Source organism: Pseudomonas sp. NCCP-436 (assembly GCF_019656335.1).
Classification (GTDB): domain Bacteria; phylum Pseudomonadota; class Gammaproteobacteria; order Pseudomonadales; family Pseudomonadaceae; genus Aquipseudomonas.
Genome location: NZ_BPLZ01000003.1, coordinates 1 through 54,540, shown reverse-complemented (window position 1 = coordinate 54,540; position 54,540 = coordinate 1). Strand labels below are relative to the sequence as shown.

Annotated in this window: 54 protein-coding genes and 3 tRNA genes; 38 read left to right on the top strand and 19 right to left on the bottom strand. The window is 61.8% G+C overall.

The annotated features are described in order from the left end of the window. Positions 1 to 76: 76 nt before the first annotated feature. The 4 genes from NCCP436_RS04275 (at position 77) to NCCP436_RS04260 (ending at position 4,157) form a co-directional block, all read left to right on the top strand. A complete protein-coding gene (locus tag NCCP436_RS04275; protein ID WP_220802560.1) occupies positions 77 to 676 on the top strand; it encodes an FMN-dependent NADH-azoreductase in 600 nt (199 codons plus the stop codon). Between the two features lie 187 nt (positions 677 to 863). Beyond that, complete coding sequence (locus tag NCCP436_RS04270) at positions 864 to 1,736, top strand: carboxylate/amino acid/amine transporter (RefSeq protein WP_220802559.1); 873 nt, start codon at positions 864 to 866, stop codon at positions 1,734 to 1,736. Further along, positions 1,736 to 2,647, top strand: coding sequence for an EamA family transporter RarD (gene rarD / locus NCCP436_RS04265; RefSeq protein ID WP_220802558.1), 912 nt, complete (start codon positions 1,736 to 1,738; stop codon positions 2,645 to 2,647). The genes NCCP436_RS04270 and rarD overlap by 1 nt, the downstream gene beginning before the upstream one ends. A gap of 184 nt (positions 2,648 to 2,831) precedes the next feature. Continuing rightward, a complete protein-coding gene (locus NCCP436_RS04260) occupies positions 2,832 to 4,157 on the top strand; it encodes a DEAD/DEAH box helicase (RefSeq protein WP_220802557.1) in 1,326 nt (441 codons plus the stop codon). Between the two features lie 102 nt (positions 4,158 to 4,259). Here NCCP436_RS04260 and NCCP436_RS04255 read toward each other — a convergent pair whose 3' ends face one another. Beyond that, positions 4,260 to 6,113 carry an ABC transporter ATP-binding protein gene (locus NCCP436_RS04255; protein WP_220802556.1) on the bottom strand — a complete coding sequence of 618 codons (1,854 nt, stop codon included), beginning with the start codon at positions 6,111 to 6,113 and terminating at the stop codon, positions 4,260 to 4,262. 45 nt (positions 6,114 to 6,158) lie between these two features. Further along, positions 6,159 to 7,226: a metal-dependent hydrolase gene (locus NCCP436_RS04250; RefSeq protein WP_220802555.1), complete on the bottom strand. Its 1,068-nt coding sequence runs from the start codon at positions 7,224 to 7,226 to the stop codon at positions 6,159 to 6,161. A gap of 128 nt (positions 7,227 to 7,354) precedes the next feature. On the opposite strand from NCCP436_RS04250, the gene arfB reads away from it, so the two are divergent. After that, on the top strand, positions 7,355 to 7,768 hold the full coding sequence (arfB, locus tag NCCP436_RS04245) for an alternative ribosome rescue aminoacyl-tRNA hydrolase ArfB (protein ID WP_220802554.1): 414 nt from the start codon (positions 7,355 to 7,357) through the stop codon (positions 7,766 to 7,768). Between the two features lie 45 nt (positions 7,769 to 7,813). Here the strand turns inward: arfB and NCCP436_RS04240 are convergent, their stop codons facing one another. From NCCP436_RS04240 to rdgC, 3 genes are all read right to left on the bottom strand, one after another. Continuing rightward, a complete protein-coding gene (locus NCCP436_RS04240; RefSeq protein ID WP_220802553.1) occupies positions 7,814 to 8,278 on the bottom strand; it encodes a methylglyoxal synthase in 465 nt (154 codons plus the stop codon). 13 nt (positions 8,279 to 8,291) lie between these two features. Then, complete coding sequence (gene gap / locus NCCP436_RS04235; RefSeq protein WP_220802552.1) at positions 8,292 to 9,293, bottom strand: type I glyceraldehyde-3-phosphate dehydrogenase; 1,002 nt, start codon at positions 9,291 to 9,293, stop codon at positions 8,292 to 8,294. 232 nt (positions 9,294 to 9,525) lie between these two features. Beyond that, on the bottom strand, positions 9,526 to 10,446 hold the full coding sequence (gene rdgC / locus NCCP436_RS04230) for a recombination-associated protein RdgC (RefSeq protein ID WP_220802551.1): 921 nt from the start codon (positions 10,444 to 10,446) through the stop codon (positions 9,526 to 9,528). Between the two features lie 303 nt (positions 10,447 to 10,749). On the opposite strand from rdgC, the gene NCCP436_RS04225 reads away from it, so the two are divergent. The 7 genes from NCCP436_RS04225 (at position 10,750) to NCCP436_RS04195 (ending at position 13,863) form a co-directional block, all read left to right on the top strand. After that, positions 10,750 to 10,825, top strand: a tRNA-Val gene (locus NCCP436_RS04225). 15 nt (positions 10,826 to 10,840) lie between these two features. After that, positions 10,841 to 10,917: transfer RNA gene (locus tag NCCP436_RS04220), tRNA-Asp, on the top strand. 186 nt (positions 10,918 to 11,103) lie between these two features. Further along, complete coding sequence (locus NCCP436_RS04215) at positions 11,104 to 11,841, top strand: FKBP-type peptidyl-prolyl cis-trans isomerase (RefSeq protein WP_220802550.1); 738 nt, start codon at positions 11,104 to 11,106, stop codon at positions 11,839 to 11,841. A 327-nt stretch (positions 11,842 to 12,168) separates the two neighbouring features. Beyond that, positions 12,169 to 12,603, top strand: coding sequence for a YkvA family protein (locus NCCP436_RS04210; RefSeq protein WP_220802549.1), 435 nt, complete (start codon positions 12,169 to 12,171; stop codon positions 12,601 to 12,603). 108 nt (positions 12,604 to 12,711) lie between these two features. Next, positions 12,712 to 13,035, top strand: a complete 324-nt coding sequence (locus NCCP436_RS04205; RefSeq protein ID WP_220802548.1) for a helix-turn-helix domain-containing protein — start codon at positions 12,712 to 12,714, stop codon at positions 13,033 to 13,035. Continuing rightward, a complete protein-coding gene (locus NCCP436_RS04200; RefSeq protein WP_220802547.1) occupies positions 13,032 to 13,397 on the top strand; it encodes a hypothetical protein in 366 nt (121 codons plus the stop codon). Before NCCP436_RS04205 ends, NCCP436_RS04200 begins: the two co-directional genes overlap by 4 nt. Continuing rightward, positions 13,390 to 13,863, top strand: coding sequence for a sel1 repeat family protein (locus NCCP436_RS04195; RefSeq protein ID WP_220802546.1), 474 nt, complete (start codon positions 13,390 to 13,392; stop codon positions 13,861 to 13,863). Before NCCP436_RS04200 ends, NCCP436_RS04195 begins: the two co-directional genes overlap by 8 nt. On the opposite strand, the gene NCCP436_RS04190 is transcribed toward NCCP436_RS04195, so the two are convergent. Continuing rightward, complete coding sequence (locus NCCP436_RS04190; RefSeq protein WP_220802545.1) at positions 13,852 to 15,606, bottom strand: bifunctional diguanylate cyclase/phosphodiesterase; 1,755 nt, start codon at positions 15,604 to 15,606, stop codon at positions 13,852 to 13,854. The genes NCCP436_RS04195 and NCCP436_RS04190 overlap by 12 nt on opposite strands. Before the next feature lie 99 nt (positions 15,607 to 15,705). Next, a complete protein-coding gene (locus tag NCCP436_RS04185; protein WP_220802544.1) occupies positions 15,706 to 17,787 on the bottom strand; it encodes a carboxy terminal-processing peptidase in 2,082 nt (693 codons plus the stop codon). Between the two features lie 126 nt (positions 17,788 to 17,913). Here NCCP436_RS04185 and NCCP436_RS04180 point away from each other — a divergent pair, with 126 nt between their 5' ends. The 3 genes from NCCP436_RS04180 to ahpF all read left to right on the top strand — a co-directional run bounded on the left by NCCP436_RS04180 (position 17,914) and on the right by ahpF (position 21,290). Further along, positions 17,914 to 18,876 carry a zinc-binding dehydrogenase gene (locus NCCP436_RS04180; RefSeq protein ID WP_220802543.1) on the top strand — a complete coding sequence of 321 codons (963 nt, stop codon included), beginning with the start codon at positions 17,914 to 17,916 and terminating at the stop codon, positions 18,874 to 18,876. A gap of 152 nt (positions 18,877 to 19,028) precedes the next feature. After that, positions 19,029 to 19,592: an alkyl hydroperoxide reductase subunit C gene (gene ahpC / locus NCCP436_RS04175; protein ID WP_220802542.1), complete on the top strand. Its 564-nt coding sequence runs from the start codon at positions 19,029 to 19,031 to the stop codon at positions 19,590 to 19,592. A 141-nt stretch (positions 19,593 to 19,733) separates the two neighbouring features. Further along, positions 19,734 to 21,290 carry an alkyl hydroperoxide reductase subunit F gene (ahpF, locus tag NCCP436_RS04170; RefSeq protein WP_220802541.1) on the top strand — a complete coding sequence of 519 codons (1,557 nt, stop codon included), beginning with the start codon at positions 19,734 to 19,736 and terminating at the stop codon, positions 21,288 to 21,290. Between the two features lie 70 nt (positions 21,291 to 21,360). On the opposite strand, the gene NCCP436_RS04165 is transcribed toward ahpF, so the two are convergent. Further along, the gene (locus NCCP436_RS04165; protein ID WP_220802540.1) at positions 21,361 to 21,759 is read right to left on the bottom strand and encodes a nuclear transport factor 2 family protein; all 399 of its coding nucleotides are present in this window, start codon (positions 21,757 to 21,759) and stop codon (positions 21,361 to 21,363) included. 113 nt (positions 21,760 to 21,872) lie between these two features. Here NCCP436_RS04165 and NCCP436_RS04160 point away from each other — a divergent pair, with 113 nt between their 5' ends. From NCCP436_RS04160 to zapE, 3 genes are read left to right on the top strand one after another with little or no spacing between them, the layout of a single operon-like run. Continuing rightward, positions 21,873 to 22,463: a GNAT family N-acetyltransferase gene (locus tag NCCP436_RS04160; RefSeq protein WP_220802539.1), complete on the top strand. Its 591-nt coding sequence runs from the start codon at positions 21,873 to 21,875 to the stop codon at positions 22,461 to 22,463. Continuing rightward, positions 22,460 to 23,344, top strand: a complete 885-nt coding sequence (locus tag NCCP436_RS04155) for a carbon-nitrogen hydrolase family protein (RefSeq protein ID WP_220802538.1) — start codon at positions 22,460 to 22,462, stop codon at positions 23,342 to 23,344. Before NCCP436_RS04160 ends, NCCP436_RS04155 begins: the two co-directional genes overlap by 4 nt. Beyond that, a complete protein-coding gene (gene zapE / locus NCCP436_RS04150; protein WP_220802537.1) occupies positions 23,341 to 24,453 on the top strand; it encodes a cell division protein ZapE in 1,113 nt (370 codons plus the stop codon). Before NCCP436_RS04155 ends, zapE begins: the two co-directional genes overlap by 4 nt. Here zapE and NCCP436_RS04145 read toward each other — a convergent pair whose 3' ends face one another. Further along, positions 24,454 to 25,002 (bottom strand): cysteine hydrolase family protein, encoded by a 549-nt coding sequence (locus NCCP436_RS04145; protein ID WP_220802536.1) that lies wholly within the window; start codon positions 25,000 to 25,002, stop codon positions 24,454 to 24,456. A gap of 95 nt (positions 25,003 to 25,097) precedes the next feature. Here NCCP436_RS04145 and NCCP436_RS04140 point away from each other — a divergent pair, with 95 nt between their 5' ends. Then, positions 25,098 to 26,075: a GlxA family transcriptional regulator gene (locus tag NCCP436_RS04140; protein ID WP_220802535.1), complete on the top strand. Its 978-nt coding sequence runs from the start codon at positions 25,098 to 25,100 to the stop codon at positions 26,073 to 26,075. Between the two features lie 41 nt (positions 26,076 to 26,116). On the opposite strand, the gene NCCP436_RS04135 is transcribed toward NCCP436_RS04140, so the two are convergent. The 3 genes from NCCP436_RS04135 to NCCP436_RS04125 all read right to left on the bottom strand — a co-directional run bounded on the left by NCCP436_RS04135 (position 26,117) and on the right by NCCP436_RS04125 (position 27,421). Next, positions 26,117 to 26,614, bottom strand: coding sequence for an RDD family protein (locus NCCP436_RS04135; RefSeq protein WP_220802534.1), 498 nt, complete (start codon positions 26,612 to 26,614; stop codon positions 26,117 to 26,119). A 101-nt stretch (positions 26,615 to 26,715) separates the two neighbouring features. Then, positions 26,716 to 26,928, bottom strand: coding sequence for a cold-shock protein (locus tag NCCP436_RS04130; protein WP_003246255.1), 213 nt, complete (start codon positions 26,926 to 26,928; stop codon positions 26,716 to 26,718). A 408-nt stretch (positions 26,929 to 27,336) separates the two neighbouring features. Then, positions 27,337 to 27,421 (bottom strand) — tRNA-Leu (locus NCCP436_RS04125). Positions 27,422 to 27,532: 111 nt separating this feature from the next. Here NCCP436_RS04125 and queA point away from each other — a divergent pair. The 6 genes from queA to NCCP436_RS04095 all read left to right on the top strand — a co-directional run bounded on the left by queA (position 27,533) and on the right by NCCP436_RS04095 (position 33,613). Next, positions 27,533 to 28,576: a tRNA preQ1(34) S-adenosylmethionine ribosyltransferase-isomerase QueA gene (gene queA / locus NCCP436_RS04120; RefSeq protein ID WP_220802533.1), complete on the top strand. Its 1,044-nt coding sequence runs from the start codon at positions 27,533 to 27,535 to the stop codon at positions 28,574 to 28,576. A gap of 20 nt (positions 28,577 to 28,596) precedes the next feature. Continuing rightward, on the top strand, positions 28,597 to 29,712 hold the full coding sequence (gene tgt, locus NCCP436_RS04115; protein ID WP_220802908.1) for a tRNA guanosine(34) transglycosylase Tgt: 1,116 nt from the start codon (positions 28,597 to 28,599) through the stop codon (positions 29,710 to 29,712). Positions 29,713 to 29,756: 44 nt separating this feature from the next. Next, positions 29,757 to 30,089 carry a preprotein translocase subunit YajC gene (gene yajC / locus NCCP436_RS04110; RefSeq protein ID WP_220802532.1) on the top strand — a complete coding sequence of 111 codons (333 nt, stop codon included), beginning with the start codon at positions 29,757 to 29,759 and terminating at the stop codon, positions 30,087 to 30,089. A 69-nt stretch (positions 30,090 to 30,158) separates the two neighbouring features. Then, the gene (secD, locus tag NCCP436_RS04105) at positions 30,159 to 32,027 is read left to right on the top strand and encodes a protein translocase subunit SecD (protein WP_220802531.1); all 1,869 of its coding nucleotides are present in this window, start codon (positions 30,159 to 30,161) and stop codon (positions 32,025 to 32,027) included. Between the two features lie 8 nt (positions 32,028 to 32,035). Further along, positions 32,036 to 32,953, top strand: coding sequence for a protein translocase subunit SecF (gene secF / locus NCCP436_RS04100; protein WP_220802530.1), 918 nt, complete (start codon positions 32,036 to 32,038; stop codon positions 32,951 to 32,953). A gap of 117 nt (positions 32,954 to 33,070) precedes the next feature. Next, positions 33,071 to 33,613: a glycine zipper 2TM domain-containing protein gene (locus tag NCCP436_RS04095; protein WP_220802529.1), complete on the top strand. Its 543-nt coding sequence runs from the start codon at positions 33,071 to 33,073 to the stop codon at positions 33,611 to 33,613. Between the two features lie 181 nt (positions 33,614 to 33,794). Here NCCP436_RS04095 and NCCP436_RS04090 read toward each other — a convergent pair whose 3' ends face one another. The 3 genes from NCCP436_RS04090 to NCCP436_RS04080 all read right to left on the bottom strand — a co-directional run bounded on the left by NCCP436_RS04090 (position 33,795) and on the right by NCCP436_RS04080 (position 36,967). Continuing rightward, positions 33,795 to 34,376, bottom strand: coding sequence for a superoxide dismutase (locus NCCP436_RS04090; protein ID WP_220802528.1), 582 nt, complete (start codon positions 34,374 to 34,376; stop codon positions 33,795 to 33,797). Positions 34,377 to 34,625: 249 nt separating this feature from the next. Continuing rightward, a complete protein-coding gene (locus NCCP436_RS04085; RefSeq protein WP_220802527.1) occupies positions 34,626 to 35,957 on the bottom strand; it encodes a DUF58 domain-containing protein in 1,332 nt (443 codons plus the stop codon). Beyond that, the gene (locus NCCP436_RS04080; protein ID WP_220802526.1) at positions 35,954 to 36,967 is read right to left on the bottom strand and encodes a MoxR family ATPase; all 1,014 of its coding nucleotides are present in this window, start codon (positions 36,965 to 36,967) and stop codon (positions 35,954 to 35,956) included. The genes NCCP436_RS04085 and NCCP436_RS04080 overlap by 4 nt, the downstream gene beginning before the upstream one ends. Positions 36,968 to 37,468: 501 nt before the next feature. Between NCCP436_RS04080 and NCCP436_RS04075 the strand changes: the two genes are divergently transcribed. From NCCP436_RS04075 to NCCP436_RS04055, 5 genes are all read left to right on the top strand, one after another. Then, a complete protein-coding gene (locus NCCP436_RS04075) occupies positions 37,469 to 38,392 on the top strand; it encodes an ABC transporter ATP-binding protein (protein ID WP_220802525.1) in 924 nt (307 codons plus the stop codon). Then, positions 38,389 to 39,120 carry an ABC transporter permease gene (locus tag NCCP436_RS04070; RefSeq protein ID WP_220802524.1) on the top strand — a complete coding sequence of 244 codons (732 nt, stop codon included), beginning with the start codon at positions 38,389 to 38,391 and terminating at the stop codon, positions 39,118 to 39,120. Before NCCP436_RS04075 ends, NCCP436_RS04070 begins: the two co-directional genes overlap by 4 nt. A gap of 9 nt (positions 39,121 to 39,129) precedes the next feature. Next, positions 39,130 to 40,962 (top strand): Gldg family protein, encoded by a 1,833-nt coding sequence (locus NCCP436_RS04065; RefSeq protein WP_220802523.1) that lies wholly within the window; start codon positions 39,130 to 39,132, stop codon positions 40,960 to 40,962. A 94-nt stretch (positions 40,963 to 41,056) separates the two neighbouring features. After that, positions 41,057 to 42,046 carry a DUF4340 domain-containing protein gene (locus tag NCCP436_RS04060; RefSeq protein ID WP_220802522.1) on the top strand — a complete coding sequence of 330 codons (990 nt, stop codon included), beginning with the start codon at positions 41,057 to 41,059 and terminating at the stop codon, positions 42,044 to 42,046. A 369-nt stretch (positions 42,047 to 42,415) separates the two neighbouring features. Further along, positions 42,416 to 42,625: a cold-shock protein gene (locus NCCP436_RS04055; RefSeq protein WP_013716441.1), complete on the top strand. Its 210-nt coding sequence runs from the start codon at positions 42,416 to 42,418 to the stop codon at positions 42,623 to 42,625. 76 nt (positions 42,626 to 42,701) lie between these two features. Here the strand turns inward: NCCP436_RS04055 and NCCP436_RS04050 are convergent, their stop codons facing one another. After that, positions 42,702 to 43,055 carry a 4a-hydroxytetrahydrobiopterin dehydratase gene (locus tag NCCP436_RS04050; RefSeq protein WP_220802521.1) on the bottom strand — a complete coding sequence of 118 codons (354 nt, stop codon included), beginning with the start codon at positions 43,053 to 43,055 and terminating at the stop codon, positions 42,702 to 42,704. Between the two features lie 33 nt (positions 43,056 to 43,088). Next, positions 43,089 to 43,874, bottom strand: a complete 786-nt coding sequence (gene phhA / locus NCCP436_RS04045; RefSeq protein ID WP_220802520.1) for a phenylalanine 4-monooxygenase — start codon at positions 43,872 to 43,874, stop codon at positions 43,089 to 43,091. Between the two features lie 247 nt (positions 43,875 to 44,121). Here phhA and NCCP436_RS04040 point away from each other — a divergent pair, with 247 nt between their 5' ends. After that, a complete protein-coding gene (locus NCCP436_RS04040) occupies positions 44,122 to 45,675 on the top strand; it encodes a sigma-54-dependent transcriptional regulator (RefSeq protein ID WP_220802519.1) in 1,554 nt (517 codons plus the stop codon). 4 nt (positions 45,676 to 45,679) lie between these two features. Here the strand turns inward: NCCP436_RS04040 and NCCP436_RS04035 are convergent, their stop codons facing one another. Continuing rightward, on the bottom strand, positions 45,680 to 46,234 hold the full coding sequence (locus NCCP436_RS04035) for a nucleoside deaminase (RefSeq protein WP_220802518.1): 555 nt from the start codon (positions 46,232 to 46,234) through the stop codon (positions 45,680 to 45,682). A 234-nt stretch (positions 46,235 to 46,468) separates the two neighbouring features. Beyond that, complete coding sequence (locus tag NCCP436_RS04030; RefSeq protein WP_220802517.1) at positions 46,469 to 47,356, bottom strand: LysR substrate-binding domain-containing protein; 888 nt, start codon at positions 47,354 to 47,356, stop codon at positions 46,469 to 46,471. Between the two features lie 157 nt (positions 47,357 to 47,513). On the opposite strand from NCCP436_RS04030, the gene NCCP436_RS04025 reads away from it, so the two are divergent. The 7 genes from NCCP436_RS04025 to NCCP436_RS03995 all read left to right on the top strand — a co-directional run. Beyond that, positions 47,514 to 48,341, top strand: a complete 828-nt coding sequence (locus NCCP436_RS04025; protein ID WP_220802516.1) for a MaoC family dehydratase N-terminal domain-containing protein — start codon at positions 47,514 to 47,516, stop codon at positions 48,339 to 48,341. Between the two features lie 74 nt (positions 48,342 to 48,415). Next, entirely contained in the window at positions 48,416 to 49,579 is a 1,164-nt protein-coding gene (locus NCCP436_RS04020) for an acyl-CoA dehydrogenase family protein (protein ID WP_220802515.1), read from the top strand. Positions 49,580 to 49,589: 10 nt separating this feature from the next. Continuing rightward, positions 49,590 to 50,942, top strand: a complete 1,353-nt coding sequence (locus NCCP436_RS04015; RefSeq protein WP_220802514.1) for an MmgE/PrpD family protein — start codon at positions 49,590 to 49,592, stop codon at positions 50,940 to 50,942. Between the two features lie 14 nt (positions 50,943 to 50,956). Beyond that, positions 50,957 to 52,159 (top strand): CaiB/BaiF CoA-transferase family protein, encoded by a 1,203-nt coding sequence (locus NCCP436_RS04010; protein ID WP_220802513.1) that lies wholly within the window; start codon positions 50,957 to 50,959, stop codon positions 52,157 to 52,159. After that, the gene (locus tag NCCP436_RS04005; protein ID WP_220802512.1) at positions 52,159 to 52,986 is read left to right on the top strand and encodes a CoA ester lyase; all 828 of its coding nucleotides are present in this window, start codon (positions 52,159 to 52,161) and stop codon (positions 52,984 to 52,986) included. The genes NCCP436_RS04010 and NCCP436_RS04005 overlap by 1 nt, the downstream gene beginning before the upstream one ends. Before the next feature lie 73 nt (positions 52,987 to 53,059). Next, positions 53,060 to 54,052 carry a TRAP transporter substrate-binding protein gene (locus NCCP436_RS04000; RefSeq protein WP_220802511.1) on the top strand — a complete coding sequence of 331 codons (993 nt, stop codon included), beginning with the start codon at positions 53,060 to 53,062 and terminating at the stop codon, positions 54,050 to 54,052. 316 nt (positions 54,053 to 54,368) lie between these two features. Next, a partial coding sequence (locus tag NCCP436_RS03995) for an acetyl-coenzyme A synthetase N-terminal domain-containing protein (protein ID WP_220802907.1) occupies positions 54,369 to 54,540 on the top strand: 172 nt, incomplete at its 3' end.

Sequence of the window (54,540 nt, the reverse complement as noted above, 5' to 3'; positions counted from 1 at the left end):
AAGTTTCGCTTTTTTATCGAGTATTAAGACTTTAGCCTTGGCTCCATTGATCCCTTTCATCAATGGAGTCCTGACTATGTCCCGTGTCTTGGTTATTGAAAGCAGTGCCCGTCAACAGGGTTCGGTTTCACGCGAGCTGACCCGTCAATTCATCACCAACTGGCAGGCCGCGAACCCTGCCGATCAGATCCAGCTGCGTGACCTGGCCGCTGAGCCGGTGCCGCACCTGGACGCCACTCTGCTCGGAGGCTGGATGACCCCCAGCGAGCAGCAGAGTGAGGCTGAGAAGGCGGCGCTGGCACGCTCCAATCAGCTTACCGAGGAGCTGCTGGTGGCTGATGTGCTGGTGCTGGCCGCGCCCATGTACAACTTTTCCATTCCCAGCACGCTGAAGGCCTGGCTGGATCATGTACTGCGTGCCGGCATTACCTTCAAGTACACGGAGACCGGCCCGCAGGGGCTGCTGAACGGCAAGCGCGCTTTCGTTCTGACAGCCCGTGGTGGTATCTACGCTGGCAGTGCGCTGGATCATCAGGAACCCTACTTGCGCCAGGCTCTGGCCTTCATCGGCATCCATGACGTGCAGTTCATCCATGCCGAAGGGCTGAACATGGGCGGTGAGTTCAGTGAGAAGGGGCTGGCCCAGGCCCGTGCTCGACTGGCCGAGGTGGCCTGAGTCTGCGTTACGGCAGGCGTGCCTCCGTTTTCATTCGCAGGCCTGCCCGGTCGCTGCAACACGCACCGGATCGACATGAGCGTGCCCGTTGGCGACGGACTTGCCGAACGGGCCGTCCCTGATGCCTGCTGTCGATTGTGTGCCTGTGACGAACGCGCTAAGGTCGCCGCCAGTCTCCGAGGTGACCATGCGCTATCTCCTGATCGTTACACTGCTATGGGCCTTTTCCTTCAGCCTTATCGGCGAGTACCTGGCTGGCCAGGTTGACAGCTACTTTGCGGTGCTGACGCGCATCGTCATTGCCGGCTTGCTGTTCCTGCCTCTGACGCGCTGGCGAGGTCATCCGGCGGCCTTCGTCCGAGGCATGCTGCTGATCGGTGCGCTGCAGTTCGGCATCACTTATGTTTGTTTGTACCTGAGCTTCTCAGTGCTGACCGTCCCGGAGGTGCTGCTATTCACCATCCTCACGCCTCTGCACGTGACCTTGATCGAGGATGCGCTCAATCGCCACTTCAATCCCTGGTCGCTGCTGGCGGCGACCGTAGCAGTGCTGGGGGCCGGCATCATTCGTTATGACGGTATCAGCAGCGGCTTTCTGCTGGGCTTCTTGCTGCTGCAACTGGCCAACTTCACCTTTGCTGCCGGGCAGGTGCTGTACAAGCATCTGTTGAGTTGGTACCCCTCGTCAGAGCCGCAGTATCGCCGTTTCGGATTCTTCTATCTGGGCGCGCTCTTGATCGCTTTGCCGGCCTACCTGCTGCTTGGTGACGAACAGCGAATGCCAAGCTCCGCGCTGCAGTGGGGGGTGCTGCTCTGGCTCGGGATAGTGGCCTCTGGGCTGGGACTGTATTGGTGGAACCGGGGGGGCAGTCTGGTCGACGGTGGCACTCTGGCGGTCATGAATAATGCACTGGTTCCGGCCGGGTTGCTGGTCAACCTGTTGATCTGGAATCGGGATGCCGATCTACTGCGTCTGGCCATTGGTGGCGCAGTGATCATTCTGTCTTTGCCGCTGGTGCATCTGGGGCGCAAGCCATCGTCGATTGCAGGAGTACGCTGATGCAACTGTCCGGGCGTGGTGTAGCCCTTTCCGTTGGTGCTTCACTGCTGTTTGCCACCATGCCCGGCTATGTTCGCTGGCTGACGCCGCTTGATGGTGTGCAGGTGTTCGCCCAACGTGTGCTCTGGTCGATTCCGCTGGTACTTCTGCTGGTGCTGCTGGCCCGACAGACGACGCAGTTGCGCGAAAGTTTCCGGCGACTGGCGCGTGAGCCGCTGCTGCTGGCGGCCTGTCCGGTGGCGGCTGCTCTGATCGGTCTGCAGTGGGGGCTGTTCGTCTGGGCGCCGTTGACCGGTCACATGCTGGAAGTTTCCATGGGCTACTTCCTGCTGCCGTTGGCTATGGTGCTGACCGGCCGACTGTTTTATGGCGAGCGTCTGCGTCCGCTGCAGACGCTGGCAGTCACGTGTGCGGCGCTTGGCGTGCTGCATGAGCTGTGGCGTACCCAGGCGTTTTCCTGGCTGACTCTGGTTACCGCACTGGGCTACCCACCTTACTTCATGCTGCGGCGCTGGATGCGTCTGGATGCGCTGTCGGGTTTTACCCTGGAAATGCTGATGCTGGCCCCGCTGGCGATCTGGCTGGTTCTGGCATTCGGCCCGGAGAATGCCTTTGCCGAACGTTCTGTGCTCTGGCTGCTGGTGCCTGGCATGGCGCTGATCGGCACTCTGGCGTTTGCGGCCTATATGGCTTCCAGTCGACTGCTGCCGCTGGGGCTGTTCGGCATTCTCAGCTACCTGGAGCCTGTGCTGCTGTTCGCTGTGTCACTGCTGGTGCTGGGCGAGGCGTTTGATGCCGGGCAATGGCTGACCTATTTGCCGATTTGGGCGGCTGTGCTGCTGGTGGGCTGGGATAGCGCCCGGCTTTTGCAAAAGCAACGGGGGAGCGGAGCAGGTCGTGTCGGTGGGTAGCACTTCGGCCGGTTCAGCTCCTTATGCCGGATCGGCGAGTATGAGGCTCATGCCAGGGTTTCCCTGGCAGTAGCGACTTGTCGCAGGCGGGGCTCCGGGCGCAGGACATGCAAAGATGCTCGGTTCCGGCAGCAGAAACCGTTAGGCTATGCAGCGTTTTTTCGATTCTTCGAGGTGTATCCCCGTGTTTGCCCAATTCGCCCTGCATGAACGCCTGCTCAAGGCCGTGGCCGAACTTGATTTCGTCGAGCCGACTCCGGTGCAGCTGGCGGCGATTCCGCCGGCGCTGGAGGGCCGGGATCTACGGGTGATTGCCCGCACCGGAAGCGGCAAGACCGCCGCTTTTGTGTTGCCGCTGCTGCATCGCCTGCTCGGTGATGGCAATGCCCGTAAGCGCTTGAGCATTCGCGCACTGATCCTACTGCCGACCCGTGAACTGGCGCAGCAGACCCTGAAGGAAGTGGAGCGTTTTGCTCAGTACACCTTCCTTAAGGCCGGGCTGGTCACCGGAGGGGAGGACTTCAAGGTGCAGGCGGCACTGATGCGCAAGATCGACATCCTGATCGGTACTCCCGGTCGTCTGATCGAACATGCCGATGCGGGCAACCTGCCTCTGGATGAAGTGGAGGTGTTGGTATTCGACGAGGCCGATCGCATGCTGGACATGGGCTTTGCCGAGGATGCCCAGCGCCTGGCCGACGCCTGCAGGCCGCACCAGACGCTGCTGTTCTCCGCCACCACTGGCGGCAGCGCTCTGCGCGCGATGGTTGCCCAGGTACTGAAGGATCCGCAGCACCTGATGCTCAACAGTGTCAGCGAGCTTAATGAGGGTACCCGTCAGCAAATCATCACAGCCGACCATAACCATCACAAGGAGCAGATGGTCGAGTGGCTGTTGAGTCACGAGCAGTACGACAAAGCCATCGTTTTCACCAATACCCGGGCCCAGGCCGACCGGCTCTACGGCAAGTTGGTGACTGCCGGCATGAAGGCCTTCGTGCTGCATGGCGATAAGGATCAGAAGGACCGCAAGCTGGCCATCGAGCGTCTGCGCCAGGGAGCGGTGCGGGTGCTGGTAGCTACCGATGTGGCCGCGCGCGGGCTGGATGTTGAAGGGCTGGATCTGGTGATCAACTTCGACATGCCGCGTTCGGGAGACGAATACGTGCACCGCATCGGCCGTACCGGCCGGGCGGGTGCCGAGGGCCTGGCGGTGTCGCTGATTGCTCATAGCGAATGGAACCTGATGTCCAGTATCGAGCGTTACCTCAAGCAGCGCTTTGAGCGGCGTGTCATCAAGGAGCTGAAGGGTTTCTATCAGGGGCCGAAGAACCTCAAGGCATCGGGCAAGGCAGCTGGTAGCAAGAAGAAAAAGACTGACAAGAAAGACCCGAAGAAGGCCGCCGCGCCTAAGCGCAAGGCCGGCCCACGCCCGGCCGGCAAGCCTTCCGCGCTGGTCAGCGCCGATGGCAGCGCGCCGCTCAGGCGCAAGAAGCCGGCGGCGGAGTAACGGAGTAGGGTGGACGGTGCTTCATCCGTCCATTGCTCTGTTCGCAATGGTGGATGAAAAGAGCGTCATCCACTCTATACCTGCGGGAGGCGCTTCAGTGGCTCAGGCTTCTCCCTCAGGATCTTCAATCCCGACGAAACCGCCGGTCTGGTGCCGCCAGAGACGTGCATACAGACTGCCACGGGCTATCAGCTCGGCGTGGCTGCCGCTTTCGATTACCTGCCCCTGATCGATCACCACCAGTCGGTCCATGCGGGCGATGGTCGACAGGCGGTGGGCGATGGCGATCACCGTTTTGCCTTCCATCAGGCTGTCCAGGCTTTCCTGAATGGCTGCTTCGACTTCGGAGTCCAGCGCCGAAGTCGCTTCATCCAGCACCAGGATCGGGGCGTTCTTCAGTAGCACCCGGGCGATGGCGATACGCTGGCGCTGGCCGCCCGAGAGCTTGACCCCGCGCTCGCCCACTTGGGCGTCCAGGCCACGGCCACCCTGGCCATCGTCCAGTTGCCGGATGAAGGTGTCGGCGCGGGCCTTGCGGGCGGCCTCCCAGAGCTCCTCGTCGGTGGCACCGGGTTTGCCGTAGAGCAGATTGTCGCGGATCGATCGGTGCAGCAACGCGGTGTCCTGGGTGACCACGCCGATGTGCGCGCGCAGACTTTCCTGAGTCACCGTGGCAATATCCTGGTTGTCGATCAGAATGCGTCCGCCCTCCAGGTCGTAGAGGCGCAGCAGCAGGTTGACCAGGGTTGACTTGCCGGCACCGGACGGGCCAACCAGGCCGATCTTCTCGCCTGCACGGATAGCCAGGCTGAGATCGCTGATCACCCCATCCTGCTTGCCGTAGTGAAAGCGGATGTTCTCCAGGCGAACCGTGCCTTGGCTCACCTGCAATGCTTGAGCGTCCTCGCGGTCGCACACCTTGCGTGGGCGTGCGATGGTTTGCATGCCGTCCTGTACGGTGCCGACGTTCTCGAAGATGCCGTTGACGACCCACATGATCCATTCGGCCATGTTGTTGATGCGGATGACCAGACCAAGCGCCAGGGCAATGGCACCGGTGTTGATCAGTGCCTGACTCCACAACCACAGAGCCAGGGCGCCAGTGCCGACGATCAGCGCGCCATTGAAGCTGGTAATGAGGAAGTCCAGAACCGTGATGGTACGGGACTGCAGACGGAATTTATCCAGCAAATCCTGCATGGCTTCGCGGGTGTAGCTTTCTTCCTTCCGGGAATGGGCGAACAGCTTGAGGGTGGCGATGTTGCTGTAGCCGTCGACTACCCGGCCCATCACCCGCGAGCGTGCCGCTGAGGCCGCTGCTGAGCGTGACTTGATGCGCGGCACGAAATACCACAGTGCCGCGCAGTAGCCGAGGATCCACAGTCCCAGCGGCAGTACCAGACGCAGATCGGCCTCAGCGAACAGGTACAGGGCGCTGCCGGCGTACACCAGTACGTGCCAGAGTGCATCTATCACCTGCATGGCCGAGTCGCGCAGTGCCGGACCGGTCTGCATTACCCGTTGGGCGACTCGGCCGGCAAAATCGCTGTGGAAGAAGCCCAGACTCTGCTTGAGGACGTAGCGATGGTTCTGCCAGCGGATCAGGTTGGTCAGACCCGGGGTGATTGTCTGATGGATCAGCAGGTTGTGCAGGCCGAACAGCAGTGGCCGAATCAGCAGTGCCACTAGGAGCATCCAGAGCAGTTCGCTGCGGTGTTCGGTGAAGAAACTGGCGGCGTCACTACTGGCCTGGGCCATGTCGATCAGTCGGCCAAGAAAGCTGAATAGGGCCACTTCGATTACGGCGACAAAGAAGCCGACTACCAGTACCAACAGCACCAGCGGCCAGACCTGTTTCAGATAGTGGCCGTAGAACCGCAGCATGCTCGTCGGCGGAGTTACGTCTGGCGCGGGTTTGAATACGTCGATCAGCGATTCGAAATAGCGGAACAGCATGGCGGGGCATCCTGCCTCGGCTATGGGATGCCCATGTTAACCTCGCTAGTGGGAGTGAGTCTCAATTGATAAAGGTTTTTTCAATTCGCTGGCCCAGGCCAGTAGCGGAACTTTCAGTTCCGGCTGCCAGATGCGCTTTAAGAGCAATATCAGTTGCTGTGGCTCACCACGTTCGAAGGGGAGGCGTTCGACTGCCGCGGCGTTCTGCCAGCGGCCATCGTGGAATCGGGCAAAAACGAAGCGGAAGGGATGGAAACCGGTCATGCCCAGGCGCAGATCCGTGGCGATCAGCTTGTCGCCAACTCGGTCGTAACGCAGTACTCCGCCGCTAAACCAGTCCAGGCGTGCATGCATGGGCGAATCGGCCAGCGCTTCGCGTAGGTGCAGGCCACGGGGCAGGCGCAGCAGCTGCGGGGGTTGACGGTCGAACCAGCCGACCAGAGTCTCGTGATAGTACTCGCCGTCGAGCACGATCACCCGCCAGAGCAGGGTATTGAATGGTGTGGGAGTGACGAACAACTGCTCGGCCTGGATGCCCAGGCGTGCCAGCTCGCGTTCGACACGCTGCTCGGCCATGAACTTGCCGGCTAGACTGAAGCAGATGTACAGCGTCGACAGTGCCAGGGCCGCAGCAGGCACTCGCCAGGCCTGCTCGCCGCGTAGCCCCCGGGCCAGGCCGATAACTACAGCCAGCAGCAGTGGCAGGGTGTACAGCGGGTCGATGATGAACAGGCTCGACCAGGCTGTTGGTGTAGGGGGCAGCGGCCAGAACAGTTGGGTGCCATAACTGGTGAAGGCATCCAGCAGGGGGTGGGTGATCAGCACCAGCCAGAGTGTCAGGAGCAATCGCCCACTTGAGTAACCAGGGTGAGGACGCCAGCGCCTGGCCATCCAGGTCAGCAGCAGAGCCAGACCACTGAGGACGAACAGCGAATGGCTGAAACCCCGGTGATAGGTCATATTTGCCACGGCGTCGCCGTATTCGATGACCACGTCGAGATCCGGCACGGTAGCCAGCAGAGCGCCGTAGAGTAGGGCCTTGCGTCCTTGCCAGCGACCGAGCAGCGCGCCCTGGATGCTGGCACCAAGCACTGCCTGAGTAATGGAGTCCATGAAGAATTTCCGCAGCGAAACGAAGCGCTAAGTTAGCCGAGCCGGATTGGCGGTGCCGCGATGAAATTTCAAGCAAAGATTACAGGCAGCGGTATGCTTGGTTTTCTGCGGTATCTGAGGTCATTTGCATGCTGATCGTTTCTGACAGTGTCCGACTACCGCTCGAAGAAATCGAGCTGACGGCCATCCGGGCACAGGGTAGCGGTGGACAGAACGTCAACAAGGTCGCCAGCGCAGTACATCTGCGTTTTGACAGCCAGGCCTCGTCTCTGCCTGCATTTTACAAGGAGCGTTTGTTGGCGTTGGCTGACAGCCGGATCACCGCTGCCGGCGTGGTGATTATCAAGGCTCAGCAATTTCGCACCCAGGAGCAGAATCGCCTGGAGGCACTGGAGCGCTTGGCCGGGCTGATTCGGCAAGTCGGCCGCGTGGAGCGCAAGCGTCGTCCTACCAAACCCACTCTTGGCTCGAAAAAGCGCCGGCTCGCTGACAAGAGCCGGCGGGGAGCGATTAAGGCCGGGCGGGGGCGGGTGGATTTCTAAACTCTGGCGTGGTGGGATCGTGCGATCTGTACCTGCAAGGGCCGGCTATTGCCGGCCGGCCAGATAGCTCTCGTAGTCGGGGATGCGATACTCGTGCTGCTGTTCCAGCAGGCTGCTGCTCAGCAGATAGTCGGCGCTGCTCTCGTTACAGGCAACCGGAATGTTCCAGACTGCCGCCACGCGCAGAAGAGCCTTGATGTCCGGGTCGTGCGGTTGCGGCTCGAACGGATCCCAGAAGAACACCAGCATGTCCACACGCCTTTCGGCAATGCGTGCGCCTATCTGCTGGTCACCGCCGAGCGGGCCGCTGATCATGCTTTCCACCGGCAGTTCCAAGCGCTGGCTCAGCAGCAGACCAGTAGTGCCGGTGGCAAGCAGTTGGTGGCGAGCCAGCCGTTCGCGTTGGCGCTGGCACCAGTCCAGCAGGTAGCTCTTACAGTGGTCGTGAGCCACCAGAGCAATACGCTTGCGCGCCGGCAACTGGGCACGAGTAAAGCTGATACGACTCATCGAGCCTCCGGGGTCAGTTCAGGCGCGCCAGAACCAGGCAGTTGTCCAGCATGCGGTTGGAGAAGCCCCATTCGTTGTCATACCAGGCCAGTACCTTGAGCAGCCGGCCGTTGGCGCGGGTGTGGTTGGCATCAAAGATCGACGACAGTGGATTGTGGTTGAAGTCGCAGGACACCAGGGGCAGGGCGTTGTAGCCGAGAACCGGGGATTGTTCGCTGGCGGCCTTGAGCAGAGCGTTGACTTCTTCCGCGGTGGTGTCGCGCTTGAGCTGCACGGTCAAGTCCACCAGCGAGACGTTGATCACCGGTACCCGGACAGCCATGCCGGTGAGCTTGCCGGCCAGTTCCGGAAGCACCAGCCCCACTGCCTCGGCCGCGCCGGTCTTGGTCGGAATCATCGACTGGGTTGCCGAGCGAGCACGATAGGGGTCGCTGTGATAGACATCGGACAGGTTCTGATCGTTGGTATAGGCATGGATGGTGGTCATCAGGCCTTGCTCAATGCCCAGCTCGCGATGCAGTACCTGAGCCACTGGAGCTAGGCAGTTGGTGGTACAGGAGGCGTTGGAGATGATCTGCATGTCCGGGGTCAACACCTGCTCATTGACGCCGAACACTACCGTGGCATCGGCTCCCTTGGCCGGGGCGGAGATCAACACCTTGCGAGCTCCGGCGGTCAGGTGGGCTGCAGCCTGGGCACGATCGGTGAACAGGCCGGTGCATTCGAGCACCACATCGACCTGCAGGTTTTTCCATGGCAGTTCGGCCGGATTACGAATGGCGCTGACAGCAATGCGGTCATCTCGAACCCACAGGCTTTCACCGTCCACCTTCACCGTTTCGGGAAAGTGCCCGTGCACGCTGTCATATTGCAGCAGATGGGCATTGAGGGTGCTGTCACCAAGATCGTTGATTGCCACTACCTGAAGGTGCTTGCGGTAGTCCTGAGTGTAGAGGGCGCGCAGAACGTTGCGCCCGATGCGGCCGAAACCATTGATGGCGATACGTAGGGTCATGACGATGGACTCTCGATTTGTTGTTTTAATAACAAGATTATCTGGCTTTTTTCGGAAATCAAGTCACGAGACCATGAATTTTTGTTGTTTAAATAAAGTATTTTTTGGGGTGGGCGCGCTTGATCCTGGCGCAGGTATGAAGCTGCGGATAATGCCGGGGGAAGGGAGTGTGCGGGGGGATATACGGGAGGAGACAGCGTGCGCCGCCTGCGGGCGGGCGCACGCGATAGCGTCAAATGGCCTGTGGGATCTCTTCACCGCCAAGGGCCGTGAAGAGTTCGGGAAGAAACTCCATCAGGGTCATCATCATCAGGGTGAAGCTGGCGTCCTGCTGGGCCAGAGCATCGTCACCACCATCCTGTTCAGCCTGCTCCTGCAGGATATCTTCGAAGCGCAGGCGCTTGATGGTGAGTTTGTCATCGAGCATGAAGGACAGCTTGTCCTGCCAGGCCAGCGACAGTTGAGTGACTTGTTTTCCGGTGGACAGGTGTAGCTGGATTTCTTCGCCGGTCAAATCCTGGCGCTTGCAGCGCACCACTCCGCCATCCTCGTGAGTATCGCGTAGTTCGCACTCGTCGAGGACGAAGAAGCCCTCGGCCGCCTGCTGGTTTTTCAGCCAGTCGGTCAGGGTGGCGGCTGGAGCGATTTTTACCGACAGTGGGCGAACCGGAAGCGAGCCGATGGCCTCGCGCAGGGTTGAGAGCAGATCTTCGGCTTTCTTCGCGCTGGCGCTGTCCACGAGAATTAGCCCCTGCTTCGGTGCGATGGCGGCGAAGGTGGCGGAGCGGCGAATAAAGGCGCGGGGCAGGAAGGACTGGACGATTTCGTCCTTGAGTTGGTCGCGCTCCTTCTTGTAAACCTTGCGCATCTGTGCGTTTTCGATTTCCTCGACTTTCTCCTTGAGTGCGTCACGTACCACCGAGCCGGGCAGGATGCGTTCTTCCTTGCGAGTGCTGAGCAGCAGGAAGTCACCGCTGACGTGTACCAATGGTGCATCGGCGCCCTTGCCGAAGGGGGCGCTGAAACCGTAGGTGGTCAATTCCTGACTGGCGCAGGGGCGTGCGGGTTTGCCGGCCAGCGCGGCCTCCAGCGCATCGACAGCAAAGGGGATGTCCTGGGTGAGACGGTAGACCAGCAGGTTACGGAACCACATGAGCGGATGACTCTCCATTGGTGTTGGTAGTCGCGGGACGGGTTAGCCTTGTGCCTGGTTTGCAGGAAGGTGGCGTGTCGCGACGGATGAAAGGTGGCAGGCTGCTTGCGGGGCGCATTCCGTCCACCGGGCAGGTTGAGCGCATTATTCCCGCCTCGCAGGTTCAGGCCAACCCTGACCACCAAGCAGCGGGAAAATTCATCGTTTTGCGCTAAGTCGTTGCCGGTGCGGAAAAAAAATTTAAAGGGGGCTTGCCAAGGTGCAGGAGGCTCTCTAGAATGCGCCCCACTTCGAGAGTGAATGGGGTGGTTAGCTCAGCCGGGAGAGCATCTGCCTTACAAGCAGAGGGTCGGCGGTTCGATCCCGTCACCACCCACCAATCTCGCAGTCACGCGCAGCGGTAGTTCAGTCGGTTAGAATACCGGCCTGTCACGCCGGGGGTCGCGGGTTCGAGTCCCGTCCGCTGCGCCACTTATTCCTAGCTTCATCCCCTCCTGTGACATTCCTTGGACATTCGTCCTAAATGCTCAAAAATCCTTGTTTTGCTTGAACTTGTGCGCATCGTTCAACCTCCTATGGCGTAGCCAGTGAGCGGGTTCGACTGCTAAGCTCGCGCTTTCACTCGACGGCCTTCGGGCGCATCTACAAGGAACAAGCATGAAACAGCATCGTTTGGCGGCGGCAGTTGCCCTGGTCGGCCTGGTGCTCTCTGGTTGCGACACGCCAACCAGCGAGGCCGAGCTCAAGAACACGGCGCAGGAAGTCGAATTCAAGAGCCCGGCACAGAAGGCCTCCTACGGCATCGGCCTGAACATGGGCCGCAGTCTCTCTGAGGAAGGGATGGACGATCTGGATTCCAAGGCTGTCGCCCAGGGTATTGAGGATGCGCTGGCCAAGCGCGAACCTCGTATCAAGGACGAGGAGTTGTTCGAAGCCTTTACCTTCCTGCAGAACCGTGCCGAAGAACGCATGGCTGAGCTGAACAAGGCTGCGGCCGAAGCTGGACGCAAGTTCCTTGAGGAGAATGGCAAGCGTGAAGGGGTGGTCACTACCGAGTCCGGCCTGCAGTACGAAGTGTTGAAGAAGGCCGACGGCCCTCAGCCCAAGGAAAGTGATGTGGTGACCGTTCACTACGAAGGCAAGCTGACCGATGGTACAGTGTTCGACAGCTCGGTGGCTCGCGGTACTCCCATCGATTTGCCGGTCGGTGGTGTGATCCCCGGCTGGGTAGAGGGCCTGCAACTGATGCATGTGGGTGAGAAATACAAGCTGTATATCCCCAGTGAACTGGCTTATGGCGAGCAGAGTCCAACTCCGGCGATCCCGGCCAATTCGGTGCTGGTGTTCGACCTGGAGCTGATTGGCATCAAGGATCAGGCTGCCGCCGAGGAGTAACATCTCATAAGTGTTCAGCAACGCCCCGTACAGACGGGGCGTTGTCGTTTCTACATGCTCCCATGCATGGCGAGTGTTACGCTTATGCACATTTCTCGCAGATTTACCGTCACCTTTGAATAAGCACCATGCAGATGCCATTAAAATCTTCAAGTTATTGATTTATTTGATTTTTTTGCGTCTGTATAAAAAGTGCGCGATCTGTCGGAAAGGCCCATGGCACGGGCGTTTGATAGGCTTGTCTAATCGCTTTTCACAGATTTATCCACAGCTTCGGTGGATAAGCGATGTGAGCCCCGGTGCTGATTGAGCTGTCGAGGAAAGCCGATGAAAATCCCTTGGAAACTGGTGCGTTACCTACCGATAGCGGCTCGCCTTCTGCGCGAAGGACGGTTGTCTGAACTGCTGCATTCGCTGGCCGGCAAGCGTACGCCGGAAGGAGGGCGTTTCGCCTCGCTGAAGACTGACCTGGCTTTGCTGCGAGCGCTCTGCCTGGCCTGGATGAAGGGGGAGTACCGTCAGATCAGCAGCCGGACGATGCTAATGGTGGTGGCTGCGCTGGTGTACTTCGTGACACCGCTGGACGTAATCCCTGACTGGCTGCTGGGGGTTGGCTTTCTTGATGACCTGGCGGTGCTGGCCTGGCTGATGCGGACCTGGCAGGGCGAGCTGGACGCGTTCCGGGCCTGGCGTGAACGGCAAGCTCCCGAGCAACTGGAGCGTATCGAGCAGTTGCCGGTGTCGACAGATGAGCCCCGCTGAGCCAGTCGTGCGTACCGGGACGATCGGCAGAGCATGCGCCTGTTAAGATGGCCTCAGACAGGGGAGGCAACGAGCATTCCCGGAGTGTTGTGTGATAAGGAGAGCTTCATGACTGTACAGGTCATAACCCGCGATGGCGAGCCGGAATATGCCGTGTTGCCCTGGGCTGATTACCAGGCCCTGTTGCGTGCTGCCGGATCTGAGGAAGCCGCTTCAGCGCCAGTATCCGCTGCGGCCCCGGCAGCGCCTCGTGCCGCTTTGACGGAGCTGCGAGGCCTGCGCGAGGCGCGCGGCCTGTCGCAGCAGGAACTGGCCCGCAGTGTCGGCATCAGCCCTCATTACCTGGCCATGATCGAGCAGGGCGAGCGTCAGCCTGATACGGCCATTCTGCGCTCGCTGGCCTGGGAGCTGGGGCTGGAGGGATGGATTTGAGTGCGCGCATCAGTCGTCAGAACTGGCAGGCTCTGCTTGGCGAACTGGACGATGCCCGCCGGCAGAAGCATCTGGTTACCTACCGCGCACTGATCGAGCGGCTCGATTTGCCGGCACCGGCGATGCAGACACTGACAAGCGCGCTGGAATACCTGGCCGCGCTGGATGCACAAGCGGATCGTCCACTGCGCAGCGCACTGGTTATCAGCCAGAGTGCCAGCCGTCTGCCACGTACCGGTTTTTTTGATTGTGTGACCCGCCTGGGACGTTTTGCAGGGGCATCCGATGGACTGGCCGCAGCCTCATGGCATGCGGCAGAAGTGGCGCGAGTGTTCGAATTCGAGTATCCCGCCGATGTCTAGACTGCTTTGGAAACTACGTGCCCGCCTGGGCTACTGGCTTGCCCGGCGTCTGTTCCACTGGGCGTGGGCGTTACGCCAGCCGAGTCTGTGGCAGTGGATGCAGGGGCAGTACGGACGCATGGCCAACCTGGGCGATGTACCGGCGCAGAGTTTCTATGGCCATATTCTGCTGTTTCGCGGCCAGGGGCTTGGCGCGCGTGAGGAGGGGCTGAGGCTGTTGCGCCTGGCCGCCAACGGCGGCGATAGCAAGGCTGCCTATCAGTTGGGCGTGCAGGCGCTGCAGGGGGATACCCGCCAGGCGGCGGATGCCATGCAGGCCGTGCGCTGGTGGGAGATGGCGCTGGCGGCTGGCCATCCGCTGGCCGCTCGTCGCCTCAGTCAGCTATATCGTGAGGGCGGGCCCGGCCTGGAGGCTGATGCGCAGGCTGCCGAACGCTATGCCAGCATGGCCGATTCAGGCCGCTGAGCCTGCGAGGATATGCAAGCTGTAACCGGGCACGGCCTTGGCCTGACGCTTGGCTTCGGAAGCCATTTCGGCCAGGCGTGAGGCATCGAGCTGCGCGCAATCTTCAGCTTTCACATGCACCACGCCGATCGACAGTGACAGCAGCGCATATTCCTGACGTTGCCCGTTGCGGTTGTGGGCAATGAAACAGCCGGCTTGCAGGTGCTCATCGCGATAGAAGCGCCGACACTGATTCTGGAAATCCTCGAACAGCCTGCCAAGCTTGTCGCGCCAGTCGTTCGAGCCCAGTACCAGCATGAAATCGTCACCACCGATATGCCCGACGAAGTCGCGCGCCGGGTCGATCCGCTCGTTCAGGCATTGCGCCAGGCACAGCAGTACCTCGTCGCCCTTGGCGTAGCCGTAGAGATCGTTGAAGGGCTTGAAGCTGTCGATGTCGACGTAACACACCGCCGCTTCACGTTGCTGCTGCAGCAAGCGGCTCAGGCACTGCTGAATCGGTACGTTACCTGGCAGCAGAGTCAGTGGGTTGGCGTGGCGTGCCTGCTGCAGCTTCTGCTCGGTGATCAGCTTGAGTACGTCGATCACCCGGCCCAGGCCCAGGTAGCGGCCGTGCTGGATGATGATGAAGTCTTCCTCGATACGTTGGCGTGCGCGGCTGGTAAGCAGGCGGCTGACCTTTTGCAGTGACTGCGTCAGCTCTACGGCGAGAAAGTCCCGGCTCATCAGGCGGCTGATCGGCTTGCGCGCGAACAGGTCAGTGGCGAAGGGTTTGAGCAGCGCCTCGGACAGCGAGTGGCGATGAACGATACCGACCGGCTGGTGCTGGTTGTCCAGTACGGCCAGTGAATTGAGATTGGCCTGGGCGCGAAAGACCTCCAGCACCTCGGCGATGGCAGTGTGCTGGTCGACGGCGATCTGTTCGTTGAGCAGAGGGCTCAGGTCATGGCTGTCTTCGTTGAGGGTGGTCTGGTTACCTGGTATCCGAGGCAGCAACTGACGCGCATCGCGCGGCGGCTTTTCCTGCGGTCGACTGAGCAGATAGCCCTGCACCAGATCGACACCCATCTCCGCCAGCACCGCCAGCTCTTCGGGCAGCTCGATGCCTTCGGCGATCACCTGGGCGCGCGAGGCTTCGGCCATTTTCAGGATGGAGCCGACGAACTCGCGTTTGACCGCATCCTGGTGGATGCCGTCGATGAAATGACGATCAATCTTCACGTAGTCCGGGCGTAGTTCCGACCACAGACGCAGGCTGGAGTAGCCGGCACCCAGATCATCCAGGGCGATGGAAAAGCCCATGGCACGATAGTGGTGCAGCGCGTTGTCGAGCAGGGCGAAGTCTTCGGTGGGCGATTGTTCGGTGAGCTCAATCACCACCTGGCTGGGCGGGATGCCGAAGGTTTGCAGCAGCTTCAGGGTGCGCCCGGGCTGGTGGCTGGGGTCGAGCAGCGACTCCGGCGAGACGTTGAGAAACAGCTTGCCTTCCAGGCCCAGATCACTGAAGCCTCTGCAGGCGCTCTTGCGGCAGGCCATTTCCAGCTCGCTGAGGCGACCCGCATGGCGAGCCACGGCGAACAGTGTCAGCGGTGAATGCAGCGGGCTGTTGGACGGGCCGCGAGTCAGTGCCTCGTAGCCGAGAATGCGCTGTTCGGAAAGCGAGACGATAGGCTGGAACAGGCTGCTGAGGTCGCCGTGAGCGAGGATGTTGCCCAGTGCGCTCAACTGCTCGGTGACGGTCATGGTGGTCTCGATCTGGCGGAAACGAAAGGGCCGGTGTTTAACCGGCCCTTGCATTTCACGACAGCTCGATGACGTTTTGATGACGTTGGTTGAGGCGTCTCAATGCAGCGCCAGCGAGGGGTTCAACCCCAGATAGTCGAGCAGGATGCGCCCTGACTCGGCGAGATAGGCATCATCCTCGGGGCTGCTTTTGTCCTCGGTCAGCGGCAGGCTGTCCTCGTCTTCCCTTTCCAGTTCCTTGAGCGGTTCTTCGCCCTTGGCCTGGCGCCGGTTGTTTTCCAGCGCCAGTTGCTTGGCCTCGATTTCCGCCTGGCGGGTGCGGCGGGTCTGCTCGTTGAGGCTGACAGTGGTTTCAGCCATCAGCTTCTTGGTCAGTGCCAGCCGCTCGCGGGTATACACGAAGTCCGGATCTTCGGCTGTACGCTGTGCATGGCGAGCCTTGAGCTGGTCAAGGAACGGGCGGATCGGATCCAGCTCGGGCCGGATCGCCGGACGGATGCTGTCCCAGGGCAAAGCAGCCGGCAGGGCGCTTTCGCCGATGTCGCTGGTGTCCATGACATCCGGATAGAGGATGTCCGGAATTACCCCCTGGTGCTGGGTGCTCTGCCCGGAAACGCGGTAGAACTTGGCCAGGGTCAGCTTCAGTTCGCCATGGTTGAGCGGCTGTATGGTCTGCACAGTACCCTTGCCGAAGGTCTGGCCGCCGAGAATCAGGGCGCGGTGATAGTCCTGCATGGCGCCGGCAAAGATCTCCGAAGCGGAGGCCGACAGACGGTTGACCAGCACTGCCAGCGGGCCGGCGTAGTAGACGCCCTTGTTTTCATCGGCCAGTACGTCGACGCGCCCGTCGGCGTTGCGCACCAGTACGGTGGGACCCTGCTCGATGAACAGGCTGGTCAGTTCGGTGGCTTCCTGCAGGGAACCACCGCCGTTGTTGCGCAGGTCGATGACCACGCCGTCGACCTTCTCGGCTTGCAGTTCATCAAGCAGGCGTTTTACATCGCGGGTGGTGCTCTTGTAATCCGGATCGCCGGCACGGTAGGCCTTGAAGTCTAGGTAGAAGGCCGGTAGCTCGATGACTCCGAGCTTGTAGTCGCGCCCCTGATGACTCAGTTGCAGCACCTTTTTCTTCGCGGCCTGCTCTTCCAGTTTTACTGCCTCGCGGACGATAGTTACCACCTTGCTGGTCTGGTCGCCCGGCGGGTTACTTGCCGGAATGACTTCCAGGCGCACGGTGGAACCCTTCGGGCCGCGAATCAGCTTGACCACTTCGTCCAGGCGCCAGCCGATTACGTCCACCAGCTCACCGTTACCCTGGGCGACGCCAATGATCTTGTCGGCAGGTGCGATCTGCTTGCTCTTCTCCGCAGGGCCGGCCGGCACCAGGCGCACCACCTTGACGTGCTCGTTGTCACTTTGCAGCACCGCTCCAATACCTTCGAGCGACAGGCTCATGTTGATATCGAAGTTTTCTGCGTTATCCAGCGACAAGTAGGTGGTATGTGGATCATAGGTGGTGGCAAAGGCATTGATATAGGTCTGGAACACGTCCTCGCCACGAGTCTGCTGCAGGCGCTTGAGCTGGTTGCGGTAGCGCTTGGTCAGCAGCTCCTGGATATCGGCAGTTTCCTTGCCGGCGATCTTCAGGCGCAGTACCTCGTCCTTGACACGCTTGCGCCAGAGCTCGTCAAGTTCGGCGCGATCCTTTGCCCAAGGCGCGTCCTCGCGGTCGATCTGCAGGCTTTCGTCGATGCTGAAATCGATCGTTCCAACACCCTTGTCGAGTTCGGCCAGGGCGTAATCCAGACGCTCCTGCAGGCGGGTGAGGTAGCGCCGGTAGATGGCAAAGCCGGGTTCGAGGTTACCGCTCTTGAGCAGGTCATCGAAACGGGTGCGCCACTGGGCGAACTCGGTGATGTCTGCGCTGGTGAAGTACAGACGGGCCGGATCGAGCAGTTTCAGATAGTTGTCGTAGATCTGAACCGAACGCTCGTCGTTGAGCGGAGGCTTGTTGTAGTGGTGACGTTTGAGCAGTTCCACCACGTTGAGACTGGCAATCACCTGCTCGCGATCCGGCTGCAGATAGTCCCATGTGGCGGCGGAAGAACTCTTGGCCGCTAGCGGCAGGGCGCTGAAGCCAAGGACAAGGGCGAGGGCGGTGCTTGCGAGGGAGCGCTTCATGCTGATTCGACGTAAGGGCAGGTGATAACGCATATTAGGCCGTAGTTGAGGGCGCCAGGTTCCGTTGGCGCTTGCGGTAGCCCGGGAAGATGCGACGGGCATGTACACTTGCACTATGGAGGCACTATGAAGGCATTGCAAGGCGTCGAAGGGCGGCCGCAGTGGCTGGAGCAAACGACGCAGGCCTGCGATGCAGGTCAAATTCGCGTTCAGGTGGCGGCTGCGGGTCTTAATCGGGCCGATCTGCTGCAACTGGCTGGGCTGTATCCGCCACCGCCGGGCGCCAGTCTGGCTCTGGGGCTGGAATGTGCAGGAGTCGTGAGTGAGGTGGGCGCCGGTAGTGCCTGGCAGGTGGGCGATCGGGTCTGCTGCCTGCTGGCTGGTGGCGGTATGGCCGAAGAGGTGGTGCTGGATGCGCGGCATGCCTTGCCGGTACCCGAAGGGCTTGGCCTGGTCGAGGCAGCAGTGCTGCCGGAAGTTTATGCCACGGCCTGGCTCAATCTGTTCCAGCTAGGCGGACTGCGTCCCGGCGAGAAGGTGTTGCTGCATGCCGGTGCCAGTGGCGTCGGCACGGCCGCGATCCAGCTGTGCAAGGCTTTTGGTAATCCCTGCTGGGTCAGTGTCGGTTCGGCCGAGCGACTGGCCTATTGCGTGGAACACGGGGCGCAGGGCGGCGTGGTGCGCAGCGAGAATCTGGATGGTTTGAACGATTTCGGTCCATTTGACGTGATTCTCGACCCGGTTGGCGGTCGCTATGCTCAACTGAATCTCGACCTGTTGGCGCGCGATGGTCGCTGGATCAACATCGGACTGATGGGCGGCCGTGAGGCTCAGCTGGATCTGGCGAAGGTGCTGGGCAAGCGTCTGCAACTGATCGGCTCGACCCTGCGCAACCGGGATGATCGCTTCAAGGCGGAGCTGCTACACGAGTTGCACCGACAGGTCTGGTCGCTGTTTGCCGAATGCCGGCTGAAGCCGCAACTGGAGCGCAGTTTTGCGGTCAAGGATTGCGAGCAGGCTTTCGAAATGCTCGCCAGCAATAAGGTGGCGGGTAAACTGGCGCTGGTGATCGATGCCTCTCTGGCCTGAGGCAGGGGCACCAATGTCGATCATCCGAATGTCGCGATCGATTAGTGGATTCAATCGATATGATTCCACTAATCAATAAGCTTTTTCTCGGTGGGGCGTTAATATAGGTCCCGTCGATTTAAACCCTCGTAGAAAACCAGAAGGAGTCAGAAATGTCCCTCATCAATACTCAGGTTCAGCCGTTCAAGGTCAACGCCTTCCATAACGGTCAGTTCATCGAAGTGACCGAGCAGAGCCTGAAGGGCAAGTGGTCGGTTCTGATCTTCATGCCGGCAGCCTTCACCTTCAACTGCCCGACCGAGATCGAAGACGCCGCCAACAACTACGCCGAGTTCCAGAAGGCCGGTGCTGAGGTGTACATCGTCACCACCGACACCCACTTCTCCCACAAAGTCTGGCATGAAACTTCGCCGGCCGTGGGTAAGGCTCAGTTCCCGCTGATCGGTGACCCGACCCACCAGTTGACCCGCGCTTTCGACGTACACATTGACGAAGAAGGCCTGGCGCTGCGCGGCACCTTCATCATCAACCCGGAAGGCGTGATCAAGACTCTGGAAATTCACTCCAACGAAATCGCTCGTGACGTTTCCGAGACCCTGCGCAAGCTGAAGGCCGCCCAGTACACCGCCGCCAACCCGGGCGAAGTCTGCCCGGCCAAGTGGAAAGAAGGCGAGAAGACTCTGGCTCCGTCCCTGGACCTGGTCGGCAAGATCTAAGATCTGCCTGGGGGCGCAAGCCCCCGCTCGGCCCCGCGCTTCGCTGGCTGCAATCCAGCCACAAGTGCCCGAACGCCCGGGCGCAATCCGTCCGGGCGTTTTTTTGCCTGAAATTCGCTATTCGTTAGAGGATTCACCGTCATGTTGGACGCCAACCTTAAAGACCAATTGAAGGCCTACCTGGAGCGGGTCAGCCTGCCGTTCGAGATCGTTGCTTCCCTCGATGACGGCGAAAAATCCAAGGAACTGCTCGGCCTGCTTACCGACATCGTAAGCCTGACCGACAAGATCACCCTCAAGACCGACGGCACTGACGCCCGCCGTCCGTCCTTCTCTCTGGTTCGTCCGGGAGCCGATATCGGCATCACCTTTGCCGGTATCCCCATGGGCCACGAGTTCACCTCGTTGGTACTGGCCCTGCTGCAGGTCGGTGGTCACCCGTCCAAGCTGGACGCCGAGACCATCGAGCAGATCAAGTCCATTGAAGGCAAGTACGAGTTCGAGACCTACTTCTCGCTGTCCTGCCAGAACTGCCCGGACGTGGTCCAGGCGTTGAACCTGATGGCGGTGCTCAACCCGAACATCCGCAACGTCTCGATCGACGGAGCGCTGTTCCAGGAAGAGGTCGAGAGTCGTCAGGTAATGGCGGTGCCCAGCGTCTACCTGAATGGTGAACCCTTCGCCAACGGCCGCATGGAAGTGAAGGAAATCCTTGCCAAGATCGACACCAAGGCCGGCAGCCGTGATGCCGAGAAGATGAACGCCAAGGAAGCCTTCGACGTGCTGGTGGTCGGCGGTGGCCCGGCCGGCGCCGCAGCGGCCATCTATGCCGCACGCAAGGGTATCCGTACCGGCGTGGCGGCCGAGCGCTTCGGCGGCCAGGTGCTCGATACCATGGCCATCGAGAACTTCATCTCGATCAAGGAAACCGAAGGCCCGAAACTGGCCCGCGCCCTGGAAGAGCACGTGCGTGAATACGAAGTTGACATCATGAACCTGCAGCGCGCCTCGGCCCTGGTTCCGGCCAGCAGCGAAGGCGGCCTGCACGAAGTGAAGTTCGACAACGGCGCCAGCCTCAAGGCCAAGACCGTGATCCTCTCCACCGGTGCCCGCTGGCGTGAAATGGGCGTGCCGGGCGAGCAGGAATACAAGGCCAAGGGCGTGTGCTTCTGCCCGCACTGCGACGGCCCGCTGTTCAAGGGCAAGCGCGTGGCGGTGATCGGCGGCGGCAACTCCGGCGTCGAAGCGGCCATCGACCTGGCTGGTATCGTGGCTCACGTGACCCTGCTGGAGTTTGCCGACACTCTGCGTGCCGACCAGGTGCTGCAGAACAAGCTGAACAGCCTGCCCAACGTCACCGTGATCAGGAGCGCGCAGACCACCGAGGTCAAGGGCGACGGTCAGAAGGTCACCGGGCTGGTCTACAAGGACCGCACCACTGAGCAGCTGCACACCGTCGAGCTGGAAGGCATCTTCGTGCAGATTGGCCTGCTGCCCAACAGCGACTGGCTGAAGGGCACCGTGGAGCTGAACCGCTTCGGCGAGATCGTGGTCGATGCCAAGGGCCAGACCAACATCCCCGGCGTGTTCGCCGCCGGTGATGTGACCACCGTGCCGTACAAGCAGATCGTTATCGCCGTAGGCGAAGGTGCCAAGGCGTCGCTCTCTGCCTTCGATCACCTGATCCGCAACAGCTGATCGACTCGCTGCAACGAAAAAGGCCATCCCGGGGATGGCCTTTTTCATTCTGTCGCCGGCTGCCGGGACTTCAGCAGACCTGGGCGATCCAGTCGTTGAGGTTGTAGTAGTTGCTGATGCGCGTCACCTTGCCGTCCTTGATTTCGAAGAAGGCGCCGGCCGGCAGTACGTACTTCTGGCCGCTGGCTGGCGGCAGGCCCTCGTCGTCGGCCAGGTACTCGCCGTTGACCACGAACTCGGCGGCGGCTCGGCTGCCGTCGGCGGTCTGCATTACCACGATATCGGTAAGGCGCTCGCGGTAGCAGCGGTTCATCTTTTCCATGAAGCTGGCAAAGGCGGCCTTGCCGGTCTGGCGCTCACCCTGGTTGATGTCGTGCACCACATCCTCGGCCAGCAGGTCGAGGAAAGCGGCCATGTCGCCGGCATTGAAAGCAGCGTAGTAGGCCTGAACCAGTTCGGTGGCGGTCATGGGCAAACTCCTTTCGTTGGTAGGTTAGTGGTTTGGCTGGCGAACATGATAAGTTCGCCGCACTTCGCCGGCATAGCTGCCGGCGTCAACCTGCTGTTGGCGAACGACTCCTTATGGACATTCAGTTGCTCCGGGGGCCCGAGATAGCGCCCTACATTGATGATCTGGCGCGGCTGCGCATCAATGTGTTCCGCGAGTTTCCCTATCTCTACGAGGGCAGCCACGCTTACGAAGCCCAGTACCTGGCCACCTATCTGCGCAGCGCCGACAGTCTGTGCGTGCTGGTGCGTGATGATGGGCAGGTTGTAGGCGCCTCCACCGCGCTGCCGCTGGCCAATGAAACCAGCGAATTCCAGCAGCCCTTCGTTGCTGCCGGCTGGGATATTGAGCGGATTTTCTACTGCGCCGAGTCGGTGGTGTTGCCGGCCTGGCGTGGCCTGGGCCTGGGCGTGCGCTTCTTTGCCGAGCGCGAGGCCCATGCCCGGCGCCTGGGGCGTTTCGACTGGTGTGCCTTCTGTGCCGTCGAGCGTCCGGCCGATCACCCGCGGCGGCCGGCCGGCTACCGGCCGCTGAACGAATTCTGGCAGCGGCGCGGTTATCGCCACCACCCGGAATTGCACACTCACTATCACTGGCGTGACCTGGACGAAGTCGAGGAATCAGCCAAGCCCATGTCTTTCTGGTTGAAGGAGCTTGCCCCGTGATCAAGGTTGCCGCCTGTCAGTATCACATCGATCTGTTCACTACCTGGGAGGCTTACGCCAGCCATCTTACGGCCCTGTGTGAGGAGGCCGCCGGGCTCGGTGCCGAGTTGCTGTTGTTGCCGGAATACGCCGGACTGGTACTGACTGGCCAGTTGCCGGAAAACGAACGTGCGGATCTGCATGCCTCCATCGCCGGCATTCAGCCGCTACTGCCGCGCTGGCTGGAACTGTGTGAAGAGCTTGCCCGACGTCTCGCTATCCATTTGCAACCAGGCTCGGTGGCGGTGCTCGATGAGGACGGCTGCTATCGCAACCGCGCCTGGCTGTTTGGCCCGGACGGCTGCCTGGGCAGCCAGGACAAACTGATCATGACCCGCTTCGAGCTGGAGCAGTGGCACATCGCTGCTGGCAACGGCCTCAAGGTGTTCGACACGCCGCTGGGCAAGCTGGGCATCCTGATCTGCTACGACAACGAATTTCCGTTGTTGGCGCGGACCCTGGCCGATGCCGGAGCGGACTTGATCCTGGCGCCGAGCTGCACCGATACGGTGGCCGGATTTCACCGAGTGCGCATTGGCGCTCAGGCCCGGGCTCTGGAAAACCAGATTGCCGTGCTGCATTCGCCCACGGTTGGTCTGGCGCCCTGGTCGCCCTCGCTGGATGAAGGCTATGGCCGCGCCTCACTGTATGTACCGTCAGACTACGGTATGCCGCCCAGCGGTATTGTTGCCGAGAGTATGGAGTTGTGCCCGTCGCGCAGCCACTGGCTGGTTTGCGATCTTGATCTGGACCAGGTGCGTCGGCTGCGCGAGCAGGGACAGGTGTTCACCCGGCGCGACTGGCCCCGGCAGTTCGACGACGGTCGACTGGTGTTGCGTTGACGACACAGCAGCCAGCGGATCCGCGTGCTGCCTACGAGCTTGCGCTGACCAGCGGCTTTGTCGCTGATGTGGCGCAGCAGCAGGCCGTGGAAGCACTGCAACGCTGTCACACAGCCATCCAGCGTGGCGAGCGGACACAGGGTATCTACCTCTGGGGGCCGGTAGGACGTGGCAAGACCTGGTTGATGGACAGTTTCTACGGAACGCTGCGTGTACCAGCGCGCCGCCAGCACTTTCACCACTTCATGCAGTGGGTGCATCGGCGACAGTTCCAGCTCAGTGGCAATCCGGATCCACTGCGCCTGCTGGCCGAAGAGCTGGGTCGCGAGCTGCGTGTGCTGTGCTTCGACGAGCTGTTCGTCAGCGATATCGGCGACGCCATGTTGCTTGGGCCGCTGCTCAGTCGGGTTGTGGCGCAGGGCGTGGTACTGGTGGCGACGTCCAACCAGCCGCCGGAACAGTTGTATGCCGGAGGCTACAACCGTGAACGCTTTCTGCCGGCCATAGCCGCACTGCAGCAGCACATGCAGGTGGTGGCGGTAGATGGCGAGCAGGATCACCGGTTACACCCGGGGTTGCAGGCGCCTCGCTACTGGGTGCGGCAGCCGGCGGCGCTAGGCGAGCTCTTTGCTCATCTGAATGACGGGCGCGAAGTGAGTCGCGGCGTACTTGAACTTGCCCGGCGCCGTATCGAGATCCGGGGCTTCAGTGATGCGGCGCTGTGGTGCCGTTTTGCCGACCTTTGCGAACAGCCACTGGCGGCTCCCGACTTTATCGAATTATGCGAGCGTTTCCCGGCCATCCTGCTGGACGAGGTGCCGCGTCTTGGTGGTGCGCAGCGTGAAGGGCGTATCGCCCGCGGCACCGAAGATGGTGTTCGGCGGGTCGATGCGGGGGATCGCCAGTTGCCAGCTCTGGCACCTCATGACGATGCGGTGCGCCGCTTCATTGCCCTTGTCGATGAGTGCTATGACCGGCGCGTACCGCTGTACATTCAGGCCGAGGTCGCGCTGGAAGATCTGTACACCCAGGGCTACCTCGAATTTCCTTTCCGCCGCACCTTAAGCCGGCTGCGCGAGATGCAGCTGGCGCGTTTTGGCGCTGGCTGATCAGCCGGCCAGGTACTGTTCGGTGGACAGCAGCTTGGCGTAGGCGAAGGCCAGCGAGGCCATGTAGGCGGCGTGTACTTGCGGCGCTGCAATCACCTGGCCGCCGAACTCCTGGTCGCGGGTCGCACAGGCATCGTGTACTACCGTGGTGGCATAACCGAGGTCGCTACTGGCGCGGGCGGCGGCATCGATACACATGTGGCTCATGGCGCCGACCAGTGTCACCTGCTCGATGCCTGCTTCATCCAGCAGGGATTTCAATTCCGTATCGAGGAAGGCATTGACTTTATGCTTGAGCACTACCGGCTCGCTCTCCAGTGGCTGAACACTGGCATGCAGGCGAGCGCCCTCGGAGCCCGGAGTGAAGAAAGGCGCGTCTTCGCTCTGGAATTCATGACGCACGTGGATTACCCGATCGCCTTCTCGGCGAGCTGCGTGGAGGATACGTGCGGCATTGGCGGCGGCGGCCTCCATTTCGTGCAACGGCCATTTGCCGGCGCTGAAATAGTCGTTCTGGATATCGATCAGGATTAGGGCACGCTTGCTCATGAGAGTCTCCATGGGATGAAATTGGCGCCCACCATAGCGCCCTGGAGCGCTTGCCGGGATGGGCGTGGCTGACAATTTGCGGGGAAAAACTGACAATGAGCGGGCATTGCCTTGAGATTGGTCTGTTGCTGTATCCCGGCGTGCAGCGTGCTGCCGTCTACGGGTTGGAAGATCTGTTTGAGGTGGCCAATCGCATGGCTGCTAGACAGGGGCGCGAAGGGCTGCAGCGACTGTGCACCAGTCACTGGCAGGCTGACGAGGCGGGCAGCCTGCGACGTGTTCAGGGGGATTCGGGGCTTGATGGCGAGGCGCTGCCACAGGTAGTGATTGTGCCGCCCAGCCTGGAAACTAATAGTGACTATCGTCTGCCGTCCTGCTACGGACTCTGGCTGCAGCGTTTGCACCGATCTGGCGTGACGCTGGCTTCGGTCTGTGCTGGCGCCTTTCCCCTGGCCGAAGCAGGTTTGCTGGATGGGCGCACGGTGACGACTCATTGGGCGCTGGCAACCGAGCTGGCGCAACGGCATCCTCGTGTGCGGCTACTGCCCGAGCGCATGGTGATCGATGATGGCGATCTGATCACTGCTGGCGGTCTGATGGCCTGGACGGATCTCGGACTGGCGCTGGTAACGCGTCTGCTCGGACCAACCATTTCGGCGGAAACCGCGCGTTATCTGGTGGTGGATCTGAATCGACAGTCGCAGCGCCAGTTCAGCAGTTTCTTGCCCAGTTTCGACCATGGTGATGCGGCGGTGCTGAGTGTTCAGCACTGGCTGCAGGGGGCAGCGCTGGCCGAGGCTAGCCTGGCAGAAATGGCGGCCAAAGTTGGTCTGGGAGAGCGTACCTTTCTGCGGCGCTTTCGTGCGGCTACCGGCTTGCGGCCTACGGAGTACTGCCAGCAGGTGCGGGTTACCCGGGCTAGAGAGCTGCTGGAATTCAGTCGCGACAGCATCGATCAGATCGCCTGGCAGGTGGGCTATCGCGACACAAGCGCCTTTCGCAAGGTGTTCATGCGTCTGGTCGGCTTGTCTCCTGGCGAGTATCGGCGGCGCTTCGCCGTTCGCCCGCGCTGATCCGGAATGGAATCCTCGCCAGGCGTACGGAGCGCTGCGGTTTACTTCTTGTGAACGTTCTTCGGCAGTTGCACGACGATGCTGTCGGAGTAGATGTCATGCCAGGTGCGCTTACGCCGATCCCACAGCATCCAGAGAAAGCCCAGGCCGGCAAACAGCCAGGAGCCTATGGCGACCACGAAGCGTAACAGGGCCTGCCAGAGGTCGAGAGCGCTGCCGTCGGTGTTCTGCACGCGCAGCCCCCATACCTGCATGCCCAGCGTTTGACCATTATGCGTCCAGAACTTGGCGAAGAAGGCAAACAGGCTCAGCAGTAGCAGGCTGGCCAGTACCGGGTCATTGTCCAGCGCACCTGCCTCGGACATCGCCAGCAGGGTATCGCCGCCGTGAATCAGGCGCAGGATGCCCTGCTGGTAGATCAGCGTGATTACCATGATCAAAGCCACACAGAGCAGGAAGTCGTAGAACATGGCAGCCAGGCGGCGGAACAGTCCGGCAGCAGGAAAATCGCCTGCCGGGCGTAGCTGGTGTTTCGGCATGATGGACTCGCTGTGACGATGAAGCGCCTATTCTAACGGCGACTTTTCTGCGGGCATAAAAAACCCCTGATAAAAATCAGGGGTTTTCAGAATGGCGGCGATTAGCCCAGGATCTGAACCTGGTCGGCCTGCATGCCTTTCTGACCTTGCACGGCGATGAAGCTGACTTTCTGGCCTTCTTTCAGGCTCTTGAAGCCGTTGCCTTCGATCGCGCGGAAGTGCACGAACAGATCCGGACCGCTCTCGGGAGTGATAAAACCAAAACCTTTCTCGTCGTTAAACCACTTGACGGTACCGTTCTGACGATTCGACATGTCTTTTTCCTTGAAACTAGAGTTGATGACAGCCTCCAGCCTACTTGCCGAAGGGCTGAAACTGGTTGCAAGGAGTAATAGAAGTCGAACGGGATGTAGCGGATCTTGATGATCTGCTGCACCAGAGTCACGATTCACGGCGACCCATGCAAACAGTTGGGCCACTCTACGCTAACTTTTACGCAATTGCCAACCCCCGCTGATGCGCTTTCCGGCCAGCGCTCATGCGGGCTTCGGTGATTAACACAGGGGGGGGCTGCAACCTGTTTGCAACAATCGATCCGCTCGTTCCAGGGAGGGGCAAGCAGAAGGGGCGGAACCGCAGGATGACCGCCTGCAGAGAGGCAATGTGCAAAATGTGCCGGGCACGAAAAAGGCCTTGATGATCAAGGCCTTTCGTTTGTTTCGTGGTGCCCCGGGGGAGACTCGAACTCCCACTCCTTTCGAAAACGGATTTTGAATCCGCCGCGTCTACCGATTCCGCCACCGGGGCACGATGGCGGCGCAGTATAGGGGGGAGCTCTGATCCGGTCAATTGTCGCGCGTGGTCAGTTCATGGGAATTCCGGTAAGCTTTGCCGCCCTGCACAACAGCTGCCTCATTCATGCGTGTTGCCGATTTTCACTTTGATCTTCCCGAATCGCTGATTGCCCGGCACCCCCTGGCTGAGCGTCGGGCCAGCCGTCTTCTACTGCTTGACGGGAAGACCGGCGAACGTCGTCATGGGCGCTTTGCCGACCTGCTTGAGCAGCTGCATCCGGGCGACCTGATGGTGTTCAACAATACCCGGGTGATTCCGGCGCGACTGTTCGGCCAGAAAGCCTCTGGCGGCAAGCTGGAAATACTGGTGGAGCGTGTGCTCGATCAACATCGGGTGCTGGCCCATGTGCGCTCAAGCAAGTCGCCCAAGCCGGGTTCGCAGATTTTCATCGAAGGGGGAGGGGAAGCCGAGATGCTGGCGCGTCACGGTGCGCTCTTCGAGCTGTGCTTTGCTGAGCCCGTGTTGCCGCTGCTCGAACGTGTCGGGCATATGCCTCTGCCGCCCTATATAGACCGTCCGGATGACGAGTCGGATCGCGAACGTTATCAGACCGTTTATGCCGAAAAGGCCGGAGCAGTGGCCGCGCCTACTGCCGGTCTGCACTTCGATGAGGCGCTGCTTGCCTCCATCCGCGCCAAGGGGGTGGAAACCGCCTTCGTTACCCTGCATGTGGGGGCCGGCACCTTCCAGCCGGTGCGGGTCGAGCGTATCGAGGATCACCACATGCACAGCGAATGGCTGGAGGTGAGCCAGGAAGTGGTCGATGCCGTAGCCGCCTGTCGTGCCCGCGGCGGACGGGTTATCGCTGTCGGTACCACCAGCGTGCGCTCGCTGGAAAGTGCGGCGCGTGATGGCGAGTTGAAGGCATTCAGTGGCGACACCGACATCTTTCTCTATCCGGGCCGGCCCTTTCATGTGGTCGATGCGCTGGTGACCAACTTCCATCTGCCGGAGTCTACGCTGCTGATGCTGGTGTCGGCGTTCGCCGGTTATCCCGAAACCATGGCGGCCTATCGTGAGGCTGTGGCCGAAGGTTATCGCTTCTTCAGTTATGGTGATGCCATGTTCATCACCCGTAATCCCGCCGCGCGCGGGCCCGAGGTTTGAGTATGTCGCGCACCTGTCGCATGTCCTTCGAGTTGCTGGCCACCGACGGCAAGGCCCGTCGTGGTCGTCTGACCTTCCCGCGTGGTGTGGTTGAGACCCCTGCCTTCATGCCGGTGGGTACCTACGGCACGGTCAAGGGCATGCTGCCGCGTGATGTCGAAAGCATCGGCGCGCAGATCATCCTCGGCAATACCTTCCATCTATGGTTGCGCCCGGGCATGGAAGTGATCAAGAAGCACGGCGATCTGCACGACTTCATGCAGTGGCAGGGGCCGATCCTCACCGATTCCGGCGGCTTTCAGGTGTTCAGCCTGGGCGCAATGCGCAAGATCAAGGAAGAGGGCGTGTACTTCGCCTCGCCGGTCGACGGCGCCAAGGTGTTCATGGGGCCGGAAGAGTCGATGCAGGTTCAGCGAGACCTGGGCTCGGACATCGTGATGATCTTCGACGAGTGCACGCCCTATCCGGCGGACTTCGACGTGGCCAGGCGCTCCATGGAGTTGTCGCTGCGCTGGGCCAAACGTTCCAAGGCTGCTCACGGTGAAAATACTGCGGCGCTGTTCGGCATCGTCCAGGGCGGCATGCATGAAGAGTTGCGCATGCGCTCGCTGGAGGGCCTCTGCGAGATCGGCTTCGACGGTCTGGCCATCGGCGGTCTTTCGGTAGGTGAGCCGAAGGAGGAGATGATCCGCGTGCTGGACTTTTTGCCGCCGCAGATGCCGGCCGACAAGCCACGCTACCTGATGGGCGTCGGCAAGCCGGAGGACCTGGTAGAGGGCGTGCGCCGCGGCGTGGACATGTTCGACTGCGTGATGCCGACGCGTAACGCACGCAATGGCCACCTGTTTGTCGACACCGGGGTGATCAAGATTCGCAATGCGGTGCACAAGCACGACGATTCGCCACTGGATCCGAGCTGCGACTGTTACACCTGCAAACACTTCTCCCGGGCCTACCTGCATCATCTGGACAAATGTGGAGAAATGCTCGGCAGTATGCTCAATACCATCCATAACTTGCGGCATTATCAGCAGGTCATGGCTGGTTTGCGCGAGGCTATCGGACAGGGTAAATTGGCCGCCTTCGTCGAATCCTTCTATGCCAAGCGCGGTCTTCCCGTGCCGCCGCTGGACTGAGATGACATCTCTTTAAATCCGAGTTTTACAACAGGAGTTGTTCTATGAGCTTTTTCATCCCAGCCGCCTATGCCGACACCGCCGCGGCTGCCGGCCCTGCTGGCAGTGGCTTCGAGTGGGTCTTCCTGATCGGTTTCCTGGTCATCTTCTATCTGATGATCTGGCGTCCGCAGGCCAAGCGTGCCAAAGAGCACAAAAACCTGATCGGCGGCCTGCAGAAGGGCGACGAGGTGGTGACCAGCGGCGGCATCGCCGGCAAGGTGACCAAGGTGACCGATGACTTCGTCGTGGTCGAAGTTTCCGACAATGTCGAGCTGAAGTTCCAGAAGCAGGCTGTTGCAGCAGCTCTGCCCAAGGGTACGCTGAAAGCCATCTGAGCGGCTCTTAGTTTTTCCATCGGCGGGGCGCAAATTAGCGCCCCGCGTCATAAGCGGGTGGCTTGATTCATGCTCAACAAATACCCCCTGTGGAAATACCTGCTGATTCTGGCCGTGCTGGCCGTTGGCCTGGTTTATTCCATTCCCAATCTCTACCCGGACGATCCGGCTATTCAGATCAGCGGCAGTAGCAGTGCTCTGACCATCGAACAGGCTGATCTGGATCGTGCCGCCAAGACGTTGCAGGACGCTGGCATCGCGGTTAAAGCAACCAGCGTCGACGAGCGCGGCCGTGGCGGCCTGATCCGCCTGACCCGTCAGGACGATCAGTTACCGGGCAAGGACATCGTGCGCCGGACCATGGGTGACGACTATGTGGTGGCGCTGAACCTGGCGCAGACCACGCCCGAATGGCTGCGCAAACTTGGCGCCAGCCCGATGAAGCTTGGCCTCGACCTGTCCGGTGGCGTGCACTTCCTGCTGGAGGTGGACATGGACAAGGCGCTGGACGTGCGCCGCAAGGTTTACGAAGGCGAGATCAAGACCCTGCTGCGCAAGGAGCGTGTGCGCTACCGCAGCATGCCTGAGCAGGATGGCCGCATTCAGCTGGGCTTTGCCGACAGCGAGGCTCTGGAGAAGGCTCAGCGCCTGATCCGCAAGGATTTCACCGATTTCGAGCTGAGCACCGTGACGCGCGGTGGTCAGCAGGTACTGCAGTTGGCATTGACCCAGGCGAAGATCAGCGAGATTCGCGAATACTCGATCCGTCAGAACCTGACCACTGTACGTAACCGTGTCAACGAACTGGGCGTAGCCGAGCCGCTGGTGCAGCGCCAGGGCGCCAACCGTATCGTGGTCGAGCTGCCGGGTGTGCAGGACACCGCTGAGGCCAAGCGAATTCTCGGCAAGACTGCCAACCTGGAGTTCCGCCTGCAGGCTGAATTCGATGCGCCGCGTGCCGCTACCGAGACCTTTGGCTTCCGCGAGGAAGGGCGTCCACCGGTACAGCTTGAGCGTGAGCTGATCATCACTGGTGACTCGGTCACTGACGCCCAGGCCAGCTACGACGAAAACGGTCGTCCGCAGGTCAATATTCGTCTCGACGGCCATGGCGGCGAGTTGATGAACCGGGCCACCCGCAACAACGTTGGACGCAGTATGGCGGTGGTTTTCATCGAGCAGAAGCCGGTGACCCGCTATGTGCGCCAGACCGTGGACGGTGTCGAGCAGGAAGTGGTGGTTTCCTCGTTCGTCGAGGAGAAGAAGATCATCAGCTTGGCGACCATCCAGTCGCCGCTGGGTAGCCAGTTCCGCATCACCGGTCTCAACGGTCAGGGCGAGTCCTCCGAGCTGGCTCTGCTGTTGCGTGCCGGTGGCCTGGCCGCGCCGATGTACTTCGCCGAGGAACGCACTATTGGTCCGAGTCTGGGGGCGGAAAACATCGCCAAGGGCATCCAGTCGACCGAGTGGGCGATGGTGTTCGTGGCCATCTTCATGATCCTGATCTACCGCTTCTTCGGTGTACTGGCCACCGTGGCGCTGGCGTTCAACCTGGTGCTGCTGGTGGGGCTGATGTCGGCCATCGGTGCCACGCTGACCTTGCCGGGTATCGCCGGTATCGTGCTGACCCTGGGTATGGCGGTGGACGCCAACGTGCTCATCTACTCACGGATACGTGAGGAGCTGGGCAACGGCTTGTCGGTGCAGCGTGCCATTCACGAGGGCTTCGACCGTGCCTACACGGCGATTCTCGACAGTAACCTGACCACATTGCTGGTCGGCGGCATCCTGTTCGCCATGGGCTCCGGGCCGGTCAAGGGCTTCGCGGTGACCATGTCCCTCGGGATCATCACCTCGATGTTCACAGCCATCATGTTTACCCGCGGCATGGTCAACCTGATCTTCGGTGGCCGTGACTTCAAGAAGCTGTGGATCTGAGGCAAGCCATGATCAAGTCAACTATTCGTTTCATGGCGATCCGCAACATTGCGTTCGCCATTACCGTGCTACTGACCCTGGTCGGCCTGGGAGCCCTGTTTTCCAAGGGGTTGAACTTTGGCCTGGACTTCACCGGAGGTACGCTTATTGAGCTGCAGTACGAGCAGCCGGCCGATCTCGAGCGGATCAAGCAGGAGCTAGGGGAGGCCGGCTATAACGATGCCGTGGTGCAGAGCTTTGGTGCCACCACCGACGTGCTGATCCGTTTGGCCGGTGATGACCCGCAGCTTGGCAACCTGGTGGCCGAGGCGCTGCGCAAGATCGATGTGGATACCCGCTTCGAGCTCAAGCGTGTGGAGTTCGTCGGCCCGCAGGTGGGTGAGGAACTGCGCGATCAGGGTGGCCTGGCCATGCTGCTGGCGCTCGGCGGCATCCTGCTGTACCTGGCTTTCCGCTTCCAGTGGAAGTTCGGTGTCGGCGCAGTCGCCTCGCTGGCGCATGACGTGGTGATCACGCTGGGTGTGCTGGCATTCTTCCAGGTGCCTTTCGACCTGACCGTGCTGGCGGCGGTGCTGGCGATGATCGGTTACTCACTCAACGACACCATCATCATCTATGACCGCATTCGCGAAAACTTCCGCATGCTGCGCAAGACCGGCCTGGAGGAGAACATCGATATCTCCGTGACCCAGACGCTGCTGCGTACCATCGCGACGTCGTTGTCCACCGCCCTGGCGTTGATTGCTCTGCTGGTGTTCGGTGGCGACGTGCTGGCAGCATTCGCCCTGACCCTGCTGGTCGGTGTGGTGGTTGGTACCTACTCTTCGGTCTACATCGGTGCTGTGGTGCTGATCTGGCTCAAGCTGGGTGTCGAGGATCTGATCCCGCCGGCGGTTGAGGCAGAGGGTGACGACGGTCGTCCATGACTCTGTGATACAGGTCATGAACAGACTTCAAAGCCGCGGTGGAGTAGAACCTGCCGCGGCTTTTTGTTGTCTGAGGCTGCATGAAAGGCGCATGTGCCATATGCAGGAGATAACACAATGAACAAATCGATGCTGGTTGGCGCTGTATTGGGTGCTGTGGGTGTGACCGCAGGTGGCGCTGTTGCCACCTATAGCCTGGTCGACCGTGGCCCGGAGTACGCCGAGGTGCTAGCGGTTAAACCGGTCAAGGAAACCATCAAGACACCGCGAGAGGAATGCCGAGAGGTCACCGTCACTCGTCAGCGGCCGGTGAAGGATCAGCACCAGATCGCCGGTACGGCCATCGGCGCGATTGCCGGTGGTCTGCTGGGTAACCAGATTGGGGGCGGCAACGGCAAGAAGATTGCCACCGTGGCTGGCGCTGTCGGCGGCGGTTATGCTGGCAACAAGATTCAGGAAAACATGCAGCAGCGTGACACCTATACCACCACTGAGACTCGCTGCAGCACGGTCATGGATACCAGTGAGAAGCTGGTCGGCTACGATGTGAAGTACCAATTGGGTGATCAGGTCGGCAGCGTGCGCATGGATCGTGACCCGGGGGCGCGTATTCCGGTCAATGCGCAGGGTGAGCTGGTGCTGGTGCAGCAGACCCAGTAAGCAGGGATGTGCGCCACTGGCGTGTAAGGTGTGAATGAAAACGCCCCGACAGTTCGGGGCGTTTTCTTTTCCGGTAGCAGAGCCGGAGCCTGAAACGACAATGCCCGTATCGCAAGATACGGGCATTGTGCGGGAGATCCGGCGCCACGGTGGGATCGGATCAGACCAGGCAACGCGGAAGTTAGGCCGCGTAGTTCTGGGCAACGAAGTCCCAGTTGACCAGGTTCCAGAACGCCTCGACGTACTTCGGACGCAGGTTGCGGTAGTCGATGTAGTAGGCGTGCTCCCACACATCGCAGGTCAGCAGCGGGGTGTCACCGCTGGTCAGTGGGCAGCCGGCGCCAATGGTGCTGGCCAGATCCAGAGAACCGTCGGCCTTCTTCACCAGCCAGCCCCAGCCGGAACCGAAGGTGCCGATGGCCACTTTGCTGAACTCTTCCTTGAACTTGTCGAAGGAGCCCCACTTGGCGTTGATGGCGTCAGCCAGAGCACCGGTAGGCTGGCCACCGCCGTTCGGCGACAGGCAGTTCCAGTAGAAGGTGTGGTTCCACACCTGGGCTGCGTTGTTGAAAATGCCGCCCGAGGAAGTCTTGACGATCTCTTCTAGGCTCTTGCCTTCGAATTCGGTGCCTGGCACCAGGTTGTTCAGGTTCACCACATAGGTGTTGTGGTGCTTGTCGTGGTGGTATTCCAGGGTCTCGGCAGAGATATGCGGCTCGAGAGCATTTTTTTCATAAGGCAGCGGCGGCAATTCAAAAGCCATGGTCAATCTCCTACTCAGGTCGTGTGCGGTATGCGCATGAGGCCGATCACGGGCGGCCGGGATAGCAGAACCGTGCGGTTGTCCGCTACAGACTGCAGGCGGCGGGAGTTTCCGACTCCTTGCGCCGCAGAACGGGGATCATAGCACCAGCACCCTGGCTTAACCACGCAACAACTGTGTGGAAAAGCTGATGCCAGGGCCTTTGCGTTTGGTACTGGGGAGTTAGACTGCGATCTGACGGCGTTGTTTCTACAGCGCGCCGGCTTTCTTCCAAGCCAGGTAGCGACTGACCAGATCCGGACCCAGCTGGGCAGGACGAGCATCGAGCACCGGCACGCCATGGGCGATCAGGCGCTCGTGCAGATTGCCGCGGGCATTGAGGTAATCCACTGTGCCGCAGTAGGCCAGGGCCTGTTCAAAACCATCCACCGGAGTCTGACGCAGCCGATCCAGCACCTCCTCGCGCAGGCTGGCGATCAATACCTGGTGCCGGCGTGACAGGCGTCGTACCGCGCTTAGCAGCTCTTCGTCGTCCTCGTCGCGCAGATTGGTGATCACAACTACCAGTGCGCGGCGCTGCTGGCGGGCCAGCAACAGGTCGGCGGCGGCGTTGAAGTCGACCGGCTGCTGGCTGGTATCGAGGTCATAGACACTGTTGAGCAGCACGTTGATCTGGTTCGAACCCTTGGCCGGAGCCAGGTAGCGCGACTGATTGCCGGCGAAGGTGGCCAGGCCGACGGCGTCGCCCTGGCGCAAGGCCACATAGGCAAGCAGCAGGCTGGCGTTGAGGGCGTGGTCGAAGTGAGACAGCTCGTCATCCTGACTGCGCATGCGGCGGCCGCAGTCGAGTAGTAGCAGCAGTTGCTGGTCGCGTTCGTCCTGGTACTCGCGGGCAATTGGCGTGCGTTTGCGCGCCGTGGCCTTCCAGTCGATCTGGCGCAGAGTGTCACCATCGCGGAACTCGCGCAGCTGGTGAAACTCAAGGCCCAGGCCGCGTCTTGGCTGTTGGCGCACGCCGAGCTGGCTGAGCCAGTCATCGACAGCCCTGAGCTGAGCGCCGTGGAGGCGGGCAAAGTCCGGGTAGACGCGACTCTGGGCCGGTAGTTCGAGCAGGCGTCTGGCCTGCCACAGGCGCATCGGGCTCGGCAGTAGCAGCTCGCAGCGCTGAAAAAGGAAGTGACCGCGTACCAGTGGCTTGAGGCGATAGGCGATCTGCGTCTGCTGGCCAGGACGCAGGCCGACGCGCTGCGGCAGGTGTTCGACATCCATGCCCTCGGGGACGTGGTCGAACAGCTCGATGTCAACGTTCTGCTTGTAGTCATGGTGCAGCGTCAGTTGGACTTCGCTCCAGCGGCCCAGTGGCAGATTTCCGGGCAGACTGCGTTGCACCTGTGGCGAGGACTGGCGGTGCAGCCGTAGCATGTCGAGCAGTGCGAGCAGTATCACAGCCAGCAGCAGTCCCCAAGCTGGCGCTATGATCGGCTCGGTTTCGGCGATGTCGAGCAGGGGCAGGGCTTCCAGCAGCACGGCAGCAGCGAACAGGGTGCCCAGTAGCCCGAGGAACAGACGTGAGGGTCTCATAGGCGTGGTGCCGGTACCTGATCGAGCAATTGCTGCAGAACCTGATCTACCGACAGGCCTTCTATGTCCAGTTCCGGTGCCAGCCGCACCCGGTGGCGCAGCACTGCCAGGGCGCAGCCCTTTATGTCGTCCGGAACGACGAAATCACCGCCACGCAGCAGGGCGCGGGCTCGTGCTCCGCGCACCAGGGCGATGCTGGCGCGTGGCCCGGCGCCGATGGCCAGGCCCGGCCAGTTGCGAGTAGCGCGGGCCAGACGCACAGCGTAGTCGAGCACTTGGTCGTCGACCGGAAGATCGCTGGCGATCTTCTGCAGTGCCAGTACGTCGCGGGCCTGCAGCAGGGTGCGCAGCGGACTGACTTCGAGCATGTCGGCCCTGGCCGAACGGGTCACCTGGCGTACCATGCCGAGTTCTTCATCCAGCTCGGGATAGTCCATGCGCAGCTTGAGCATGAAACGGTCTAGTTCGGCCTCGGGCAGCGGGTAGGTGCCTTCCTGCTCGATCGGGTTCATGGTCGCCAGCACCATGAACGGCTGCTGCACGGGCAGGGCACGACCTTCCAGGGTCACCTGGCGTTCCTGCATCACTTCCAGCAGGGCGGCCTGGGTCTTGGCCGGAGCACGGTTGATCTCGTCCGCCAGCAGCAGGTTGGTGAACACCGGGCCCTTGCGCAGTTTGAACTGCTCGCTGGCGAGGTCGTACACGGCGTGGCCGGTGATGTCGCTGGGCATCAGATCCGGGGTGAACTGGATACGCGCGAAGTCACCACCGAAGCAGCGGGCCAGAGCACGAACCAGCAGGGTCTTGCCAAGGCCGGGCACTCCCTCGACCAGCACGTGGCCGCCGGCGATTAGCGCGGTCAGCACGTCGTCGATTACCGCTTGCTGACCGATCACGGCCTTGCTCAACTCGTTGCGTAGGGCCTGAGCCAGCTGGCTGGCGCGCTGGCGTTGCTGGGCTTGCGGGTTGCCGCTGGCAGACGGCTCGGTTGCGGGGCTGTGTTCGGTCATCGCGGGCGCTTCCCTGCCGGAGGTGTCGTGCGTTTTATCTTCCATAACTCAATCACTTGTCGGGTTCTGTTGGGGCGGGTTGGCGCGCCCGGAGCAGTTGAGCCGCCGCTATCCGGCGACTCGTGCGCAGGCGGGACTGGCAATCAGGTGCCGGCCGATTGTATATCCAGATGGGGCTGGCGCAGCGATTTCATCTGTCAGTAATGCGAAGCGGGTTTATTCGCCGTGCAGATATGCCTGTTCCTTGCAGTAGGGCTGGCTGCAGCAGAGCGGGTTTGCTTGCCGGCAGGAAGTGGCGTACCGGGCTTGCCGTCATATAGGGAGCGCGGCTGCCCTGGTTATTCTGCCAACAGTATTTGCTCGGGGTTCTACTGAACTTTTTCCTTGTGGTAGGGTCTTGCCCTCGTCGGGAAGGGGAGCTGCCCCCTCCCGGTGTTATTGCGGCCTGCGCTCAATGAGTGGTATCGCTGGACGCAGGCGCTTTCGCTACGGTGAGAGGCCATGATTGAAATAAGAAACCTGACCAAGCGTTTTGCACAGCATACGGCGGTCGACGACCTGTCGTTCACGGTCCAGCCCGGGGAGGTGCTGGGCTTTCTCGGCCCTAACGGGGCCGGCAAATCCACCACGATGAAGATGCTGACCGGTTTCCTCGCGCCTACTTCGGGCACCGCGAGTATCTTCGGCTGCGACATTCGCACCCGTACTCTGCAGGCTCAGCGGCAGATCGGCTATCTGCCGGAAGGAGCACCCTGCTACGGCGACATGACGGTGCGCGGCTTCCTTGGCTTTATTGCCGAGGTGCGCGGCCTGCGCGGCGCGGAGAAGAAACAGCGAGTCGACCGTGCGGTGGCCCAGGTAGAGCTGGAGAAGGTGCTGGAACAGAGCATCGAGACACTGTCCAAGGGCTTCAAGCGCCGAGTCGGCCTGGCCCAGGCGATCCTCCATGATCCGCGCCTACTGATCCTCGACGAGCCCACCGACGGCCTCGATCCCAACCAGAAGCATCAGGTACGCCAACTGATCCAGGGCTTGGCCCGTGACAAGATCGTGATCATTTCCACTCACATCCTCGAAGAAGTGACGGCCCTGTGCTCCCGCGCCGTGGTGATCGCCCAGGGCCGACTGCTGGCCGACGGTACGCCGCTGGAGCTGGAGAGCCGCTCTCGCTATCACCAGGCGGTGACGCTGGTAGCAGACGAATTGCTCGACCAGGCGGCGCTGGCGGCGCTGCCGGGTGTTGCCGGCATTGAGGAAAACACCCGCGAGGGCAGCCTGAGTGTGCTGGCTCGACCGGGTGAGGTGATCTTCCCGCAGGTCAGTGCGTTGATTGCCGAGCGCGGCTGGAAGATCCGCGAACTGAATGTGGAACGAGGGCGGCTCGACGAAGTGTTCCGCAGCCTGACCCGTGGAGAGCAGCAATGACCCAGTTGTCCGTGATCTTCAAGCGCGAGCTGGCGAGCTATTTCGCCACGCCGCTGGCCTATGTGTTCATCGTAATTTTCCTGGTGCTGTCCGGGGTATTTACCTTCTACCTGGGCGGCTTCTTTGAAAGTGGCCAGGCCAACCTGTCGGCCTTTTTCAATTTCCACCCCTGGTTGTATCTGTTCCTGGTGCCGGCGGTTGCCATGCGCTTGTGGGCCGAAGAACGCAAGTCCGGCTCCATCGAACTGCTGATGACCCTGCCGATCACCCGCTTCGAAGTGGTCGCCGGCAAGTTCCTGGCAGCCTGGGTGTTTGCCGGCATCGCGTTGTTGCTGACCTTCCCGATGATCATCACGGTCAACTATCTGGGGGAGCCGGACAACGGCGCGATTATCACCGGCTACCTGGGCAGTTGGCTGCTGGCCGGGGCCTATCTGGCCATCGGCTCATGCATGTCGGCACTGAGCAAAAACCAGGTCATCGCCTTCATCCTGGCGGTCAGCGCCTGCTTCTTGTTTATCGTCAGCGGCTTTCCGATGGTGCTCGATGCCTTTGCCTGGGCACCGCAGTGGCTGGTGGACGCAATTGCTTCGCTGAGCTTCCTGGTGCGTTTTGACGCCATCAGCAAGGGCGTAATCGATTTGCGCGACCTGCTGTTCTTCCTTTCGCTGATCGCCGCCTGGCTGACCGCCACCGCCGTGGTTATCGACCTGAAGAAAGCCGACTGAGGAGCGCCCATGAAAAAGCTGATCTATTCCGGCGCCGGGTTGCTGCTGATTGCGGTGGCTTTCGTCGCCTTCAACCTGCTGGCCGGTCTGGGGCTGGGCGGTGCTCGCCTTGACCTGACCGAGCAGAAGCTCTACACCATCTCCGATGGCACCCGGCAGATCCTTGCCGAGCTGGACGAGCCGATCAATCTGTATTTCTTCTACTCGGACAAGGTGGCCAAGGACCTGCCGGTACTGCGCAACTATGCCCAGCGCGTGCAGGAAATGCTCAAGGCCTACCAGATGCATGCGGATGGCAAGATCCGTCTGCACCTGATTGACCCGGAGCCCTTCTCGGAAAACGAGGACAAGGCCGCCGAGTTCGGTCTACAGAGCATTCCGCTGCAGCAGGGTGGGGATTCCATCTACTTCGGCCTGGCCGGTACCAACGCGCTGGACGACGTGCAGGTGATCCCGTTCTTCGCTCTGGATCAGGAAGAACACCTGGAGTACGAACTGAGCCGGTTGGTGCAGACCCTGGCCAAGCCGGAGCTGCCGGTAGTCGGGGTGCTCTCCGGGCTGCCGATGACCGGTGGCTTCGACATGATGACTCGCCAGCCCAGTGCGCCCTGGATGGTGCTGGAACAGGTTCGCCAGTTGTTCGAGATCGAGACGCTCAAGCGCGATGTGGACGAGATCCCGGAAAAGGTCTCGGTACTGTGGCTGGTACATCCGAAGAACCTGCCCGAACAGACTCTCTACGCCATCGATCAGTTCGTTCTGCGCGGCGGCAAGCTGATGGTATTCGTCGACCCCTACGCCGAGGCTGACACTGGCGACATGCCCGGCGAGCCGGCCATGGATCGTTCGTCGAATCTGGAGGAACTGTTCAAAGCCTGGGGCCTGCGGCTGGTGCCGGGCAAGGTGCTTGGCGACGGCGCCTATGCCATGTCGGTAAGCATGAGTCGTGGAGAGCGTTCGGTGCGTCATGCCGGTTGGCTCAACCTGCCGCGCAAGGCGCTGGACTCGACCGACATTGCCACTGCGGGACTGGAGAGCATCACGCTGGCCACTGCCGGTATTTTGGAGCAGGTCGAGGGGGCCGAGACGCGTTTTACCCCGCTGTTGCAAAGTTCCGAGTACGCCATGCCCTTCGATGCCCAGCGCTTTGCCATGTTGAGCAACCCGGAGGAACTGATCCGCGAGCTTGAGCCCACTGGCGAGCGCTACACCCTTGCAGCGCGTATCGACGGTCCGGTTCGCAGTGCTTTCCCGGAGGGCATCGAAGGTCGAAAGGATGGTCTCAGGCAGGCCGACAACATCAATGTGATAGTGGTCGCCGATACGGATCTGCTGACCGACCGCATGTGGGTGCAGGTGCAGGACTTCTTTGGCCAGCGCATTCCGCAGCCCTGGGCCGACAACGGCAGCTTCACCATCAACGCGCTGGATAACCTGGCAGGCTCTGAAGCACTGATCAGTGTGCGCTCGCGTGGTCGCTTCAGCCGGCCGTTCGTGGTGGTGGAGGAGTTACAGCGAGCGGCTGAGCAGCGCTTCCGCGACAAGGAGCAGGCGCTGCAGGCTCGTCTGGCGGAGACCGAGCAGCAACTGGCTGCTCTGCAGCGCAGCGACGATCCCAACAAGGTGCTGGAACTGACCGCCGAACAGCAGAGCGCGCTGCAGCGTTTCATCCAGCAGAAGCTGGAGATCCGCAAGGAGCTGCGCGAGGTTCGCTACCAGCTCAATGCCGACATCGAGGCGCTGGGCCGCACCCTGAAGATCATCAACATCGCCCTGGTGCCCGCACTGCTGACGCTTGGCGTGCTGGCTCTGTGGCTGTGGCGCCGCCGTCGTCGCGCCTGACGATAGGTGATGGATGGCCGGCTTGCCGCCGTGCCATCCATTTCACCGATGGTGCAAGCGTGCGCTTCGTGACTATCGATTGAGAGAGGAGACCATGGGACGTAAAGGCCTTATCGCACTGATCGTCATCGTGCTGCTCTGCGTACTGGGCTACCTTGGCCTGCAGCAGCACCAGCAGCAAAGCATCGCGCAAATTGAGAGCGCCCCCTGGTTGGCTGCGGAACAGAGCTATCTGGGCAGTCTGCAGGCGCTGGAAATCGAACATCCGGGGCAGTCGGCGGTGCGCATCGAGCGCCGCGGCGATGGCTGGGTGGTGCCGGCGAAGGCGGATTATCCGGCCGCGCCGCAAGTCTTGGCAGATTTGCTGCGGGGGCTGCGCGAGGCGCGCACGGTCGAGGCCAAGACGGCCAATGCCCAGTGGCACGGCCGCCTAGGGTTGGCCGAGGAGGGTGCAGAGGGCGAGCAGGCACTGCGCCTGAAACTGCAGTTTGACGGACATCCCGAGCTGAGTCTGCGCTTGGGCAATCCTTCGTCTCAGGGCAGTGGTCAACTGGTGCGCCGAGCTGGCGAGAATCAGGTTTGGCGAATTGACCAGCAACTGGATCTGCCTGACGGGCAACTGCAATGGCTGGACCGTCGGGTTACTGCTATTCCCTACGCCAGTGTGCAGCGCCTGGAGCTGAAGTATGCAGATGGCCAGACGCTGACCCTGAGCCGGCCGGATGAGCAGCAGTACAACTTTGCCGTGGAGCAGATGAAGCCAGAGCAGAAGCTCAGCTACGAAGGCGCGGCCAATGGCATGGTTACCCTGTTCTCCAGTCTGCTGTTTGCTGATGTTGTTCCGCTGGCGCAGCTCGACCGAGCGCAGGTGCCGGAGCTGACCCTGCAACTGAGTGGTTTTGCCGAGCAGTCGCTGCGAGCGGCGCTGTACCGGCAGGACGAGCGTCACTGGTTGATCATCGAGCAGCAGCAGGGCTTTGCCGACGGCCAGGTGAGCGCCCGCAACGACTGGGCCTATGCGCTGGACGAGGAGCAGTTCAAGCGCCTGGCCAAGCGACTGGATGACCTGCTGGCCAAATCTTAGATTTTGTAGCGACAGTCGTCGAACGAAGGTCGAGCGCGGCAAGCGGCTAAGGCCGCGAAGGTAAATGGCTGCTCGTTTCGCTCACCTCGCCGGCCGCGCCAGGGCGCGCTCGCCGCAAGCGGCTCCGAACTTGTTTTTAGGGGATGCGCCCAGCCTGCAGCCTGATGCTGCAGGCTGGGCGAGGATGGCCAATAAAGTCCTTTTCAGCAGCGGAGCATGCTTTATACTCGGCCTTCGGCTACAGCAAGAACGCCATTTTCCACACTCGATAGACAGAGAGTGGCGAATGATAAGAAAGGACGTTTTTACCGAGCCGTCAAAGCGCCTACGGGACAATAAAAATACACAGCGAGTTTGGAGAAGTTGGTAATGGCAGATCGTGAGACCGGAACCGTCAAGTGGTTCAATGATTCCAAGGGTTACGGGTTCATTCAGCGCGAAAGCGGCCCGGACGTGTTCGTTCACTACCGTGCCATCCGTGGCGAAGGCCACCGCACTCTGGTCGAAGGGCAGAAGGTCGAATTCGGTGTGACCCAGGGCCAGAAAGGCCTCCAGGCGGAAGACGTTTCCGCACTCTGAGCTCCAGCTCGCAAACAAGAAGGCCCGTCATCGACGGGCCTTCTTGTTTGTGCGTTGCAAGATGTCGTGCTGGTTCTTACTTGCGACCTTCGGCGCGGCCGGCCAGCTCGTCGGTGCGTGCCGCCATGATGAAATCGTTGCGGTGCAGGCCGCGCAGCTCGTGGCTCCACCAGGTCACGGTGACCTTGCCCCACTCGGTCAGCAGGGCCGGATGATGACCGACTTCCTCGGCGATGGCACCCACCGCATTGGTGAACGCCAGGGCATGGCGAAAATTGCGGAACCGGAACACGCGCTCCAGCTCCATGTGGTCGCCACGCACCTCGATGTTCCACTCGGGAATTTCGCGAATCAGTTCGGCCAGTTCTTTGTCGCTGACCTTGGGTGCATCGGCGCGACAGGCTTCGCATTGGGCTTGGGCAAGGCTCATGAGGTTCTCCTTCTGGTCATCTGCGGGGGCGGTCTAGGCTGCCTTGGGTGGAAATTTCGGTGCGTGCAGGCCCAGCTCCCGGGCGCGTTGCACCAGTCCCATGATGTCCTCATGAGCCAAGGCCGCCAGACGCTGCAGATCCGGCAGGACGTAGTACAGCGGTTGCAGGATGTCGATGCGGTAGGGCGTGCGCATGGCTTCCAGCGGATCGAACGACAGATGCTCCGGCTCGTCGGACAGGGCATACAGCGTCTCTTTCGGCGAGGAGAGGATGCCTCCGCCATAGATGCGCCGGCCGGCAGGAGTGTCGACCAGGCCAAACTCGATAGTCATCCAGTACAGGCGGGCGAGGAACACGCGTTCCTCCTTGCTGGCATTCAGACCGAGACGGCCATAGGTGTGGGTGAACTCGGCAAACCACGGATTGGTCAGCAGCGGGCAGTGACCAAAGACCTCGTGGAAGATGTCCGGTTCCTGCAGGTAGTCCAGTTCCTCCGGTGTGCGGATGAAGGTGGCCACTGGAAAGCGTTTGCTGGCCAGCAGCTCGAAGAAGGTCTGAAAGGGAATCAGCGCAGGTACTCGCTGCACATTCCAGCCGGTGGTGCGCTCCAACACACGGTTGATTTCCTCCAACTGGGGGATGCGTTCGAGCGGCAGGCCGAGTTGCTCGATACCGTCAAGGTATTCCTGGCAGGCGCGTCCCTCGATAAGCGCCAGTTGGCGGGTAATTAGCTGGTTCCATACCTGGTGCTCGCTGTCCGGGTAACGGATGAAACCCCGCTCGTCCGGTTCGCGCGCCTGATACTGCGTCTGCTTCATCGCCGACTCCTGTTGTTCTTGTGCTGTCACTGAGCATGGCGCCAGCGAACCATTCCTGTGTGCCCTGAATCAGCCGAGCTATAAGGAAAGAGACGGCAAATCTGTAAAGCCAGGCTTACGATTTCTGCCTTTGGTGAATCCATCAGCTTGCTGGAATCCAAAGCTGTCACATATTCTTGACGGAAAAATCGCCGCGTCCGCCGATTGTCCGGTGCAGGCGTCACTCTCCAGCCGTGCGAGCCCCGTTATGCGTATCAAGATCCACTGCCAGAACCGCGTCGGTATCCTGCGCGACATCCTCGAACTGCTGGTGGACTACGGCATCAACGTAGCCCGTGGCGAAGTTGGGGGAGAGCATGGCAATGCCATCTATCTGCACTGTCCGAATCTGATCAATCTGCAGTTTCAGGCCCTGCGGCCGAAGCTTGAGGGCATTGCCGGGGTCTTTGGCGTAAAGCGTGTGGGGCTGATGCCCAGTGAGCGCCGTCATCTGGAACTCAATGCTCTGCTGGGGGCGCTGGATTTTCCGGTGCTGTCGATCGACATGGGCGGCTCCATCGTCGCCGCCAACCGCAGGGCGGCTCAGCTTCTTGGCGTTCGTGTGGATGAGGTGCCGGGTATTCCGCTGGCACGCTATGCCGAGGATTTCGATCTGCCGGAGCTGGTGCGCGCCAACAAGGCGCGGATCAATGGTTTGCGAGTCAAGGTCAAGGGTGATGTGTTCCTTGCCGACATTGCTCCGCTACAGTCCGAGCACGACGAGAGTGAGGCGCTGGCCGGCGCGGTGCTTACCCTGCATCGCGCCGACCAGGTCGGCGAGCGCATTTACAACGTGCGCAAGCATGAACTGCGCGGCTTCGACTCGATTTTCCAGAGTTCGAAGGTGATGGCGGCCGTAGTTCGCGAGGCGCGGCGCATGGCGCCGCTGGATGCGCCGCTGCTGATCGAGGGCGAGACTGGCACCGGCAAGGAGTTGCTGGCGCGAGCCTGTCACTTGGCCAGCCCGCGCGGGCCGTCGCCGTTCATGGCGCTCAACTGTGCCGGATTACCGGAATCCATGGCCGAGACCGAGCTGTTCGGCTATGGCCCGGGAGCCTTCGAGGGAGCACGTCCGGAAGGTAAGCTCGGCCTGCTGGAGTTGACCGCCGGCGGCACCCTGTTCCTTGATGGTGTGGGCGAAATGAGCCCGCGTATGCAGGCCAAGCTGTTGCGTTTTTTGCAGGACGGCTGCTTTCGCCGGGTGGGTAGCGATGAAGAGGTCTATCTGGATGTGCGGGTGATCTGCGCAACCCAGGTTGACCTGTCTGAGCTGTGTGCCCGTGGCGAGTTCCGTCAGGATCTGTATCACCGCCTCAACGTGCTGAGCCTGCACATTCCCCCGCTGCGCGAATGTCTTGACGGCCTGGCACCGCTGGTGGAGCACTTTCTCGATTCGGCCAGCCGGCAGATCGGTTGTGCCTTGCCGAAGCTGGCGCCGCAGGCCTTTGAACGCATGACGCAGTACCACTGGCCGGGCAACGTGCGGCAACTGGAGAACGTGCTGTTCCAGGCCGTTTCACTGTGCGATGGCGGTGTGGTTCGACCGGAGCACATCCGCCTGCCGGACTACGGCGCGCCGCAGCCGTTGGGCGAGTTTTCGGTAGAAGGCAGTCTCGACGATATCCTCGGGCGCTTCGAGAAGGCGGTGCTGGAGCGGCTGTTTCGCGATCACCCGAGCAGTCGCCAGCTGGGCAAGCGGCTCGGTGTTTCCCACACCACCATCGCCAACAAGCTGCGACAGCACGGCCTGGGCAAGGAGTAGGTCCTCAGCGGCCTCCGCGCCAGGCCGCGACCACGCGCTCGCGCATGGTCCTGCGATCCTGCAGGCGGTCGATCATCCGCTCGGCCAGGTCGAGCCAGTAGGTATCGGCCTCGGCCTGCACCACGGTAAGGCCCGAAGCCAGATTGGCCCAGGCCGCTGGCAGGCGGCCGTGACGCAGAGCGAAGCCGCCGTCGCGGTCGCGTGCCAGATAGCGTACGCGGGTGATGCCGGCCAGCAGGATTCGGCCGTAGCACATCAGGCAGGGTTCGAGGCTGACGTAGAGCGTCAGACCGCGACGGTCGACCTGTGCATGCCCGGTTTCGAGCTGATCGAGCACCTGCATCTCGGCGTGGGCGGCGCTGGCGTAGGTCGAGGCGAACACCTGGTTGCGCCCGCTGCACAGTAACTCGCCCGCCTCATCCACCAGCAGGGCGCCGACTGCGTAACAGCCGTCCTCTATTGCCAGCAGGGCCTGCTCGCAGCACAGCCTGGCCCAGGTGTCATCGGCATGAGTGCTGGCGGGCGCCTGCTGCAACAGGGCCAGATGCTCGGGGGTCATGGCGTCTCCGGGGCCGTGAATGTCGCCGGAGGATTATGGCCCGCGCTGCGTGCGCTGCCCTACGACCTTGGTGCAATAGGCAGGTTGTGCAGGTGCAGCGACACTGGGCACGTCCCGATCATCCTGCGTGATATGGGTGCAAGCGTTTCCGCATTCCTCTCTGGGAATGCATTGAATGGGCGGGCGACCAATTGGTCGCCCTTTTTTTGTCTCCCGATTTCTCGCCGGGCCGCCCTAGACGCCCTGATTCAGCCGGTCGATCAGCGCCCGCACGCTCCCTGGCAAGGCATCCAGCTCGCGCACCAGCATGCTGCGCTCGCGTACCGCCCAGGCTTCATCGAGCTGCAGTATCGCCAGCTGCATGGTACGGCTGTGGCGGCGTGCTGCCGACTCGGGAATGATGCCGATGCCGACGCCGCCCTCGATCATCCGGCAGATCGCCTCGAAGCTAGATACCTGGATACGCAGGGCCAGATTGCCGCCGAGCTTCTCCACCTTTTCGCGCAGGAAGCTCAGCAGCGTGCTGCCTTCGTGCAGGCCGATGTGCTGGTAGGCCAGGGTGTCGTGGAAACTCACCGACTGCCGTTGCGCCAGGGCGTGGCCCAGCGGTACCGCCAGCACCAGACGGTCGGTGCTGAAATGCAGCACCTGCAGGCCAGGCGCCTGTACCGGGCCGGCAATGATGCCCAGGTCGGCGGCACCATCGAGTACGCCACGGACGATGTCGCGGCTGAGCTTTTCCTGCAGGTCGACGGTTACACCGGGACGGTCGGCAAGAAAGCCGGCCAGCACTTCCGGGAGGAATTCGGTTACCGCCGTGGTGTTGGCGAAAATCCGGATATGGCCGGCAGCGTCGGTGCCGTACTCGGTGAACTCGCTTTTGAGGTAGTCGACCTGACGCATGATCAGCCGCGCATGCTGCAGTAGCCGCTGCCCGGCAGGTGTCAGCTCGACGCCCCGGCTGTCGCGGTAGAGCAGGCGGCTGCCGAGCTGGCTCTCCAGGGCTTTGATCCGTGCACTTGCCGCCGCGGGCGAGAGGAACGCCTTGCGCGCGCCCTGAGTCAGGCTGGGCGACTCGGCGATATGGATAAACAGGCGCAGATCGGGCAGATCGAAATGCATGGCAGTCCTCGCAGGTTCTCATGCTGCCCTGATAGGGCTTCGATAACAGTATTGGTGTTCAGAATATCCGAACGCTGGATTAAATAAATGCAGATTCTCTGAACGCGTGCTGCGGTTGCATCCTCGGCTCACACAAAAACCGAGTTGGAACTGCCTTATGAGTGATTCTGCCTTTTCCGCCTGGATCGGTCGTAGCGAAGAGATCCACGACCAGATCAGTCGCAATCTGGTCAAGCGCATTGCCGCTACCCTCGGTGAAGCTACCCCGGCTCATGGCGAGGCGCTGCCGCCACTGTGGCACTGGGCGTTCTTCCAGGAGCCGGTGGCTGAAAGCGGTCTGGGCGAGGACGGCCACCCGGCGCGTGGCGGCTTCCTGCCGCCGGCAGACGACCGCAACCGCATGTGGGCCGGCGGCCGTCTGGAGTTCTTCACGGCGCTGCGCGTGGGCGCTGAAGCCTGCCGCGTCTCCACTATCAAGCACATCGAGGAAAAGCGCGGCCGTACCGGTGCGCTGCTGTTTGTCACCGTGCAGCACGACTACCTGCAGGACGGTCAACTGGCCATCCGCGAGGAGCAGGACATCGTCTACCGCGAACCCACACCGCCCAAGGCCGGCAGCGGCGAGCCGATGACCGCCGGGGACTGGCGCGAGGCGGTGACCCCGAGCAGCACCATGCTGTTCCGCTACAGCGCGGTGACCTTCAACGGCCATCGCATCCATTACGACTGGCCCTACGTCACCGATAGCGAAGGGTACCCGGGCCTGGTGGTGCATGGCCCGCTGATGGCCACCCTGAACCTGGGCGCCTTCTGCCGCGCCAACCCGCAGGCGCGCCTGCGCCGCTTCGCTTTCCGCGGGCTGCGCCCGTTGATTGCGCCGAATCCGTTCGAGGTGGGCGGGCGCATCGCCGGCGAGGGTTGCGCCGAGCTGTGGGTCGGCAACGAGGCCGGCCTGGCACAACGTGCGAAAGTGCAATTCGACTGATTACAAGTGAGCCGGAGCCGAACCGGGGCAGCGCCCTGGAGAGCATCCTGGCCATGACTTACCGAGGACCTGTGATGAACTACAACAACAACGAAGAACTCAATGCCATCCGCGAAGGCGTGCGCGCCCTGTGTGCCGAATTTCCTGCCGAGTACTGGCGCAAGATCGACGAAGAGAAGGGCTTCCCGGAAGAGTTCGTCAAGGCCATGACCGAAGCCGGTTGGCTCTCGGCGATGATCCCGGAAGAGTACGGCGGTTCGGGCCTGGGCCTGGCCGAAGCCTCGGTGATCCTCGAGGAGGTCAACCACTGTGGCGGCAACTCCGGCACCATCCACGGCCAGATGTACAACATGTTCACCCTGCTGCGTAACGGCAGCGAGGAGCAGAAGCGCTACTACCTGCCGAAGCTGGCCAACGGCGAGCTGCGCCTGCAGTCGATGGGGGTGACCGAGCCGACCACCGGCACCGACACCACCAAGATCAAGACCACTGCGGTCAGGAAGGGCGACAAGTACGTCATCAACGGCCAGAAGGTGTGGATCTCGCGTATCCAGCATTCCGACCTGATGATCCTGCTGGCGCGCACCACGCCGCTGGCCGAAGTGCAGCGCAAGGCCGACGGCATGTCGATCTTCCTGGTCGACCTGCGTGAAGCCATCGGCAACGGCCTGACCGTGCAGCCGATCGCCAACATGGTCAACCACGAGACCAACGAGCTGTTCTTCGACAACCTGGAAATCCCCGCCAGCAGCCTGATCGGTGAAGAGGGCAAGGGCTTTCGCTACATCCTCGACGGCCTCAACGCCGAACGGACCCTGATCGCCGCCGAGTGCATCGGCGACGGCCGCTGGTTCACCGAAAAATCCGCCCAGTACGCCCGCGACCGCGTGGTGTTCGGTCGCCCGATCGGCCAGAACCAGGGTGTGCAGTTCCCCATCGCCGAAGCCCATATCGAGCTGGAAGCGGCGGACCTGATGCGCTGGCGTGCCTGCGAGGAATACGACGCCGGGCGTAATGCCGGTGCCGCAGCCAACATGGCCAAGTACCTGGCGGCCAAGGCTTCCTGGGAAGCGGCCAACGCCTGCCTGCAGACCCACGGCGGTTTCGGCTTCGCCAACGAATACGACGTCGAGCGCAAGTTCCGCGAGACCCGTCTGTACCAGGTGGCGCCGATCTCCACCAACCTGATCCTGTCGTACGTGGCCGAGCACCTGCTCGAGCTGCCGCGTTCGTTCTGAGGAGCCTGTCATGAGCACGGATACCCAGAAACTCGCGGCCTTCCTCGCCGAGCTGCGTTACGACGATCTGCCGGCCCACGTACTGGATCGCACCGAAGACCTGTTCCTCGACTGGCTGGGCTCGGCCCTGGCCAGCGAGGGCGCGCGGCCGATCCCGCTGTTCGAGGCCTACGCACAGAAGATGGGCCCGGCCGATGGTCCGGCGCGCATCCTGGTCAACGGTCGCGGTACCTCGGCGTACTTCGCCGCGCTGGTCAACGGCGCTTCTTCGCACCTGGTGGAACAGGACGACCTGCACAACAGCTCGGTGCTGCACCCGGCCACCGTGGTATTCCCGGCGGCACTGGCGGCCGCGCAGGATCTCGGCAAGTCCGGCCGCGAGCTGCTGCTGGCCTCGGTCGCCGGCTACGAGGCGGGCATACGCATTGGCGAGTTTTTGGGGCGATCCCATTACCGCATCTTCCACACCACGGCGACGGTGGGCACGCTGGCCGCTGCGGTGGCCGTGGGCAAGCTGCTGGATTTCGACCAGCAGCAGTTCATCCACCTGCTTGGCAACGCCGGCACCCAGGCCGCCGGTCTGTGGGAGTTCCTGCGTGACGCCGCTGATTCCAAGCAGCTGCACACCGCCAAGGCGGCGGCCGACGGCCTGCTTGCGGCGTACTTCACCGAGCAGGGCCTGACCGGCGCGCAGAACATTCTCGAAGGCGAGCAGGGCATGGCTGCGGGCATGTCCAGCGACGCCAATCCGGCCGCGCTGTCCGACCGTCTCGGCAGCCGCTGGGCGCTGGTGGAAACCTCGTTCAAGTTCCACGCCTCCTGCCGCCACACCCATCCGGCCGCCGATGCGCTGCTCGACCTGATGTGGCGCGAGGGCCTGCGTCACAACGATATCGCCCAGGTGATCACTCACGTGCACCAGGGCGCAATCGACGTGCTCGGCCGCGTGGTGGTGCCGCAGACCGTGCATCAGGCCAAGTTCTCCATGGGCACCGTGCTCGGCCTGATCGCCGTGCATGGCAAGGCCCAGCTCACCGAGTTCGAGAACCTGGCGCTGACCGATGCCGATGTAGCCGCCTTCCGCGACAAGGTCAGCATGCGCCTCGATCCCGAGGTCGACGGCGCCTATCCGGCGCGCTGGCTGGGGCGCGTTGAGGTGATTACCACCGACGGTCGTACCCTGCGTGGCGCCATCGACGAGCCCAAGGGCGACCCGGGCAACAGCCTCAGCCGCGCCGAGCTGGAGGACAAGTTCCGCCGCCTGCTGGCTTTTGCCGGCAAGCGCAGCAGCGACGAGGCGGGTGTGCTGATCGAAAGGGTCTGGCGTTTGCGCGAGACCGATGACCTGAGCCAGCTGGCCTGACCGAGGACGCGGATATGAACAATGCACAACAAATCCGGCCACTGGACGGCATCACCGTGGTCAGCCTGGAACACGCCATCGCCGCGCCGTTCTGCACCCGCCAGCTCGCCGATCTCGGTGCGCGGGTGATCAAGGTCGAGCGTCCCGGCAGCGGCGATTTTGCCCGTGGCTATGACGAGCGCGTCGACGGCCTGGCCTCGCACTTCGTCTGGACCAACCGCTCCAAGGAAAGCCTGACCCTCGACCTCAAGCAGGACGATGCGATGCAGGTACTCGGCAGCCTGCTGGCCAAGGCCGACGTGCTGGTGCAGAACCTGGCACCGGGCGCCGCCGCGCGCATGGGGCTGTCGTTCGAAGCGCTGCACGAGCGCTTCCCGCAACTGATCGTCTGCGACATTTCCGGCTACGGCGAGGGCGGCCCCTACGAGCAGAAGAAGGCCTACGACCTGCTGATCCAGAGCGAGGGCGGCTTCCTCTCCGTTACCGGCGGACCGGGCGAAGACGAGATGGCCAAGGCCGGCTGTTCCATCGCCGATATCGCCGCCGGCATGTACGCCTACACCGGTGTGCTGTCGGCGCTGATGCTGCGCGGCAAGACCGGTGTCGGCAGTCGTGTCGACGTGTCGATGCTGGAAAGCCTGGTGGAGTGGATGGGCTACCCGCTGTACTACGCCTACAAGGGTGCCACGCCGCCAGCACGTGCCGGGGCGGCGCACGCCACCATCTATCCCTACGGCCCGTTCCCCGCCGGTGACGGCGGCACGGTGATGCTCGGCCTGCAGAACGAGCGCGAATGGCAGGCGTTCTGCGCCAAGGTGCTGGAGCAGCCGGAACTGGCCGACGACGAGCGTTTCTCCGCCAATTTCAAGCGCTCGGCTAACCGCAGTGAACTGCGCGCGCTGATCGTCGACGCCTTCTCGCGCATGAGCACGGCGCAGGTGATCGAACGTCTGGAACTGGCGCAGATCGCCAATGCCCAGGTCAACGACATGGCCGGCGTCTGGGCTCATCCGCAACTGCAGGCGCGCCAGCGCTGGCGCGAGATTGACAGCCCGAGTGGACGCCTGCCGGCGCTGCTGCCGCCAGGGCGCAACAACACCTTCGAGCCGCGCATGGACGCCATTCCGGCGCTGGGGCAGCACACTGATACGCTGCTTGCGGAACTGGGCTACGACGCCGGTGACATTCAGCGCCTGCATCAACAGGGGGCCGTGTGATGAACCACTCCATCATTCGCAGTGCCCTGTTCGTGCCGGCCAGCCGGCCGGAGCGCATCCCCAAGGCGCTCGCCGTGGGCGCCGATGCGGTCATCGTCGATCTGGAAGATGCCGTGCAGGAAAGCCTCAAGGTCCAGGCACGGGGCAATCTCGATTCCTTCCTGCGTGATAACCCCGAGGCACGTTTGCTGGTGCGCATCAACGCCCCCGAGCACGCCGAGCACGCGGCCGATATCGAACTCTGCGGCCGTCATCCCGGTGTCATCGGTGTGCTGCTGCCGAAAGTCGAAAGCGCGGCCCAGGTCGCCACGGTGGCCGCTTGCGGCAAGCCGGTGTGGCCGATCATCGAAAGTGCGGCGGGGCTGCTGGAACTGGCAGACATCGCACGGGCCTCGGGTGTCGAGCGCCTGTCCTTCGGTGCGCTCGATCTGGGCCTGGATCTTGGTCTGAGCAGCGGCAGCGCCGCGGCTGAACGCATGCTCGATCAGGCTCGCTACGCCCTGTTGCTGCATTCGCGCTCTGCCGGTCTGGCGGCGCCGCTGGACAGCGTGTTTCCGGCCATCGAAGACCGCGACGGTCTGGCCCGCACCGCGCGCGATGCCCGAGACATGGGCTTCGACGGTTTGCTGTGCATCCATCCGACACAGGTCGAAGTCATCCATCGTGCGCTGCACCCGGCCGATGAAGAGCTGGCCTGGGCGCGCCGCGTGATGGCGGCGGCCAACAGCGGCGAAGGGGTCTTCGTGGTCGACGGCCAGATGGTCGACGCCCCGGTGCTGGGCCGTGCCCGCCGCCTGCTGCTACGCGCCGGGGAGAGCCCGGCCTGAATACCGACCGGCTGCCGAGCGCGGCCGGCCATTCGCACCACGTACCGCCTTACAAAAACAACGAGGTAACGTTATGTTCAAACTCACCGCCAAGGCACTTGCCTGTGCCGCCATCATCTCCTGTGCAGGTCTTGCGCAGGCTGCAGAACCCATCGTGATCAAGTTCGCTCACGTAGTGGCCGAGCACACGCCCAAGGGGCAGGGCGCGCTGCTGTTCAAGACGCTGGCTGAGCAGCGTCTGCCGGGCCGGGTCAAAGTCGAGGTCTATCCCAACTCGTCACTGTTCGGTGACGGCAAGGAAATGGAAGCGCTGCTGCTCGGTGACGTGCACATGCTGGCGCCGTCGCTGGCCAAGTTCGAGCACTATGCCAAGCAGATCCAGATCTTCGATCTGCCGTTCCTGTTCGACAACATGGAGGCGGTCGATCGTTTCCAGGCCAGCTCCGCCGGCAAGGCGCTGCTGACCAGCATGGAGGGCAAGGGCATCACCGGCCTGGCTTACTGGCATAACGGCCTGAAGCAACTGTCGTCGAACAAGCCGATGCATGAACCCAAGGACGCCCGAGGCATGAAGTTTCGCGTGCAGGCTTCTGCAGTGCTCGACGAGCAGTTCAAGGCATTGCGCGCCGCACCGCGCAAAATGAGTTTTGCCGAGGTCTATCAGGGGTTGCAGACCGGCGTGGTCAACGGTACCGAGAACACCTGGTCGAACTACTACAGCCAGAAGGTGCATGAGGTGCAGCCGTACTTCACCGCATCCGACCATGGCCTGATCGACTACATGGTGATCACCAATACCAAGTTCTGGAAGGGCCTGCCGGATGACGTACGCAGCGAACTGGAAAGCATCATGGTCGAGGTGACTGCCGAGGTGAATCGCCAGGCCGATGATCTGAACAATGAGGCACGTGCGGCGATAATCAAGGCCGGTACCAGCGAGATTATCGAACTGACGCCTGAGCAGCGGGCGAAATGGCGCGAAGCCATGCGCCCGGTATGGAAGAAGTTCGAGCAGGACATCGGCAAGGAGCTGATCGAGGCCGCCGAGGCTGCCAACAAAGGCTGATTGGCCAGACAGCACGCCAGCCGAAGCATCCTGAATGGAAGCTGGCGGTGGGCGTGGTGTAAAGAGAATGCCTCCATCAGTCGATGGGGGCATTCTCTTGTATGGGATGTAGAAGGACGACGTATCAGGGCGCTTTGACGGCTGAAAAGGCAGGTTGCCTGAGGCAGATTTCGCCTCTTTGGGCTGCATTTTTGTCATGCATGGATGGCGCAAATACCATGGTCTTAGTCTGGTAAGACCATGGTCGAATGGCTTCGGTAGGGGGTGGGGGATACAAAAGGCAGTATAGAAAAACAACTACTGGAGAGGTTCCCCGATGAGTGCTGCGTCCCTGTATCCCGTGCGCCCCGAGGTGGCTGCCACGACCCTGACCGACGAGGCCACCTATAAGGCCATGTATCAGCAGTCGGTGGTCAACCCCGAAGGCTTCTGGCGCGAACAAGGCAAGCGCATCGACTGGATCAAGCCTTACACCAAGGTCAAGCGGA

Excerpts from the sequence above, each read along its gene's own strand:
- NCCP436_RS04020 (WP_220802515.1), top strand. The coding sequence starts at position 48,416 with ATGAACTACAACAACAACGAAGAACTCAATGCCATCCGCGAAGGCGTG.
- NCCP436_RS04165 (WP_220802540.1), bottom strand. The coding sequence starts at position 21,759 with ATGACCGCCACCGAACTGGTTCAGGCCTACTACGCTGCTTTCAATGCC.
- NCCP436_RS04010 (WP_220802513.1), top strand. The coding sequence starts at position 50,957 with ATGAACAATGCACAACAAATCCGGCCACTGGACGGCATCACCGTGGTC.
- rdgC (WP_220802551.1), bottom strand. The coding sequence starts at position 10,446 with ATGTGGTTCCGTAACCTGCTGGTCTACCGTCTCACCCAGGACATCCCC.
- NCCP436_RS04065 (WP_220802523.1), top strand. The coding sequence starts at position 39,130 with ATGAAAAAGCTGATCTATTCCGGCGCCGGGTTGCTGCTGATTGCGGTG.
- ahpC (WP_220802542.1), top strand. The coding sequence starts at position 19,029 with ATGTCCCTCATCAATACTCAGGTTCAGCCGTTCAAGGTCAACGCCTTC.
- NCCP436_RS04195 (WP_220802546.1), top strand. The coding sequence starts at position 13,390 with ATGTCTAGACTGCTTTGGAAACTACGTGCCCGCCTGGGCTACTGGCTT.
- NCCP436_RS04000 (WP_220802511.1), top strand. The coding sequence starts at position 53,060 with ATGTTCAAACTCACCGCCAAGGCACTTGCCTGTGCCGCCATCATCTCC.
- NCCP436_RS04060 (WP_220802522.1), top strand. The coding sequence starts at position 41,057 with ATGGGACGTAAAGGCCTTATCGCACTGATCGTCATCGTGCTGCTCTGC.
- ahpF (WP_220802541.1), top strand. The coding sequence starts at position 19,734 with ATGTTGGACGCCAACCTTAAAGACCAATTGAAGGCCTACCTGGAGCGG.
- NCCP436_RS04210 (WP_220802549.1), top strand. The coding sequence starts at position 12,169 with ATGAAAATCCCTTGGAAACTGGTGCGTTACCTACCGATAGCGGCTCGC.
- NCCP436_RS04085 (WP_220802527.1), bottom strand. The coding sequence starts at position 35,957 with ATGAGACCCTCACGTCTGTTCCTCGGGCTACTGGGCACCCTGTTCGCT.
- NCCP436_RS04135 (WP_220802534.1), bottom strand. The coding sequence starts at position 26,614 with ATGCCGAAACACCAGCTACGCCCGGCAGGCGATTTTCCTGCTGCCGGA.
- gap (WP_220802552.1), bottom strand. The coding sequence starts at position 9,293 with ATGACCCTACGTATCGCCATCAATGGTTTCGGCCGCATCGGGCGCAAC.
- NCCP436_RS04095 (WP_220802529.1), top strand. The coding sequence starts at position 33,071 with ATGAACAAATCGATGCTGGTTGGCGCTGTATTGGGTGCTGTGGGTGTG.
- tgt (WP_220802908.1), top strand. The coding sequence starts at position 28,597 with ATGTCCTTCGAGTTGCTGGCCACCGACGGCAAGGCCCGTCGTGGTCGT.
- NCCP436_RS04180 (WP_220802543.1), top strand. The coding sequence starts at position 17,914 with ATGAAGGCATTGCAAGGCGTCGAAGGGCGGCCGCAGTGGCTGGAGCAA.
- phhA (WP_220802520.1), bottom strand. The coding sequence starts at position 43,874 with ATGAAGCAGACGCAGTATCAGGCGCGCGAACCGGACGAGCGGGGTTTC.
- rarD (WP_220802558.1), top strand. The coding sequence starts at position 1,736 with ATGCAACTGTCCGGGCGTGGTGTAGCCCTTTCCGTTGGTGCTTCACTG.
- NCCP436_RS04130 (WP_003246255.1), bottom strand. The coding sequence starts at position 26,928 with ATGTCGAATCGTCAGAACGGTACCGTCAAGTGGTTTAACGACGAGAAA.
- NCCP436_RS04080 (WP_220802526.1), bottom strand. The coding sequence starts at position 36,967 with ATGACCGAACACAGCCCCGCAACCGAGCCGTCTGCCAGCGGCAACCCG.
- NCCP436_RS04255 (WP_220802556.1), bottom strand. The coding sequence starts at position 6,113 with ATGCTGTTCCGCTATTTCGAATCGCTGATCGACGTATTCAAACCCGCG.
- NCCP436_RS04160 (WP_220802539.1), top strand. The coding sequence starts at position 21,873 with ATGGACATTCAGTTGCTCCGGGGGCCCGAGATAGCGCCCTACATTGAT.
- queA (WP_220802533.1), top strand. The coding sequence starts at position 27,533 with ATGCGTGTTGCCGATTTTCACTTTGATCTTCCCGAATCGCTGATTGCC.
- NCCP436_RS04055 (WP_013716441.1), top strand. The coding sequence starts at position 42,416 with ATGGCAGATCGTGAGACCGGAACCGTCAAGTGGTTCAATGATTCCAAG.
- arfB (WP_220802554.1), top strand. The coding sequence starts at position 7,355 with ATGCTGATCGTTTCTGACAGTGTCCGACTACCGCTCGAAGAAATCGAG.
- NCCP436_RS04090 (WP_220802528.1), bottom strand. The coding sequence starts at position 34,376 with ATGGCTTTTGAATTGCCGCCGCTGCCTTATGAAAAAAATGCTCTCGAG.
- NCCP436_RS04050 (WP_220802521.1), bottom strand. The coding sequence starts at position 43,055 with ATGAGCCTTGCCCAAGCCCAATGCGAAGCCTGTCGCGCCGATGCACCC.
- NCCP436_RS04030 (WP_220802517.1), bottom strand. The coding sequence starts at position 47,356 with ATGCATTTCGATCTGCCCGATCTGCGCCTGTTTATCCATATCGCCGAG.
- NCCP436_RS04025 (WP_220802516.1), top strand. The coding sequence starts at position 47,514 with ATGAGTGATTCTGCCTTTTCCGCCTGGATCGGTCGTAGCGAAGAGATC.
- NCCP436_RS04140 (WP_220802535.1), top strand. The coding sequence starts at position 25,098 with ATGAGCGGGCATTGCCTTGAGATTGGTCTGTTGCTGTATCCCGGCGTG.
- NCCP436_RS04270 (WP_220802559.1), top strand. The coding sequence starts at position 864 with ATGCGCTATCTCCTGATCGTTACACTGCTATGGGCCTTTTCCTTCAGC.
- NCCP436_RS04190 (WP_220802545.1), bottom strand. The coding sequence starts at position 15,606 with ATGACCGTCACCGAGCAGTTGAGCGCACTGGGCAACATCCTCGCTCAC.
- NCCP436_RS04215 (WP_220802550.1), top strand. The coding sequence starts at position 11,104 with ATGAAACAGCATCGTTTGGCGGCGGCAGTTGCCCTGGTCGGCCTGGTG.
- NCCP436_RS04070 (WP_220802524.1), top strand. The coding sequence starts at position 38,389 with ATGACCCAGTTGTCCGTGATCTTCAAGCGCGAGCTGGCGAGCTATTTC.
- NCCP436_RS04240 (WP_220802553.1), bottom strand. The coding sequence starts at position 8,278 with ATGAGTCGTATCAGCTTTACTCGTGCCCAGTTGCCGGCGCGCAAGCGT.
- NCCP436_RS04145 (WP_220802536.1), bottom strand. The coding sequence starts at position 25,002 with ATGAGCAAGCGTGCCCTAATCCTGATCGATATCCAGAACGACTATTTC.
- NCCP436_RS04015 (WP_220802514.1), top strand. The coding sequence starts at position 49,590 with ATGAGCACGGATACCCAGAAACTCGCGGCCTTCCTCGCCGAGCTGCGT.
- secD (WP_220802531.1), top strand. The coding sequence starts at position 30,159 with ATGCTCAACAAATACCCCCTGTGGAAATACCTGCTGATTCTGGCCGTG.
- NCCP436_RS04250 (WP_220802555.1), bottom strand. The coding sequence starts at position 7,226 with ATGGACTCCATTACTCAGGCAGTGCTTGGTGCCAGCATCCAGGGCGCG.
- NCCP436_RS04040 (WP_220802519.1), top strand. The coding sequence starts at position 44,122 with ATGCGTATCAAGATCCACTGCCAGAACCGCGTCGGTATCCTGCGCGAC.
- yajC (WP_220802532.1), top strand. The coding sequence starts at position 29,757 with ATGAGCTTTTTCATCCCAGCCGCCTATGCCGACACCGCCGCGGCTGCC.
- NCCP436_RS04075 (WP_220802525.1), top strand. The coding sequence starts at position 37,469 with ATGATTGAAATAAGAAACCTGACCAAGCGTTTTGCACAGCATACGGCG.
- NCCP436_RS04005 (WP_220802512.1), top strand. The coding sequence starts at position 52,159 with ATGAACCACTCCATCATTCGCAGTGCCCTGTTCGTGCCGGCCAGCCGG.
- NCCP436_RS04035 (WP_220802518.1), bottom strand. The coding sequence starts at position 46,234 with ATGACCCCCGAGCATCTGGCCCTGTTGCAGCAGGCGCCCGCCAGCACT.
- NCCP436_RS04185 (WP_220802544.1), bottom strand. The coding sequence starts at position 17,787 with ATGAAGCGCTCCCTCGCAAGCACCGCCCTCGCCCTTGTCCTTGGCTTC.
- secF (WP_220802530.1), top strand. The coding sequence starts at position 32,036 with ATGATCAAGTCAACTATTCGTTTCATGGCGATCCGCAACATTGCGTTC.
- NCCP436_RS04205 (WP_220802548.1), top strand. The coding sequence starts at position 12,712 with ATGACTGTACAGGTCATAACCCGCGATGGCGAGCCGGAATATGCCGTG.
- NCCP436_RS04275 (WP_220802560.1), top strand. The coding sequence starts at position 77 with ATGTCCCGTGTCTTGGTTATTGAAAGCAGTGCCCGTCAACAGGGTTCG.